This window comes from Marmoricola sp. URHB0036, assembly GCF_000426045.1.
Lineage (GTDB): Bacteria > Actinomycetota > Actinomycetes > Propionibacteriales > Nocardioidaceae > Marmoricola.
Map to the genome: position 1 here is coordinate 1 of NZ_AUEP01000019.1, position 56,612 is coordinate 56,612.

The window sequence follows — 56,612 nt, forward strand, 5'->3', positions numbered from 1 at the left end:
CGCACGTGTACACCTGAGCGCCGTGGGTGGTACGTCGGATGGGACGCTCTACCGTCCCCGGCAACGAGTTCGTGGTCGGCTACGGCCTCGACTACAACGAGAAGTACCGCAATCTGCGGGACGTGGGGACCTTGGCACCGCACGTCTACACCTAGGCCCGCCTGCAGGTCCATTAGGGGCAAGTTGGCCCACCTGAGAGGATTGCGCGCGTGAAGCGAATCCTGCGTAGTCCGTGGCTGTGGATCCCCGTAGCCGTGGTCCTTGTCCTCCTCGCGCTCCAGTACCTCGTGCCCAACGGCGGGTACAAGGAGATCGAGACCTCGAAGATGGTCGCCGACATCCAGTCCGGGGACGTCAAGACGATCACGTTCAAGGACGCCGGGAACCAGCAGATGCTGGCCACGCTCGACAACGGCGACAAGGTCATGGCGATCTGGGTCTCCGGCCAGCAGAAGTCGCTCGTCAACAAGGTCCAGGAGCAGGTCACCAAGGGCACCATCGAGAACTACAAGGTGGAGAACCCCAAGCCGAACCTCCTCGGCTCGATCATCGCGACCGTGCTCCCCTTCATCTTGATCTTCGGGTTGTTCCTGTTCCTGATGAACCAGGTGCAGGGCGGCGGCGGCCGGGTGATGCAGTTCGCCAAGTCCAAGGCCAAGCTGATCAGCAAGGACATGCCGAAGACCACGTTCTCTGACGTCGCGGGCTGCGAGGAGGCCATCGAGGAGCTCGGCGAGATCAAGGAGTTCCTCCAGGAGCCGGCCAAGTTCCAGGCGGTCGGCGCCAAGATCCCCAAGGGCGTGCTGCTCTACGGCCAGCCCGGCACCGGCAAGACCTTGCTCGCCCGCGCGGTCGCCGGCGAGGCGGGCGTCCCCTTCTACTCGATCTCGGGTTCCGACTTCGTCGAGATGTTCGTCGGCGTCGGTGCCTCCCGTGTGCGTGACCTGTTCGAGCAGGCCAAGGAGAACGCTCCCGCCATCGTGTTCATCGACGAGATCGACGCCGTCGGCCGCCACCGCGGCGCCGGCATGGGCGGCGGTCACGACGAGCGCGAGCAGACGCTCAACCAGCTGCTCGTCGAGATGGACGGCTTCGACGTACGCGGCGGGGTCATCCTGATCGCGGCCACCAACCGCCCCGACATCCTCGACCCGGCGCTGCTGCGCCCCGGTCGCTTCGACCGCCAGATCAGCGTCGACGCGCCTGACCTCAACGGGCGCCGGCAGATCCTCAACGTGCACGCCCGCGGCAAGCCGATGGCTCCTGACGTCGACCTCGTCTCGGTGGCCCGCCGTACGCCGGGCTTCACCGGTGCCGACCTCGCCAACGTGCTCAACGAGGCAGCGCTGCTGACCGCTCGCCAGAACGGCAAGCTGATCGACAACCTCGCCCTCGACGAGGCGATCGACCGCGTCATCGCCGGTCCGCAGAAGCGCACCCGCCTGATGAGCGAGAAGGAGAAGCTGATCACGGCCTACCACGAGGGCGGCCACGCCCTCGTCGCCGCAGCGCTCCCCGGCACCGACCCGGTGCACAAGGTGACGATCCTGCCCCGCGGCCGCGCGCTCGGCTACACGATGGTGCTGCCCGACGAGGACAAGTACTCCCAGACGCGCTCGGAGATGCTCGACAAGCTGGCCTACATGATGGGCGGCCGCGCGGCCGAGGAGATGGTCTTCCACGACCCGACCACCGGCGCCGGCAACGACATCGAGAAGGCCACGTCGCTGGCCCGGGCGATGGTGACGCAGTACGGCATGACCGAGCGGCTGGGTGCGATCAAGCTCGGTGACGAGAACGCCGAGCCGTTCCTCGGCCGCGACATGGGCCACACGCGCAACTACTCCGAGGACGTCGCCGCGATCATCGACGAGGAGACCAAGAAGTTCCTTGCCACCGCCCACCAGGAGGCGTTCGACATCCTCGAGGAGAACCGCGACGTCCTCGACTCGCTGGTGCTCGCCCTGATGGAGCGGGAGACCCTCGACAAGGCCGAGGTGGCCGAGGTCTTCGAGCCGCTGCGACGGCGACCGGTGCGCCCGGCGTGGACCGGGTCGCCCGACCGCAACCCGTCGAACATCCCGCCGGTGCGGATCCCGGAGAAGATCCGTCAGGCTGCCGCCGAGGGTGCCATCAAGGACGGCTCCGAGGGCGCCGTCGTGCTGACGCCTCCCGGTGCCGGTGGGGACGTGCACGGCGATCCCGGTGTCGGCACCGGCTCTCCGCGCCCCCCGACGCCCGGCGGCGGGGGCTACGAGTCGTGAGGCGCCCGCGGTGGCAGTGAACCGCGTCAGCGCCGAGGGGCCGACGGCGATCGCGGAGTTCGACCACGACCGGGCCGCCGCGGCTGTGCGCGAGCTGCTGATCGCCATCGGCGAGGACCCCGAACGTGAAGGGCTGCGCGACACCCCGACCCGGGTGGCGCGGGCGTACGCCGAGCTGACGATGGGCATGCACCAGCGTCCCGAGGATGTGCTCACCACCACCTTCGACATCGGGCACGACGAGATGGTCCTCGTGCGCGACATCGAGCTGTGGTCGATGTGCGAGCACCACCTGGTGCCGTTCACCGGGGTGGCCCACGTCGGCTACATCCCCGACGAGAACGGCAAGATCACCGGCCTGTCCAAGCTGGCCCGGCTGGTCGACGTGTTCGCCAAGCGCCCACAGGTGCAGGAGCGCCTCACCACCCAGGTCGCCGACGCGCTGGTCGAGCTGCTCGAGCCGCGCGGCGTGATCGTGGTGATCGAGGCCGAGCACCTGTGCATGACGATGCGCGGCGTCCGCAAGGCCGGCGCCCGCACGATCACCTCCGCGGTGCGCGGCATCATGCACAAGCCGGCCACCCGGGCCGAGGCGATGTCCCTGATCAACGCGGCCCGCTAGCTCCCATGTCCAGCGAGGCGTGGCGCGCCGGCCTCCCGGAGCTGCCCCGGCCCGTGGTGATGGGCGTCGTCAACGTGACGCCCGACTCGTTCTCCGACGGTGGCCGCTGGGCCACTACCGACGCCGCGATCGCCCACGGGGCCGAGCTGCACGCCGAGGGCGCCGACATCCTCGACATCGGCGGTGAGTCCACCCGCCCCGGTGCCACCCGACCCCTCGTCGCGGAGGAGCTCGACCGCGTCGTGCCGGTGATCCGGGCACTCGCCGGCGACGGCATCGCTGTCTCCGTCGACACCATGCGTCACGAGGTGGCGGTGGCCGCGCTCGAGGCCGGTGCCGTCGTGGTCAACGACGTCTCCGGTGGCCTGGCCGACTCGCGCGTGATGCAGGTCGTGGCGGAGCACGGGGCGGCGTACGTCGTGATGCACTGGCGGGCCCACTCCACCGAGATGCAGCAGCACGCGTCGTACGACGACGTGCTGGTCGAGGTCCGCGACGAGCTCGCCCAGCGCCTCGAGGCGGCGGTCGCCGCCGGTGTGGCCGACGACCGGCTGGTCGTGGACCCCGGGCTCGGCTTCGCCAAGACCGCCGACCACAACTGGGAGCTGCTCCAGCGCCTGCCCGAGCTCGAGACGCTCGGCGTGCCGATCCTGGTGGGCTCGAGCCGCAAGTCCTTCCTCGGCACCCTGCTCGCCGGCCCGGACGGCAGCCCGCGCCCGGTCCTGGACCGTGAGGACGCCAACGTGGCGCTCACCACCATCGCGGCCATCCAGGGTGTCTGGGGCGTGCGGGTGCACGAGGTGCGGGCCAGCCTCGACGCCATCCGGGTGGTCAGCAGATGGCTCGACTGAACCGGTGTATCCGCAGGTCAGCGGCCTGGGTCGGTGACGGGACGGGACGCCCGTTTCGGTCCTTCCGGGCCGCCGGTAGTGTCGGGTCACCATGACCGAGCAGCTCCCCACCCTCGCTGGAGACCGCCCAGGCGACTCCTTGGCCGTGCGCGGCATCGCCGTCCACGGGCATCACGGCGTCTTCGATTTCGAGCGGCGTGAGGGCCAGGAGTTCGTGATCGACGTGGTGCTCGGTGTGGACACCCGGAGTGCCGCCCGCAGCGACGACTTGCACGACACCCTGGACTACGGAACGCTCGTGGACCAGGTCCGGTCAGCCGTGGCGAACGATCCGGTCGACCTGATCGAGACCTTGGCACAGCGCATCGCCGACGTGTGCCTGCGCAACGACCAGGTGGCCAACGTGGAGGTCACCGTGCACAAGCCCCACGCCCCGATCCAGGCGACGTTCGAGGATGTCGCCCTGACCATCAACCGGAGCAGACTGTGACCGAGAGTCCCAACCCGAACATCGTGGATACCGACACCATCACCGGTGAGATGCACCCCATCCGCCGCGCGGTGATCTCGATCGGCTCCAACGTCGGCGAGCGGCGCGTCAACCTCCAGGGGGCCGTCGACTCGCTCGCGGACACTCCCGAGGTCTGGGTGACCGCTGTGTCGTCGGTCTACGAGACCGCGCCGGTCGAGTCGCCGGAGGGGACCAAGGACTTCCTCAACGCGATCCTGCTGCTCGACACCACCCTCTCGGCGCGCACGCTGCTCGAGCGGGCGATGGCTGTCGAGGCGGCGTACGGCCGCGTCCGCACCGGCGAGCGCAACGAGCCGCGCACCCTCGACGTCGACCTCATCGTCGTGGGCGACCGTCGGGCCGACGAAGACGACCTGAGCCTGCCGCACCCGCGGGCCGCCGAGCGGGCGTTCGTGCTGGTGCCGTGGCTCGAGCTCGAGCCCGAGGCCGAGATCCCCGGCGCCGGCCCGGTCGTCGAGCTGCTCGAGAAGACCGGACGCGAGGGCGTGACCCTGCGCGAGGACATCGAGCTCGAGTTCCACTGACCCCGAGGGCGAGCAGGTGACCCATCCGGACACCGACGAGGAACGGGAGCCGGACCCGCCTCAGGGCCGGATCCTCCCGACCGGTCCGGGTCCGCTCGTGGTCGCCGGCGTGATCGGGCTGGTGCTCGGCTGGTCGATCCGGCCGCTCGCGCTCCGCTTCGACTGGGCCGAGCCGAACGTCTCGTTCACCGCGATCGGGGCGCTGTTCTTCGTGGCGGCGATCATCGGCGCCACGGCGTACGGCACGCGACGGACGGTACGCCGCAACCGCCAGGACCTCGCCCCCCACCAGGCGGTGAACCGCCTCGTCCTCGGCAAGGCCTGCGCCCTGGTCGGCGCGCTGGCGCTCGGCGGCTACCTCGGCTACGCCCTGGCCCAGCTCGGCGTGGCCAACCCCGCCTCCGACACCCGGCTGTGGCACGCGCTGCTCGCGGCCCTCGGCGCGCTCGCCGCCACGGTGGCCGCGCTGCTGCTCGAGCACGCGTGTCGTGTCCCGCGCGACGACCCCTAGCGACTTACCCTGCAAGTCATGGCCCTCATGGCATCGTCTCGTACCCCCGTGCGTCGTCGGCAGCGCAGCACACGCGTCACCGTCGCGGTCAGCCTCCTGGCGGTGGCAGTTGTCGCCGTTGTCTCCTCACTTCCCTCCCAGTCGGCCCTCTGGATCGGCATCGCGTCCGTGGTGGCGCTCGGCCTCGCCTCCGGCGCACTGCGCCTGATGTGGACCGAGGTGCTCCAGTCGCGGCGCGAGAACGCCGCCGACCGCGCGGCCGCCGCCGCGGCCTACCGCAACCTGTTCTCCAAGCGCGCTGCCGAGCACGCCGAGTTCACCGCCGCGATGACCGACCGGCTCGCCCAGGCCCACCTCGCCGCGCGTGAGCTCGAGGGCCTGATCGTGCAGCACGAGACCCGGGCCCAGCGCGCCGAGTCCAAGCTGGTCACCGAGACCGAGGCGCACGTCGAGACCAAGGAGCGGGTGCGGCAGCTCGAGCAGGCGCTGATCGCCCTCCAGGCCGACGACTCCGTGGTCGACCTGGTCGCGTGGGACGAGCAGGTGCAGAAGTCGGGCCAGAAGAAGGCGGCCCGGGCGCTCAAGCAGGCGTAGGGGCGGCGGGCTGGGCTTCCCCGGACGTCCGGGGATTCCGCGGGATGGCAGGCAATGCTTTGCCCGCCAGCCCCGAGTACTGCCCGCCAGCCCCGGCCCGTTCTGTCCCTCAGGGCGCTCGTTGCACCGGCCCGACGTGGGCCGGGAGCGCGTCCACGAGCTCCTCGGCCAGGAGCAGGTCCGAGGTCAGGTCGCGGTCGTGCATGTCCGGTACGCCGCCGTCGCGCTCGTCGAGGTAGGCCATCGCGGCGCTCAGCGAGGGCGGGTGCGCGCCCTGCATCCGCAGGCAGCGCAGCGAGGCGACCAGCTCGGCGGCGAGTACGGCGCGGAACCGCGACACCGCCTCGAGGGCCTGCTGGGCCGCAAGCGTGGCGAACGAGGCGTCCTCCTCGACCCCGCGGGAGAGCGTGACGGCCTGGATCCCGGCCGGGGTCGCGAGCGCGCGCAGCTCGGCGAGCGCCGACGCCGCGCTGTACTCCACGATCATCACGCCGGACGCCGCCGGGGTGCCGTCGCCCAGGAACGGGTGCAGTCCGGTGTACGCCGGCTCGGCCAGCATGGTCAGCCGGGCCAGGCTGAGCTGTGCCGACTGGGCGACCGCCAGCACGAGGGAGTCCAGCGACTGCACGAGGTACGCCGCGTGGAAGGCGCCGTGATGGGCCACCCCGAGCCGCGGGGAGACGATCGGGTTCTCCGAGGGGCTGTTGGCCATGGTGACGACCACCTGCTCGGCGAAGGCGAGCCGGTCCATCAGCGCGCCGTGCACCTGCGGGAAGGTGCGCAGGCTGAACGGGTCCTGGATCCGTGCCGGCACCGGGTCCGGCCCGATCAGCTCGCGCATCGTCCGGGACACCCACTGTGCTCCCGGGAACGGAGTGGCCACCTCGACGGCCGGGCTGAACGCCTCGGCGTTGCCGCGGACGGCGGCGAAGTCCATGGCCGCGATGACCGCGGCGCTCCGGGCCAGCCGGTCCAGGTCGGCCACCGCCAGCGCCGCGTCGGCCAGCACGGCCGCGTTGCTCGACATGAAGGTCAGCGCGTCGCCCGGGCCGAACTCGGTGGTGGCGAGGAACTCCGGCGTGCTGGACCGTTCGCCGCACAGCACCAGTGCGGTGGTCGCGAGCGCCGCGAGGTCGGCGGTGCCCACGCTGCCGCCCTCGCGGACCGGGGGCAGCGCGTCGACGGACAGCATCGCTTCCAGGGCGTCGAGGACCGCGGGGCTGATCCCGTTGCCGTCGGAGGCCAGCTGGTTGAGCCGGATCAGCAGCATCGCCCGCACCCGCTGGGCCGAGCGCAGCTCGCCGGAGCTGGTCGCGTGCGACCGCAGCAGCTGCAGGGCCTGGGAGTCGGGGTCGGGCTGGACGAGCGCCTTGTTGGCGCCGACCCCCGTCGAGCGGCCGTAGATGGGCCGCTCTTCGGCGACCCCGTCGGCGAAGGTGTGCGACGCCTCGACGCGCTCGCGGGCCGACGGCTCGACGCGGACGGTGTCACCGCGACGTGCGACAGTCACGATCTCGTCCAGCGAGAGGTGGCTGCCGTCCAGGGGCAGGGTCAAATCGGACTCCTCGGGCGATCGCCCAGATTGGCTCCCGTGAAGCCTTCCGGATCGGCGGGGGATGGTGCAATAGTCTCAGCCAGCGGAAATGCGCTTCTGCACAGTGAAACACCACGAAACCGATCGCCTATCCCAGTAGCCCGACGGCCCGTGAGGGGGCACCGATGACGTCGCAGGTCGCTTCCGGCAGCCGCGAGCCCCTCGGTGCCCACGAGGTCGGCGACGCGATCGCGCGGGGGCGAGGCAGCTCGACGCGCACCGTCGAGCGCGCGCTGGCGCTGCTCTCCGAGGTCTGCACCCGTGAGGCCGTCACGCTCACCGAGTGCGCGCGCCACACCGGGCTGCCGGCCAGTACGGCGCTGCGCCTGCTGCGGACCCTGGAGAGCCGTGGGTTCATCAGCCGCGACGACGACGGTGGCAGCTTCCGTGCCGGTCCCCGGATGATCCAGCTCGGCGCGACCTCCCTCGGCCGCAACGAGCTGGCCCGGCTCGCCCGTCCAGCCCTCGACCGCATCGGGACGGCGACCCACGAGTCGGCGTACCTCTCCATCAAGGGCGTCGACGAGACGGCCATCTACATCGCCCAGGTCGAGGGCACCCACGCGGTCCGGCACAGCAGCTGGATCGGGCGCGCGGTGCCGATGAACGGACTGGCCGTCGGGCGGGTGCTCCGGGGTGACATCCCTCCCGAGGGGTACGTCGCCGGACATGACCTGCTCGAGCCGGACGTGACGGCGATCGTCGCGCCGGTGCGCTACCCGGGCGGCATCGCCGGGGCGCTCAGCGTGCTGGGCCCGACGTACCGGATCGACCAGGACACCATGCACGCCTACGGCCGCATCGTGGCCACCGAGGCAGCCGAGCTCAGCGCCCGACTGGGCTCGGTACCCGACGAGCAGGAGACCCGAGCATGATCCGCTTCGACCAGGCCACCAAGCGCTACCCCGACGGCACCGTCGCCGTGGACACGCTCGAGCTGGAGGCGCCGTCCGGCAAGATCACCGTGCTGGTCGGTCCGTCCGGCTGTGGCAAGACGACCTCGCTCCGGATGATCAACCGGATGATCGAGCCGACCTCCGGCACCATCTGGCTCGACGACACCGACACCGCGAGCATGCCGGCCCACGAGCTGCGTCGTCAGATCGGCTACGTCATCCAGCACGCCGGGCTGTTCCCCCACCGCACCATCGTGGACAACATCGCCACCGTGCCCTTCCTGCTCGGCACCGACAAGAAGAAGGCCCGAGCCCGGGCGATGGAGCTCCTCGAGCGCGTGGGGCTGGACCCTGCCTTCGCCAAGCGCTACCCGGCCCAGCTCTCCGGCGGACAGCAGCAGCGCGTCGGCGTCGCACGCGCCCTCGCCGCCGACCCGCCGGTGATGCTCATGGACGAGCCGTTCTCGGCAGTCGACCCGGTCGTTCGCGACCAGCTCCAGGACGAGTTCCTGCGGCTGCAGGGCGAGCTCGGCAAGACCATCGTCTTCGTCACCCACGACATCGACGAGGCGATCAAGCTCGGCGACCAGGTGGCCGTGCTCCGTGTCGGAGGACACCTGGCCCAGCTGGCCGCTCCGGCCGAGCTGCTCTCGCGGCCCGTCGACGCGTTCGTCGCGGGCTTCGTGGGACGTGACCGCGGCTACCGCGCCCTCGGGTTCAGCAGTGCCGGCACCATCCCGACCCGTGACGAACCCACCGTCGCGATGGGCGAGTCACTCCCGACCGGCGGCGACGAGTGGCTGCTCGCGGTCGACGGGTCCGGCGCACCGCAGGGCTGGCTGCACCTCACCGACGAGCCGCACGGCGCGGTGGTGGAGGACCCCATGCTCTACCGCGGCGGCACCCTCGCCACCCAGGGCGGCACCCTGCGCAGCGCGCTGGACGCCTGCCTGTCCTCGCCGTCCGGCCGCGGCGTGGTCATCGACGAGTCAGGCCGGCTGGTCGGGTCGACCACGGCCCGCGAGGTGCTGGCGCTGATCGAGGCCCAGGTGGAAGGTGCGGTCACATGACGGCGCTGATCCCGCTCGCCTCGGCCAGCTCGTCGCCGTGGCACTTCTTCGCCTACTTCATGGACAACACCAGCAAGGTCCTCGGCCTGCTCTGGGCGCACACCTGGCTCTCGGTGGTGCCCGTCGTCATTGCGCTCATCCTGGCGCTGCCGCTCGGCTGGCTGGCCCGCCGCTACCAGTGGGCCTACCCGCCGATGATGTCGCTGACCGGACTGCTCTACACGATCCCCTCGATCGCACTCTTCGTGCTGGTCCCGCCCATCCTGGGCCTGGACCCGCTGAGCCCGTTGCAGGTGCCGATCGCGCTGACGCTGTACTCGCTGGCACTGCTGGTGCGGGTGGTGGCCGACGGCCTGGCCGCCGTACCCCAGGAGACGGCGCAGGCGGCCACCGCTCTCGGCTACAAGCCCTTGGGCCTCTTCTTCCGCGTCGAGCTGCCGATCGCCGTACCCGTGATCGCGGCCGGTCTGCGGGTCGCGGTCGTCGCCAACGTCAGCATCGTGACCGTGGCCGGGACCATCGGCTTCAAGAACCTCGGCCAGCTCTTCGACGAGGGGTTCAAGCTGTCCACGGACACGCCGTACTACCCGCCGATCGTGCTCGGCATCATCCTGTGCGTGCTGCTCGCCCTCGCCCTCGACGGGCTGGTCCTCCTGGGCAGCCGAATGCTGACCCCCTGGCGTAGGGCGGTGCGAGCATGATCGGCGACGTCTTCAACTGGCTCACCGACCCGTCCCACTGGACGAGCACCGCCTTCGACACCGGCATCTGGGACCAGCTCCTCGCGCACATCGGGTTCACCCTGATCGCGCTGGCCATCTCGCTGGTGATCGCGCTGCCGCTCGGGCTGTGGATCGGCCACACCGGCAAGGCGACCTGGATCATCAGCGTCGCCAACGCCGCCCGGGCCCTGCCGACGGTCGGTGTCCTCGTGCTGCTGGTCGTGATCATCGCGCCGCACTTCTACGGCCGCACCAACAACGGCTACCTGATCCCGACCGAGATCGTGCTCGTGCTGCTGGCCGTGCCGCCGATCCTGTCCAACACCTACGCCGGGGTGCAGAACGTCGAGCCGTCGGTACGCGACGCTGCCTTCGGCATGGGGATGACCGGGCCACAGGTGCTCTTCCGCGTCGAGCTGCCCAACTCGCTGCCACTGATCTTCTCCGGCTTCCGGTCCGCGACGCTGCAGGTGATCGCGACGGCCACCATCGCGGCGTACGTCACCCTGGGCGGCCTCGGGCGGTTCATCTACGACGGCCTCGCCCAGCAGGACTACCCGCAGATGATCAGCGGCGGACTCCTCGTGGCGGCCCTGGCCCTCATCGCCGACCTGTTGCTCGCCCTCGTCCAGCGCTACACGGTCTCCCGCGGGATCACCGGACGCACCCGCCGCCAGGACCGCGGCTCGCGCGGACCCGACTCCCGCACCGCCGTACTCACCGAAGAACTCGTCTCGGAGGCCACCTGACCCACACCGCTCGTGCTCCAGACCCCGGCACACATGTGAAAACACACCAGGAGAAGAACATGAAAACCAAGCTTGTCGCACTCGCCGCCGTCGCGACGGCCCTCACGATGGGAGTCAGCGGATGCGGGTCGAGCTCGTCGTCCTCGGGTTCCAAGGGTGATGGCACCATCGCGTCGCAGATGATCTTCGGCGGCCCGCCCGAGTTCAAGACCCGTCCCGACGGCATCCCGGGCCTGAAGAAGAACTACGACGTCTCCTTCGGCAAGTACACCGTCACCGACGTCGGTGGACCGGTCACCGTGAACGCCCTGAAGCGGGGCCAGGTGGACGCCGCCGACCTGTTCACGACCGACCCGTCGATCGCGGCCAACGACTTCGTCATCCTGGAGGACCCGAAGAGCAACTTCGCGGCCCAGAACGTGGTGCCGATCATCACCAAGTCCAAGGCGACCGACGGCGTCAAGCAGGTGATCAACGGAATCCAGGGCAAGCTCACCACCGAGGTCCTCGGCGGACTGCTCGGCAAGGTCGTCAACGACAAGGCCGACCCGGCCGACGTCGCCAAGGGCTTCCTCTCCGACAACGGGCTCGACACCACGGGCACCGCAGCCAAGGGTCAGAGCCTCACGGTGGGTTCGGCCAACTTCCCGGAGAACGTGATCCTGGGCGAGATCTACGCCCAGGCCCTCGAGGCCCAGGGCGCGACCATCAGCAAGAAGATGAACATCGGTGCCCGGCCGAAGTACTGGGAGTCACTCAAGCAGGGGTCGATCGACCTGTTCCCCGAGTACACCGGCTCGATCCTGGTGTACATCGACAAGAACAGCACGGCGACCAGCCCCGACGACGTCTACGCCGCGCTCGGCAAGGCGCTGCCCAGCAACCTGGTGGCCCTCGACCAGGCGGACGCACAGGACAGCGACGCGATCGTGGTCACCAAGGAGACCGCGGACAAGTTCAAGCTGAAGACGATCGCGGACCTCGCCAAGAAGGGCTGATCTGCGCCGCCGACGCGCACGGGACCTCATGGCCCGTGCGCGTCGACGCGTCCGTCGGCGCCGGACCCCTGGTCGCTAGAGTCGTCCCGGACACGGACCAGAGGCCCTCCAGGGCCTGACTCGGGACAGCGAAGGCGGGATCGGATGACCTCGGTACGACGGTTTCTCGTCGCCGTGGCAATCCTCCCGCTCCTGCTCACCGCGTCTGCGTGCGGCGGCGACCCGCCCGCGGCGGAGAAGGACCAGATGGTCACCATCGTCGGCCAGAACTTCACCGAGGCCGACATCGTCACCCAGCTCTACAAGCTGCTCCTCGACAAGCAGGGCTTCGACACCGACGTCGAGAAGCTCGGTGCCCGCGACAGCTACCTCGGCGCCCTGGAGAAGGGTCGGGTGCAGGTGGCGGGCGACCAGCTCTCCTCCCTGACCGAGACGCTCAACCGCACCGCCAACGGCAACGACGCGACTCCGGTGGCGAGCTCCGACGTGCAGGCGACCCTGGGCCACCTGAAGACCCTGGGTGCGACGTACGGCCTGACGCCGCTGCGGCCTGCGCAGGCCGAGGACGCCATCGCCTACGCGGTCACCAAGGAGTACGCCGCACAGCACGACCTGACCACGCTCAGTGACCTCGGCAAGCTCGACCAGCCGATCGCTCTCGCCGCCAACTCCGACTGCGCCGAACGACCCGACTGCGGCAAGGGGCTGCAGAACGTCTACGGCATCACCCTCGGCAAGATCGAGCCCCTCGGCTTCGGCACGCAGGACACCAAGAACGCGCTCGTCAACGGCGAGGTGCAGCTCGGCCAGGTCAGCACGACCGACGGCAGCCTCGACCGGGCCGGGCTCGTCGTGCTCCAGGACGACAAGGACTGGCAGAACGCCGAGAACCTCGTGCCGGTCGTCAACAGCGCCTGGTTGAAGAAGAACCCCAAGGCCGCGGACGCTCTCGACCAGCTCTCCGGCGTCCTCACCACGGCCGACCTCACCTCCCTCAACGCGCAGGTGGACGGGCAGCGTCTCGAGGCCAGCCAGGTCGCCGAGGACTACCTGAAGGAGAAGGGGCTGATCTGACCTGAGCGATCTCCGAGGCGCACCCCTGGCGCGACGAGTCGCGGGTCGGGCGCGCCGCATCCTCCGCGGGCCCCGCGCGCCGGAGGTTGCCTTCGTCGTCACGGTCTCGGAGACGCAGGCGCGCCATCTCGAGGAGTGCCTCTCCTCGGTACGTGCCCAGACGGGCGTCCGGCCGGAGGTCGTGCTGGTGCCGTGGGGTTCGTGGCGGAGTACGCCGCCGGACGACTCCGCGCCCCCCGAGGAGTCGCTGGCCGCCGCTCGCCGGGCCGGACTGGCGCTCAGCCGTGCGGAGTACGTCCGGTTCATCGAGGCGACCGACACCACGCCGGCCGGGGCCACCGCCGCCCTGCTCACCAGGCTTCGGCGCTCCGGCGCCCCCACCGCAGCCGGCGTCTCCGAGCGCATCGACGCGACCTGGCGAGACCGTGCCCACCGACCGGCGCCCGAGGTGGCGCTCGACCTCGGTGCTCGGCTGTTCCGGGTCGTCGACGAGGTCCTCGAGGCCCTCGACTTCGAGCCGGTCCACGGGCGCTTCGCCGACGCGATGCTGGCCGGCCTCGACGTCGCCACGATCCCGGACGTCGTGCACCACGACCACCACCGCGAGCACGGTCTGCCGTTCGGTCACCTGCCGCGCCGGGCAGCCGAGGTCCGCGCGCTGGCTGCGGTCGTCGAGGACACGACTCGCAAGCTGGCCGAGGAGCTGGTCCCGGCCTGGGCCGCGGGACTGCTGGATCGCCGGCTGCCGTCGCTGGTCGAGGACGTGGAGTCCTTCGACGGCGAGACCTGGGACGCCCTGCGTCGTACAACGCAACGGCTGGTCGATCTCGCCGACCTCACCGCCGTACGCGTCGAGGCCCGGCTGCAGGCCTGGCTGGTGGCCGAGGGACGTCGCGACGACCTCACGGCCCTGGTGCTGCGCCGCTGGCGCGAGCCCGACGACTTCCCCACCCACGTGGACGCCGAGGGTCGGATCACCGCCGACTTCGGGGTCGAGGCGCCGGTCGAGGTGTTGACCCTCGACGAGCGCGAGACGCCGCTCTGGGCGACCGTGCGGCATGCCGACGCCGGAGCCATCGACCTGGTCGTCATCGTCCGTGGTGTGCCGTCCGGCCCGGACGATCGCGTCACCCTGCACGCCGGCGGGCACGTGATCGAGGCGGAGCCGTCCGGCGACGAGCACGCCGACCGGATCGCCGCCGAGTCGTGGACCGACCACCGCGCCGGCGGCTGGCGGCTGCGGGTCACCGAGGCCGATCTCGCGGGCGAGCTCGAGTACCGCTCTGGCGCCGTCGTACGCCGGGGACCGCTGCCCGCCGTGCCGTCGTCGCCGAAGGCCGGCCCTCGCCTGACCGCCCTCGGCTGGGACGGCGAGTCGGCCACGCTGACCATCTCCACGCCGGGCCAGGTGACCGTGACCGGCCCGGGCGGCGAGGTCTCCGGCACGACCGACGGCGACGGAACCGTCGTGCTCCGGCTGGTCGTCGACGTGTGGGGGCTGGGGGAGCGCCCGCTGCCCCTGGGTGGTTACGAGCTCCGCCTCGACGGGCGCCCGGTCGCCGCAGATCCGCTCGAGCTCCGCGGCGGCCGACACCGCCTCACCGTGCGCGAGAGCGGCGGCACGGCCCGGCTGGTGCTCGACGACCTGCGCGGCCCTGACGAGGTGGGTCCGCATGCGCAACGTCGCCTCCAGCAGGAGTACGCCGCCGTCACCGAGCCGGTCGACCCGGGGCTCGCGTACTTCCAGTCCTACACCGGCCAGTGGCCTACCGACAGCCCGCTGGCGATCCACGAGAGCCTGCGCCGCCAGCGGCCCGACGTACGCGTCCGCTGGTGCGTCGACGACCCGGGAGTGCCCCTTCCCGACGGCGCCGAGCCGGTGCTGATCCGCAGTCGCGAGTGGTACGACACCCTCGCCCGCGCCCGCTGGATCGTCACCAACATCGAGATGGAGCGCTGGTTCCGACGTCGCCCCGAGCAGCGGCTGCTGCAGACCTGGCACGGCAACCCCGGCAAGGTGATGGGACTCGGTCTGTGGCGCGCCAACGGGCTGACCCCGGGCCGCATCGAGCAGAACCTCGACCACGGACCGCGCAACTGGACGCTGCTGATGAGCCCGAGCCCGGAGATGACCGAGCACTACCGACGTGAGTTCGCCTACGACGGGCCGGTGGTCGACCAGGGGTACGCCCGCGACGACGCGCTCCTCGCCCCGTCGGCCCCGCACGTGCGTGCGGAATCGCGTCGCCGGCTGGGCATCGGCGACGACCAGGCGGCCGTGCTCTACGCCCCCACCTGGCGCGACACGATGGCCACCAACTACCGGGCAGCCCGGTTGCAGGACGACCTCGACCTCGCCCGGCTGGCCGACCTGCTCGGTCCGGCGTACGTCGTGCTGCTGCGTGGCCACCGGTTCCATGCCCGTCATCCCGAGCGGCCTCGTGGCGCACGGATCCTCGACGTCACGGACTACCCCGAGATCAACCACCTGATCCTGGCCGCCGACGTCGCGGTCCTCGACTACTCCTCGCTGCGCTTCGACATCGGTGTCGTCGGCACCCCGATGGTGTTCATGGTTCCCGACCTCGCGGCCTACGAGGAGGGTCGCGGGTTCCTCTACGACTTCCGGTCCTCGGCCCCGGGCCCGTTGCTGGCCACGACCGAGGACGTCGCGACCGCACTGCGCGACCTGGAGGCCCTGCGCCGCGTCCACGCGGCCGACTACGCCGCGTTCCAGGCCCGCTTCCACGCCGGCCAGGACGGCCATGCCGCTGATCGAGCCGTCTCCGCGTTCTTCGACTGAGGCCTCCGGACTCAGAGCTCCCGGGACTGCCACGGCGGCGAGTCGGAACCGGAGGTCGACGGGGGGTAGTGGCCAAGAGGGCCGGTCGGGGCGACGGGCTGCTTCGGTGAGAGGCCGTACCTGTTTGCTCCCGGCTCGGAGTCGAGGCACAGGAACACGAGCAGGGTGACGCACGCGACGAGCGCGCACAACGCGCAGGCGATGAAGAGTGCGACCGTCGCGAGCACCGGTGCGCTGCTGATGTCGTTCGCACTGGAGACGGCACTGAACACGATGGTGAAGAGAGCTGCGAAGCCGACCACGACGGTGGCCAGCACTGGAACCACCGGTAGCACCATCCACCATCCGGTACGCCCCGTGTCGTGCAGCCGTCGCGCCGTGACGGCCAGGCTCGGCAGGAGCAACGCCAGGCTGGCGATCGTGTTGACGACGCCGACCTCGTTGTCGAAGGCATAGCGCAAGACGGAGTCGACGCCCGAGGTCGCCAGGCTCACCAGGATCGTGAACAGGTAGAACCACCAGTACTCCGAGCGCCTCGCCCGTCCGGAGAAGGTGGCGTAGTTGCCGAGCGCCGAGCGGACGGCCTGCGTGAACGTCATCAGACGAAGCTCCCGGATGGGTCCTGGAGGGACTGCGCGTGGTCAGAGTGGCGAGTCGACGGTCTTTCCGCGTGCCATCGCACATTCTCGGGCCGAGGTCTCTCGCCGCGGAGCAAAACAGGCAAATCTCCAACCACCCGCGATCCCGACGGAGACCACCGGTCCGTTCCGGCCGCCCGGGGTCGGTGTGCGCGCCATCGCGTTGACGCAACGTTCCACCAAGACCCGATCTTGATGGAACGTTCCGTCAACGAAAACGGGCGATACGCGCTCTCGCCGCGGACGGCACCCGGACCCTAGGCGCCGGGGAGGACCACGATCTTGCCCGACAGCTTCCCGGCGGCCGCGCGGGCGTGGACCGACGCGAGGTCCGGCAGTGCCACCCGCTCGGCGACGTCGACGACGAGCTCGCCGCGGTCGATGCGCGCCACGAGCTCGGAGAGCTGGTCCGCGTCGCTGCGGACGTAGAGGTCGATGCCGCGCACGCCGCGCTCCTCGTCGCTCGGGGCGGGCATCCACACGGTGGTGTTGACGATGACGCCGCCGTCGCCGACCAGGGTGCTCAGAGCGGAGAACTGCTCAGGAGTGATGGGGGCGAGGTTGAGCAGGACGTCGACCGGCTCGATCGCGGCCGTGCTCAGGTCGGTGGTGGTGTGGTCGACGACCTCGTCCGCGCCGCGGGCGACCAGGTGTCCGCGCGCTCCGACCCCGCCCGTCGCGATGACGTGAGCGCCGGCGGCCTTGGCCAGCTGCACGGCGTACCCACCCACCGCCCCGCTCGCGCCGTTGACGAGGATGCGCTGCCCGGGCTTGAGCTCGGCGTGCTCGAACAGCGCCTGCCAGGCGGTCAGCCCGACGACGGGCAGCGCGGCCGAGTCGGCGAGCGGGATCGAGGTCGGGGCCGACGTCAGGGTCTCGGCGTCAGCGACGACGTACTCCGCCGCGGCGCCGTCGACGACGAAGGGCAGGAAGCCGATCACCTCGTCGCCGATGCGGAGGGTGCTGACCTCGTCGCCGAGCGCGTCGACGGTGCCTGAGACGTCGAGCCCGGGGGTGTGCGGCAGCGTCAGGGGCATCGGGCCCTGCATCAGTCCGGCGCGGATGTTGCCGTCGACGCCGTTGAACGTGGTCCCGGCGACGCGGATGCGCACCTGGCCGGTGCCGGGAACGGGGAGAGGGGCGTCCTCGTAGCGCAGCACCTCGGCGTCGCCGTACTGGTGGAAACGGATGGCCTTCATGGCGGGACCTCATCTTCTGGAGTGGAGATGCTTCGAACTCGAAGCACACGACGGACGATAGCAATGCTTCGAACTCAAAGCAAATGTTTCGAAGGTGAAGCAGTTGTAGGGTGGCAGCATGGCCGACTCGCCCGCCTCGCTCGACGCCGACCAGCTCGGTGCCTACTTCGCACTGATGGAGGTGGCCGGGCTGCTGCGTCATGCTGTCGAGCAGCAGCTGCGCGAGGAAGGCGACCTGAGCTACGTGCAGTTCCAGCTCCTGGCGCGCCTGGGCCTGGACTCGCCGACCGGCAGCGAGCGGATGACCGACCTCGCCGACGGGGTCGTCTACAGCCGCAGCGGGCTGACCTACCAGGCCGGTCTGCTCGAGAAGGCCGGCCTCGTCGTGCGGGCCCCGTCGGTCGACGACGAACGCAGCGTGACCGTGACGATCACCGACGCCGGGCGCTCACGGGTCGCCCAGGTGATCCCCGGCCACGTCGAGGTGCTCCGCCAGCAGCTGTTCGCTGCGCTGTCGCGTCCCCAGACCCAGGCGTTGACCGACCTCCTGACACCGGTGCGCGACCACATGCGGGCCGCCCCTCCGCGCTCGGCAGGCGCCCGTCGACGTCGCTGACAGCGCCTAGGTGCGCGACCGACGCAGAGGGCGTACGACGCGGCGACCGAGCTCGCGGACCAGCTCCCGGGTCCCGACCGGTGCGGGGCCTTCCTTCGACAGCCGCTCCCGCTGGGCGGTGAGGGAGCGCCTGCGCGTCGTGGCTGCTCGCTCGGCCAGTGACCCGACCGCTGCCTCGAGCAGGTCGAGCGGCACCTCGGCGAGCTCCATCGGTCCGTCGTACGGCGTCACCCGGTCGCGGGTGCGCAGCCTGTCGGGGGAGCCGATCAGGCGGCAGCCCGAGGCGAGCAGGGCGTCGGCCTGCCGGTCGGCGAGGTCGTTGACCCGGTCGAGCGCCCACGCGGGCAGACCCGGGATGCGCGGCGCCCCTTCGGGTCGAGGCGAGTTCGTCCAGCGCTTCGCCACCCCGCGGCGCACGAGGTCGAGGTAGCGGCGGTCCGGCCACCTCTCCTGGGCCGCCAGCCGGTTGATCCGACGCAGCGCCTCGGCCTCGGGGAAGGTGTAGGAGCGGTTGGCCACCACGTCGGGCGGGACCAGCAGGCCGGTCGGCAGGTCGAGCAGCTGCTCGAAGGCTCGGGGCAGGGCGTCGTGGTCACCTCCCTCGAGAACGATCACCGTGGTGCGCTCGGGCGGGACGAAGCGGCCCCAGCTGGCCAGCACCTGGTCGGGGAACTGGCACTCCCACATCAGCCGCCACTCCCACGTGGTCGGCTCGCCCTCGAGCACGGTGCGCAGGAAGTCCTCGAAGGACAGCGTCATCCTGGCCTTGAGCCGCTCCTGCCAGTGCGACGGCAGCAGCTGGTCGTAGCGGCGGGCGACGTACAGCAGCTGGATGTCGTCGGCGCCCACGTCGCGGACGATGCGCTCGACGACGGCGTCGCTGCCGCGGGAGAGGTCCTCGTTGCTCAGGATGCGCCGGGGCAGCGGGCTGGCGTGCAGACCCGCGATGAGGGTGTCCCAGGTCTCGATGCGCGGCTCCGGCCGGCCCAGCGGGGCGCCGTGACCGAGCACGGCCCAGCCGGCCTCGATCGGGCGGCGGTAGGGCCCGGGGTAGTACACGCCGAGCTCGGCGAGCCGCTCGCGCGCGTTGTGCAGCGACTCCTGGATCGCGGTCGACCCCGTCTTCTGCGGACCGATGTGCAGGAGCACGCTGCCCTCGGGGAGCGGGGTCGCGGCGGGACGGTCGCTCACTCGGTCTCCCGGTCGGTGAAGAACGCCGCGATCACCCGGTCGGAGGCGTTTCCGTCGTGGAGCGCGTTGAACCGCTTGTTGAACTGCTCGATCTCGTCGCTGTAGCGCAGCCGCAGGTCGCCGGTGTCGCTCAACGCGGCGGCCACCTCCTCGGTGGTGGTGGTCCACGGACCGGGCGCGGTGCCCTCGTAGGGGAACAGTGGCCGACGCAGGGCGAAGAACTCCTCACGGTCGGGCACGAAGAACACCATCGGCTTTCCGGTGATGGCCCAGTCGAAGCGCAGCGAGGAGTAGTCGAGCACGGCGACGTCGGCAGCCAGGGTGAGCTCGTTGATGTCGGGATAGTCGGTGACGTCGACCACCTGCGCCATCCCAGTCACCCGGTCGAGCTCGCGCTGGTTGTTGTTGTGGCCGCGCACCAGCAGCGTGTGTCGCGGCCCGAGGAGGCGAGCGAGCAGCCCGAGCTCCAGAGCGTCGAAGCGTCGGGCGGCGAAGGTGCGGGTGTTCAGCTTGTCGCGGTACGTCGGGGCGTAGAGCACGACGGTCTGGCCCTCGTCGACGCGCAGGCGCGCCAGCACGGTCCGGCGTACGGCGACAGCGTCGTCGTTGACCAGCGCATCGCACCGGGGGTAGCCGGTGACCAGCACGTCGCCGGTGAACTCGTACTGGTCGCGGTAGTAGGCGACACACTCCTCGCTCGGCATCAGCAGCGTGTCCCACTCACGGTTGCGACGATCGACCTCGCGCCGTACCTCCTCCTCGGACAAGCCCTTGCTGCGCCAGAAGTCGATGCCCATCGACTTGAACGGGTAGCCGTGGAAGGTCTGGAGGTAGCGCTGCTGCGGGCGCAGCTTGAACCAGGGACCGAAGTCGATGTTGTTGCAGACGAAGCGGGACGATGCCAGTGCGTCGTACCACTCCGAGCTGCCGATCAGCAGCGGCACCGAACCCTCGGGCACCATCGTCGAGGTGTCGGCCACTCCCCAGTAGCGGGTGAGCTCGGGTCGTTGCCTTGCCAGTGCGAGGTCGAGCGCCAGCTGGCTGTCGGTGGCGAACTCGCCGCGGTAGCAGCCGAACAGCACGCTGTCGCTAGGGGTCACCGCCTTGCTGCGGTAGGCGTCGCGCAGGCGTCGCTTGTTCGCCGGCCCGAGCGCGTCGGGCGGGAGAGCCGGCTCCAGGTAGACGCCGAACCGGCCGTTGCGCCACTGGGTGACCCGCAGGTTGGTGAGCCGTCCGAACAGGCGCTCCGGCATCCGGCCGGCGTACGACGGAGCGACCATGGCGTGGCTGGGTCCACCCGGGACGTCGAGGGTCAGCTCGTAGCGGGCACTCGGTGCGGGGTGTGGCTCCCGGTCGAAGTCGCTGACGTAGAGCCCGAACGTCAGCTGCCAGTCGCCGTCGTGGTTGGTGACGCCCAGCAGCGGCAGCGTGGTGCGGGGGTTGGCAAGCGTGGTCGCCGAGATCTGCTCCTCGGCAGCCTCGGGAGCATGCACGGTCACGGTGATGCTCTCGTCGTCGAGCCGGACGCCGGTGACCTCCAGGGTCGGCACCGCCGGGACCACCGACGGCCCACCGTCGGGAGACCGCTTCCAGCGGGCTCTTGCGCGTGAGGGAAGCTCCAGGTCGTCGGGCCACAGCGGGGTCTTCCGACGGGACCCGGTCTGCACGGTCAGGTGCCAGAGGTCGGGGTCACCGGGGAGCGGCCAGGGGACGCCGAAGTCCACCCCACTCGCGGTCGGGGTGGTGGCGACGTCGATCGGCGCAGCATCGGGAGCCTCGAGCCGAACGCTCGTGATGGCTCCGCCCGTAGGGGCGCGCAGGCTGCCGGTCAGCCCGTCGGGCCGGGCGTCGAGCGCGGTGACGACGACCGGGTCCGTGTCGACGTCCAGGCACAGTCCGGCGTCCCCGTGCCAACGCGCGCGCACCGTGGCGCTCGTGCCGTCCCAGGTGTGCGCCACCCCGGACTCGCGGGCCCCGGCCGACTCGCGGACCTGGTTGTGGATGGCGCCCCGCGTGCTGATGCCGTCGTACGTCGTCTCCACCTCGAGGTGCCACGACGCGGTGCGCGCCGGCAATGAGTCGAGGTCGACGATGGCGCGGAACCCACCCCCGTCGTACGGCGCGTACTGCTGGCTGCCCCACACGTTCGCCTGGGGGAAGACGTGGCCGTTGACCGGGATCTCGCGCTCCTCGCCGGCCTCGTCGACCAACCAGGCTCGGACCTCGGCCGTGCGACCGGTGATGCCCAGTGCCCGCAGCACCGCCCAGCCGCTGATCTCCACCCGACCCTCGGCGGCGGACCACACGATGTGCTCGATCACGCCCTCGAAGTGGCACTCCAGCGGCGACAGCCGCAGCACCCGCTCGGGGTGGCCGCGGAGGAAGGAGAGCTCGGGGTCGTCGGGTACGACGGCGACCACCCGCCCGTCGCGCACCTCGGCCTTCGGCACGTAGCCGATGTCCTCGAAGTAGGCGTCGGCCGCGGACATCTCGTCCCAGCGTCCCTGCGCGACCAGCTGGGCGCGCACCTTCTGCCGCACCGTGACCAGGTCGAGCGCTCGGTCGGTGGCGCGACCCAGGTAGGTCTGGAAGGTGGCGGTCAGCAGGTTGCGGTAGCTGCCCGGTGCCCGGACGGCGTGCACGATGAACGGCGGGAAGTCGACCTCGAGGGTGCGTCCGACCCAGGTGTCGTAGACGAAGTCGGACGCCTCGGCCCTGAGCAGCTCGTGCGCCTCCTCCTTGACGGCGATCCGGTCGAGGAGGTTCTGCAGGCGAGCCTTCTGCTGCCCGGTCGAGGTGAGGTTCTCGCGGATCCGCCAGTTGTAGGTGACCTTGCGGAGGATGTCGAACTTCTCGGCGCGGACGTACGCCGTGAGCATCGGCACGTGGTCCTCGTAGGCGATGTGTCCCCGGAAGTCGCCCACCTCGTCGCGCCAGAACGCGGTCCGGAACATGCGGTTGCAGGCGATGATGTCCTGCATCGCGTAGGGGAACTCCTCGATCGTGGTCCCCAGCCGGTCCGAGGTGTGCACCGTCCGGGCCCACACGGTGCGCGTGTACTCGTTGTTCTTGAACCGCCGCACGCTGCCGACGCAGAAGTCCGAGCCCGACCGGCGCAGCACGGCGACCATGTGCGCGAACGACTGCGGCGGGACCGTGTCGTCGGAGTCGACGAAGGTGAGGAACTCGCCGCGGGCGTGGCTGACCCCGAGGTTGCGCGCGATGCCCTGGCCCGAGTTGGCCTGGCTGAAGACGCGCACGCGGGGGTCGCGCCGCTCGTAGTCGCGCAGGATGTCCATCGAGCCGTCGGTCGAGCCGTCGTCGACGGCGATCAGCTCGAGGTTGTGCAGGCTCTGGGTGAGCACGCTGTCCATGGCCTCGGCGAGGTACTCGCGGATGTTGTAGACCGGCATCACCACGCTCAGCTCGGGCGTCAGCCCGCGCCGCTCGAAGGCCACCAGCGGTCGGCCGCCGGCGCGGCGTACGGCCGCCTTGACCCGGGGTGAGGCCAGTTTGCGCGCGACCCCCAGCACCGACTGGCGCACGGGCGTGGCGGGCATGTCGGACTCAGCTCGTCTCGGGATCGGGGCCGGGAACCCTCGCAGTCTAGGAGGGCGCCGAGCAATCTAGGTGTCGGCCGGGCCGTCGTCGAGCTCGTCGACCTCCAGCGCTGCCTTGGGTGACAAGGGGTCGTCCCGGCGGATGTCGATGATCAGGCCGGTCTCCCCGCTGACCAGGACGTCGAGGGACCGGCGCGCCACCTCGGTCGACTCCAGCAGTGATCCGGCCGGCTCGAGGCCGAACGCCTTGGTGCGCATCGGGGTGCCGGTGCGCTCGGGGTTGATGCAGTTCACCGAGATGCCGTCGCCCGACCACTCGTCGGCGAGGGCCTGGGTCAGGTTCACCACCGCCGCCTTGGCCGAGGAGTAGAGGCTGTAGCCGCTGCGGCCGCGGGTGTAGGAGCTGGAGGTGAAGTAGAGCAGGCCGCCGCCCGTGGCCAGCAGGTGCGGGTAGAACTCCTGGGCGATGATCACCGGAGCGACGTAGTTGATCTCGGTGGCCGCCCAGACCGTCTCCTCGCTGGTCTCGGTGAGCAGCCCGCGCGGCAGGACGGCCGCGGTGTTGACGACGTAGTCGACGCGCCCGGTGGCCGCCAGCACGTCGGCCACTGCTGCGCGGATGTCCTCGCGGCGCTCCACCTGCGTGTTGGTGGAGGAGCGGCTGAAGGTGAAGACGTCGGCGCCGTGAGCACGAGCGACGTCGGCGATGTCGGCCCCGATGCCGTAGCTGCCGCCGAAGACGACCATCGTCTTGCCGGTGAGCGCCTCCTGGTAGGCCTCCTCGCCGAGCGTGGCCGGCAGGCCGTCGGAGGTGAGCTGGAAGAGCTTGTCGGCGAGGTAGACGTCGATCGGGTCGGTCACCTTCATGTTGCGTTCCTCGCCGGACACCACCCAGATCGGCACCTCGGGGGTGTAGCGCAGCACCACCGAGCAGTCGTCGGTGGCCGCGAAGTCGGGGTCCTGCGCGGCCGCGGCGTACGCCCGTCGGAGGGTGCGCACCCGGAACGCCTGCGGGGTCTGGCCGCGGCGCAGGTTGGCGCGGGGCGGGATCGCGGCGATGACGTTGCGCTCGTCGACCTCGATGATCGTGTCGGCCGAGGGGATCGCGACGTCCACGGCGTCGTAGGTCTCCAGCGCCTCGAAGCACTCGGAGACGATGCGGGCGCTGACGAGCGGCCGCACCGCGTCGTGGAGCAGCACGATGTCGTCGTCCTCCACGACCTCGAGTGCCTTGCGGGTGGTCCCGTTGCGGGTCTCGGCCCCCTCGAGCACGTGCCGGACCTTGGTGTAGCCGCCGTTGCGGATGATGGCGTGCACGGCGTCGAGGTGACCCTGGGCCATCATCACCACGACGTCGTCGACGGCCGGGTGGGAGTCGAGCCGCGCCAGGGTGTGCTCGAGGATCGTGTGGCCGGCGATCTTGATCAGTTGCTTGGGGATCTCCAGGCCGACCCGAGCCCCGACGCCACCGGCCAGGATCACTGCGACGTTTCGGCTCATGCCAACGTATCTTCCTCGTTGGTCGCCCTGCGGGCGCGCAACCGCTGCCCGATGGCGAACTTGACCGCTCGGCCCGGGCCCAGCGACTCCAGGTACTCGATCCGCGCCCGCTGCTCGGCCACGATCTCCCCGCGACTGTCGGCCAGCGCCTGGGCGTGCCGCCAGCGCCGGTCGCCGGACTCGCGGACCGCGTCCTCGATCTCCTGCATCCGGTCCTGCACGTCGGCGTCGAGCGAGGAGTGGCGCAGGTGGACCTTGTGCAGCTCGGCCAGGAAGCGGTGGTAGTACTCCGGCTCGTAGTGCACCCAGAAGATGCCCCACGGGTGCTCGGGGTACGACGTGAACTGCTCGTCACGCAGGTCGATCGACTCCCAGCCGAACCGGTCGATGCAGTAGTCGTCGAGGACGGCCCACAGCTCGTTGCCGCGCTTGACGTCGAAGGGTCGCATGGGCTTGTAACGCCGCATCCGCATCGGTTCGGGCCGGTCCTTGACCCGGACCAGGTTGGTGTTCCAGCCGCGGTGCACGACCACGGTCGTGTCGGGACAGTGCTCGGCGACGTACGCCGCGAACCGCTCGATCGCCTCGCGCCAGAGGGAGAGGTACTCCTCGGTGTCGCGCTGGAGGGACAGCGGCGTCAGTGTGCCGAGCGCGTGCTGCTCCTCGAACCAGTCGGTCTTCTGGATCTTCCACCGGTTGTTGGTGACGAACGTCCCGTCCGGCAGGCGTACGACGCCGAAGTGCACGTCGGCGAAGAAGTCGACGACGAGGTACGCCGGCCTCAGCTCGGCCAGCAACGGTAGGAACTCGCGGCTGAGGTCGCTGTTGATGTTCCAGACGTCGTAGTCGTTCATCGGCTTCAACGGGTTCCAGGTGATCTCCACCGGAGGAGACATCTGCGCGACCATCGAGGTCTGGTTGGTGGCCAGGTCGCAGGAGAACCAGCGCTTGTAGTCCGGGTTGAAGCGGGAGTTGAAGTTGTCGCGGGTCGGGCAGCTGCCGGCGATCGCCACCACCGACGCCGGGGAGGTCATGTCTCGGTGTCCAGTGCCGGGACGACCGAGCGCAGGACGGGAGTCGGCACCGGAGCGTCCTTGGTGCGGTTGCGCATCGTTCGGCGCACGGCCTGGTAGACACGTTCGCTGCACTGGCCGTCGCGCGGTGGGAAGGTGCCGCGGATGCGTGCGGCGTACGGCTCCATCGGCGTGGGCCCGTGCTCCAGTGCCGCCAGGGTGGCGTCGACCGCCTCGGGTGCCGTCATGGTCACCGGACCGAAGCCGTCGCGCCGGTAGTCGAAGTAGCCGGCTCGGCCGACGTGACCACCGCCGAGGACCTTGTCCTCGTCGAACTGGTAGTAGACGACCGGTCGCTCGAGGTAGGCCTCGTTGAACGCCACCGAGGAGAAGTCGGTGACGAAGGCGCGGGCCCGGGCGAAGTACTCCTGCACGTCGGCTCCGTCGTAGGACAGCAGCTCGACGTGTGCCGGGAGGCCCAGCTCGGTGAGCACCGGTTGCAGGTTGGGGTGCGGCAGGAAAGCGACGCGGACACCGTGGCGGTCGGCTGCCGCGCGCAGCCGCTCGTCGCCGAGGTACTCCCGCCAGCACTGCATGAACTCCGAGCCGGCGATGGCCGCGGCGTCGAGGGTCCGGCGCTGCGAGCCGGGTTCGGGCTGGGGGACCAGCTCGTTGCGCCACGTGGGCGCGACGAGCACGAGGTCGCGCTGGTCGGGCCCGAAGCGCTGGCCGACCTCGTGCAGCCGGTCGAAGCGCGGCATGCCGGTCAGCTTCACCTCGCGGGTGGAGAAGACGTACGTCGAGTCGCCCGCGATCGAGGCGAGCTCCTGCTCGGTGCTGGTCACGAACGTCTCGATCGGCTTGCGGTTCAGCCAGGCCGAGAGGTCGTCCTTGATCACGCCGTGGTTGAGGAAGTGGTACTTCCACGCGGGGTGGGTGAACTCCGTGATGGCCGGCGGGTTGGTGATCGCCTCGTCGGCGTGGGAGGAGATCAGGTGCAGCGCGTTGGCCATCAGCAAGCGCCAGGCCATCGAGCCGTGGGCGACCAGCCGGTCGGCGTACCCCTCGGAGCGCAGCCGCTTCCAGTCCGAGGTGTCCTCCTCGACCACGAACCAGGCGTTGACGTCGCTGTGGTGCTCGCGCAGGTGCCTGAAGAGGATCTCGGCGGAGTCGGCGGCGTCGTGGATGCGATCCATCAGCACCCAGGCGTGGTGGTACTTGCGCTGGATGCGCGGACGCGACCAGAGGCGCTGCGCCCGGCGGCCCTCCTTGGTCTCGGGCTCGGGGTCGATCAGGGCGGCCGACTCGCGGCGCACGCGGCCGGAGTGCTCCCCGATCTGCCAGCGCATGGCACCCGGCGTGGCCACCTTCACCTCGAACGGCGGGAGCTGGAAGACGACGTTCATCTCCTCGCCGTCGAGACGGACCGTGGTCTTCCGATTGGCGGCCACCCAGAGCACCCGGCGCCGGAGCAGCACCCGGCCGGCGTACGCGAACTCGACGGTCTTGGCGTGGTGGGGCTGCACGACCTCTCCGTCGGCGACGATCTCCTCGACCGGTTGGTCGCCGGTGAAGAAGTACGTCGCCTGGACGAGCACCTCACGACGGTCGAGCTCGGTGAACAGCACGAACGGCTCGTGCCAGCGGCGACCGGCGTAGCCGTGCTGGATGACGTAGCGAGGGGCGCGCTGGATGGGGACCAACGTCTGCGGCACGTAGATGTCCACGTCGAGGTGCCGGATGACCTCGGCGATGAGCTCGTGCATGCGCTCCGCTGCCGGTCCGCTGGTCGGTGCACCGGCGGGTGCCTGTGCGTCGGTCAGGGTGAAGTACCAGGACAGGTCGTAGACGAGGTGCGACTGCAGCCAGCTGGGCACCCCGCCGTGTCGCTCGAGCGCCACCCGCACGACGTCGAGCAGACCCAGCTCGAGCATCTGGGCGTAACGGCCCGGGTGGGCCCTGGAGGTCTGCAGCGTCGAGCTGCCGTCGCTCCGCTTGCGGTAGTGGTACTGCGCCGACTGCAGGAAGCCCGCCATCGGCCGGTCGAAGGAGAGCAGGTAGCGGATGGTGAAGTGGGCGTCCTCGAACGCCGGCTTGATCCGGTCATCGAACCGGATGCCCTCGGCCTCCAACCGATCGCGCCGGAAGAACGCGGCGGGAGCGCTGCCCTGGAAGTGGTGGCGGTCGGCGACCAGGTCGACCAGCCGGTCGCGGCGGAACATGTGCCGCAGGGGGTGGGTGTTGGTGGGGTCGCCGGCCTCGTCGTCCCAGATCCAGCGGTTGGTCGCGACCAGGTCGACCTCGGCGTGCTCGGTGATGAACCGGTCGACGTTCTCGAGGTAGCCCTCGGAGACCACGTCGTCCGGGTCCGGGAAGGTCACCCACTCGCCGGTGGCGTGCTGCATGCCGACGTTGCGGGCGGCACCCTGGCCGGCGTTCTCCTGCGTGACCAGGGTGACCAGCTCGGGGCGGCGCTCGGCCCAGCGCTGGAGGATGGCCAGCGAGCCGTCGACCGAGCCGTCGTCGACCATCACGACCTGGACGCGGTCGAGTGGGAAGGTCTGCCTGTCGATCGAGCTGATGAAGTCCTCGAGATACCCGGCGACGCCGTACACCGCGCTGACGATGCTGAAGCGGGGCGAGGGGAGGCTGCTCATCGGTCCTTCCTGGGGCAGTCCGGCACGGGTGGGGTCATCGTGCCACGGGCTCGGTGGCCCGACGGTCGCGCCGATCCGGAGCCTGTGAGATAGCACACCTCGCGTTCCCCTGCCGTGACTCGACGGCTCGCCGTACCGTTGTAGTGCACGAGTCATTGAGTAGTCCGGTACCCGCTCGGGACTGGAACGAAAGGCGATGAGTTCTGATGGCCCACATCGGGGTTGTCGGCGCCGGCCGTGTCGGCGCCGTACTTGCTGCGGCACTCCGCAGCGCTGGTCACGACGTCGTGGCCGCTGCGGGTGACTCCGCGGCATCGCTGCACCGCATCGAGACCCTGCTACCCCGTGTGCGGCACGCCAAGCCCACCGACGTGGCGCGGGCCTGCGACCTGCTGCTACTCACCGTGCCCGACGACATGCTCGAGAACGTCGTCACCCAGCTCGTCGGCGCCGGCGCCATCCGCGAGGGGCAGGTGGTCTGCCACACCTCGGGTCGCCACGGCCTCGCCGTGCTCGCCTCCGCCATCGAGATCGGTGCCCGTCCGATCGCGATGCACCCGGCCATGACCTTCACCGGCACCGAGCGTGACCTCGACCGGCTCAGCGGCTGTGTCTTCGGCATGACCGCCGGCGACGCGGAGCGGGAGTACGCCGAAGGCCTGGTCGCCGACCTGCACGGCATCCCGCTCTGGGTGCCGGAGAGCAAGCGCACGCTCTACCACGCCGGTCTCGCCCACGGGGCCAACCACCTCGTCACCCTGGTCAGCCAGGCCATGGAGCTGCTCGCTGCCTCCGGAGCCGAGGACCCCGCCGCCACCCTGCGGCCGCTACTCTCCGCTGCGCTCGACAACGCGCTCGAGCAGGGCGACGCCGCCCTGACCGGTCCGATCGTGCGCGGCGACGTGAAGACGGTCCAGGCCCACCTGCACGACATCGCCGAGAACGCCCCGGCCACCATCCCGTCGTACGTCGCGATGGCGAAGGCGACCGCCGACCGGGCCGTGCTCGACGGTCGTCTGCTGCCGATCCGTGCCGCGCGCATCGTGCAGCTCCTCGACGAGGCGCTCGTCCGGGTCGGTGAGACCGGGCCTGTATCCGGCGCCCGTCGTACCTCCCGGAGCGACCTGCGATGACCACCTCGCCCCTCCTCGCGAACACTCGCGAGGAGCTGGCGGACGCCTTGCGTGGTCTTGAGGGGCCAGTCGGCTTCGTGCCCACCATGGGCGCCCTGCACGCCGGCCACGCGTCCCTGATGGAGCGGGCTCGCAAGGAGATCGGTGCGGACGCTCCGGTCGTGGTGTCGATCTTCGTCAACCCGATGCAGTTCGCCGCGGGGGAGGACCTCGACCGCTACCCGCGCACCTTCGAGACGGATCTCGAGGTGTGTGCAGCGGAAGGTGTGGACGTCGTCTTCGCGCCGTCGGTCGACGAGGTCTACCCGGGCGGCGACCCCCAGGTGACCGTCGACCCCGGTCCGATCGCGAGGGTGCTCGAGGGCTCGACCCGACCCACCCACTTCCGCGGCGTCCTGACCGTCGTCGCGAAGCTGCTCGGCCTGGTGCGGCCCGACGTGGCGGTGTTCGGCGAGAAGGACTACCAGCAGCTGGTGCTGATCCGTCGGATGGTCTCCGACCTTTGCATGGGCGTGGACGTCATCGGTGGCGCGATCGTCCGGGAGGACGACGGACTGGCCCTGTCCAGCCGCAACCGCTACCTCGACGAGGGACAGCGCAGGAGGGCGGTCGTGCTCTCCCGGGCGCTGTTCGCCGCCCGCGAGGCTGGCCCGCGCGGCGCGGCAGCGGTCCTCGAGGCCGCGCACCAGGAGCTCGGACGGGTCGACGGCGTCGACCTGGACTACCTCGAGCTGACCGACCCGGACCTCGGGCCGGTGCCCGACTCCGGTCCGGCTCGCCTCCTGGTCGCGGCCCGTCTGGGCAGCACCCGACTGATCGACAACGTGGCTCTCACGCTGAACGGAGACAACTGATGGTGCGCACCATGATGAAGAGCAAGATCCATCGTGCGACGGTCACCCAGGCCGACCTGCACTACGTCGGCTCGGTCACGGTCGACGAGGACCTCCTCGAGGCGGCCGACCTGCTGCCCGGCGAGCTGGTGCACATCGTCGACGTCACCAACGGCGCCCGCCTCGAGACCTACACGATCGCGGGGGAGCGCGGCTCCGGCGTACTCGGCATCAACGGCGCCGCCGCCCACCTCGTCCACCCGGGCGACGTGGTCATCCTGATCGCCTACGGGCAGATGGAGACCGCCGAGGCGAAGGAGTTCCAGCCGAGCGTGGTCTTCGTCGACCAGGACAACAAGGTCGTCGCCACAGGAACCGACCCGGCCGAGGCGTTGCCGGGCAGCGAGCTCGTGCGCGGCGACCTGCACAGCTTCGCGCCCAGCGATCTCGTGGCGGGTCGGTGAGGTGGTGACGGTTTGGCCGGGCGCCCGGCCAGGTCGTCACTGGAGGGCCGAAATTTCACCCCTCCACTCGCAGTTCGGCCGGGCACCCGGCCAAACCGCAGGCCGGATGACGGCTCGGGACCACCCCGATAGCCTGCCCCGATGACCTCCCCGGTGCCCGGCCGACTGTCTGCCGGTGAACCCGGCTGGACCACCGACGCGGACGTCGTCGTGGTCGGCTCCGGGATCGCCGGTCTCACCGTCGCGCTGCGGCTCCGGCACCAGGTCGGCAAGATCCTGGTCGTCACCAAGGACGTGCTGTCGGCGGGCTCCACCCAGTGGGCCCAGGGCGGGATCGCCGCCGCGCTCGGGCCGGGGGACAGCCCCGACCAGCACGAGCGCGACACCTTGGTGGCCGGTGCTGGTGCCTGCAACCCGGCCGCTGTGCGGGTGCTGGTCAACGAGGGTCCCGAGGCGGTGCGGGAGCTGATCGCGCTCGGTGCCAACTTCGACCACTCACCCGACGGCGTGCTGTCGCTGACCCGTGAGGGTGGCCACCATCGCGACCGGATCGCGCACGCCGGAGGCGACGCCACCGGCGCCGAGATCCAGCGTGCGCTGGTCGCGGCCATCCAAGCCGCCCCCGACATCGAGGTGGTGGAGCACGCCCTGGCCCTCGACCTCCTCCCGGCAGCGGACGGTGGCGTTGCCGGGATCACCCTGCACGTGATGGGCGAGGGCCAGCGTGACGGCGTCGGGGCGGTGCGCTGCCGGGCCGTCGTACTCGCCTCGGGCGGGCTCGGCCAGGTGTTCTCGCAGACCACCAACCCCGGTGTGTCGACCGGCGACGGCATGGCGCTGGCGCTGCGTGCCGGGGCGCTGCTGCGCGACCTCGAGTTCGTGCAGTTCCACCCGACGGTGATGTACCTCGGCCCTGACTCTCGCGGCCAGCAGCCACTGATCAGCGAGGCGGTCCGCGGCGAGGGCGCGTTCCTCGTCGACTTCGAGGGCGTGCGTTTCATGCAGGGGCAGCACGAGCTCGCCGACCTCGCGCCACGCGACGTCGTCGCCAAGGCGATCACCCGGCGGATGCACGAGACCGGTCACCCGCACATGTGGCTCGACGCCACTCGCATATTCGTTGATCGAGCAGCGAGCGAAGCGAGCGATCAGTCGAGATTCTGGGAGAAGCGTTTCCCGACGATCCTGGCCACCTGCCGCGAGCACGGCGTCGACCCCGTGACCGAGCTGATCCCGGTCGCGCCGGCGTGCCACTACGCCTCGGGCGGGGTGGCCACGGACCTGTGGGGCCGGTCCGGCGTACCCGGCCTGTACGCCACCGGCGAGGTCGCCTGCTCCGGCGTACACGGCGCCAACCGGCTCGCCTCCAACTCGCTGCTGGAAGGCCTTGTCTTCTCTCGCCGGATCGCGCAGGTGCTGCCCGACGAGCTGCGGCCGTACGCCGATCCGGTCACCGACGAGCGCCGACCCGGACTGGTCGCGGCCGACGTCCGCGCCGCCCTCCAGGCGGTGATGACCGAGCAGGTCGGCGTGCTGCGCTCGGCGACCGGCCTCACCCATGCCCTCGACGAGCTGGCTGCGCTCGCGGGAAAGGTCGGCGAGGTGGGGACGCGCGCCTGGGAGGCGACCAACCTGGTGACGATCAGCACGGCTATGGCCGACTCCGCCCGCCTGCGCGAGGAGACCCGCGGCTCGCACTGGCGCGAGGACTTCCCGGAGCGGGACGACGAGCACTGGTCGGGCCACTTCGACGTGCGCCTCGCAGACTCCGGGCTCTCCGTCGAGTTCACGGCCGCGCCACCGTCGGACGGAGCGGTCGCGTGAAGCCGACGCCGTACGACGCCCTGCCGCGCGATCTGCTCGACGAGCTGACCGAGGCGGGACTCGACCCACGAGGGGTGTACGACGACATCGTCGGTGCCCTCGAGGAGGACCTGCCCGGTGGCACGGACGACGTCACCAGCACGGCGACGATCTCGTCCGAGGCGCGCGGGACCGCTGACTTCGCCGCCCGTGAAGCCGGCGTGGTCGCCGGGCTCGGCATCGCCGCCCTGGTCTTCGCCGTCGTGGTCGGCGACGAGGTCGCTGTCACCGACCGGGTGGCCGACGGCTCCCGCGTGGCTGCCGGCGACCCGGTGATGCGGGTCTCCGGACCCACGCGCGGACTCCTCACCGCCGAGCGGACCGCCCTCAACTTCGCCTCCCACCTCTCCGGCGTCGCCACCGCGACCGCGCGCTGGGTGGAGGCGCTCGAGGGCACCGAGGCGCGCGTGCTCGACACCCGCAAGACGCTGCCCAACTGGCGCGCCCTGCAGAAGTACGCCGTGCGCTGCGGTGGCGGCGTCAACCACCGCTTCGGCCTCAGTGACATGGCGATGGTCAAGGACAACCACGTGCTGGCGGCCGGCGGGGTGGTTCCCGCCTTCGAGGCCGTGCGCACGGCGTACCCGGACATCCCTGTCGAGGTCGAGGTGACCGATCTCGACCAGCTGCGCGAGCTGCTCGACGTCGGCTGTGAGGGGATCCTGCTCGACAACATGAGCGACGAGATGATGGCGGAAGCCGTTGCCGTCACAGCTGGTCACGCGACGTTGGAGGCGTCCGGCGGTCTCACGCTGGACCGCGCCCGTGCCGTCGCCGAGACGGGCGTCGACTTCATCTCGGTCGGCGCGCTGACCCACTCGGTGATCGTCTTCGACATCGGGATGGACCTGACATGACCCTGCTCTGCGCCGACATCGGCAACTCCCACACGGTCATCGGTCTCGTCCATGACGGTGGAGTGCTCGACCACTGGCGGGTGGCGACCGACGAGCGTCGTACGGCGGACGAGTGGGCGGTGCTGCTCAAGGGACTGCTCCGCGAGAGCAACGTCTCCGACAGCGTCCAGGGGATCTCGGTGTGCGCGACGGTGCCGGCCGTGCTGCACGAGTGGCGCGACATGTTGGTCCGCCACTACGGCACCCTGCCCAACGTGGTCGTCGAGCCGGGTGTGCGGACCGGCGTACCCGTGCTGATGGACAACCCGCGCGAGGTCGGTGCCGACCGGGTGATCAACGCCCTCGCCGCGGCCACCCTGTACGACGGACCGGCGATCGTCGTCGACTTCGGCACCGCCACGACCTTCGACGTGGTCAGCCCGCGAGGGGAGTACATCGGCGGCGCCATCGCTCCCGGCATCGACATCTCGCTCGAGGCCCTCGGTCGTCGCGGCGCCCAGCTGCGCAAGGTCGAGCTGCTTCGCCCGCGCACCGTGATCGCCAAGAACACCGTCGAAGCGCTCCAGTCGGGCATGGTCTTCGGCTTCGCCAGCCAGGTCGACGGCATCGTCGACCGGATGATCACCGAGCTCGGCGTACCCCCCGAGACCGTGAACGTGATCGCCACCGGCGGCCTCGCCCCGATCGTGGTCGAGGAGTGCCGCTCCTTCACCGCCCACCAACCCTGGCTCACCCTCCTCGGCCTCGAGCTGGTCTTCGGGCGTAATACCGGATAGTCCAGAACGAAGAGCCGCTCGGGAAGGCGGATGCAGCGGCAAGGCGTTCTGGACTATCCGGTCCTACAGAGTCGTCACGTCGCTCACGGGATCGATCAGGATCTTGGCGTGCTTCTCGGGATCACCGAGTACGTCGAAGGCGGTGGCCACGCCGTCGAGGCCGACCGTGCCGGTGATGAGCGGGGTCGGGTCGACCTTGCCGTCGGCGATGAGGTGGAGGGTCTCGCGGAACTCGTGCGGCTGGTAGGCGAACACGAACCTCAGGTCGACCTCCTTGTTGATCGCCATCGCCGGCTGGAAGCTGTCCTGCTCCATGCACACGCCGACCACGACGACGCGCGAGGCCAGCGGCGACTCGTTGATGATCTGGTCGATGATGCCGGGCACGCCGACGCACTCGAAGACCACCGGCCCGTGCGGAGTCGCTCCGGCCGCCTCGGCGGCGCGCAGCACCTGCCACCACGGCAGCTTCGGGACCCTACGGAGCTTGCCCATCGTGTCGAGGGCGAGGTCGAACAGCTCGTTGGCGTCGGTGATGTAGCTGCTCTCCTCGAAGCCGGTCCACGGACCCTCGACGGCCGGATCGACCACGACGTCGGCGCCGCACCGAGCCGCGAGCGCGCGACGCCCGGGCGAGAAGTCGCTCGCCACCACCTTCTTCACCCCCCGCGCCTTGAGCATCAGGATCACGGCCAGGCCGATCGGCCCGCAGCCGATGACGACCGCCGTCTCCTTCTTGCGTACGCCGCTGCGGCGTACGGCGTGCCAGGCGACCGCCATCGGTTCGGTGAGCGCAGCCGTCTCGGGCGGGAGGCCGTTGGGCACGTCCATGGTGAGCGACTCCTGGACGAGCACCCGCTCGGCGTACGCACCCGGCGCCTTGGCCGACAGACCGGTCATCTGCACCTTCTCGCCCATCCGGATCATCGGCAGCGAGACCACCGGCGTACCGGTCGCCCAGGCCTGGCGCGTGCCCGGTCCGTACTCCAGTACCCGGCCGCTGAACTCGTGGCCCATCACCACCTGCTCGTCGGGGCGCATCACGTCGGGATAGCCGATCGCCGCGGCCAGGTCGGCGAGCTGGTCGGCATGCCGACGGGCGTGCAGGTCCGATCCGCAGATGCCACCGCGGACCACCTCGAGCAGCACCTGACCCGGCCCCGGGACCGGGTCCGGGACGTCGGCGACCTCGAGCTTCGTCTCGTGACAGACCACTGCCTTCATCGCCGTACTCCTCCAGTCGGACGCCGGGTGGCAGCAAAGTAGCCTGTGCGCCATGAACGACCAGCCCGAGGCCCGTCCGGAGACCCCGGGTGACGACGTACCCGAGCAGATGCAGGTACGCCGCGACAAGCGGCAACGGCTCCTCGACTCCGGCCGCGAGGCCTACCCGGTCACCGTCGAGCGGACCCACACCATCCGCCAGATCAGGGAGACCTACGACGGGCAGGAGCTCGAGCCCGACACCCGCACCGGCGAGCAGGTCGCGATCACCGGCCGGGTGATCTTCCAGCGCAACACCGGCAAGCTCTGCTTCGCCCGCCTGCGCGAGGGCGACGGGTCGGAGATCCAGGTGATGCTCAGCCTCGCGGAGGTGGGCGAGGAGTCCCTGGCCGACTACAAGGCCCTCGTCGACATCGGCGACCTGCTCGCCGTCCGCGGTGAGGTGATCACCAGCCGTCGGGGCGAGCTGTCCATCGCTGCGACCGAGTGGGAGATCGCCGCCAAGACGTTGCGGCCGCTGCCCAACGAGCACAAGCCCCTCTCCGACGAGGCCCGCATCCGGCTGCGCTACGTCGACATGATGATCCGCCCCGAGGCCCGCGAGATGGTGCGCACCAAGGCGACGGTGCTGAAGAGTCTGCGGCGCACCCTCGACGAGCGTGGCTACGTCGAGGTCGAGACGCCGATCCTCCAGCTGACCAACGGAGGTGCGGCAGCTCGCCCCTTCCAGACGCACCTCAACGCGCTCGACCAGGACATGCTGCTCCGCATCGCGCTCGAGCTCGACCTCAAGCGGGCGATGATCGGCGGCGTCGACAAGGTCTACGAGATCGGCCGCACTTTCCGCAACGAAGGCCTCGACTCCACCCATGCCGCGGAGTTCTCGATGCTCGAGGCCTACGAGGCCTACGGCGACCAGTTCACGATGATGGAGCTGGTCAAGTCGCTCGTGGTCGATGCCGCCAAGGCGGTCGGCCGCACCGTCGTACCCGCGCGCAACGGTGGTGAGATCGACCTCGAGGGCGAGTGGCGGCAGGCCTCGATCCTCGACCTCGTCTCCGAGGCCGTGGGCGAGGAAGTCAGCGTCGAAACGTCGGAGGAAACGCTGCGAAAGTACGCCGCCACCCACGACGTCGAGCTGCAGCCGAAATGGGGAGCACCGGAAATAGTTGTCGAGCTCTACGAGCAGCTCGTCGAGGACGATCTGATCAATCCCACTTTCGTGATGGATTACCCGTCCGCGGTCAAGCCGCTGGCGAAGGCGCATCGCTCCCAGGCCGGCGTCAACGAGGCCTGGGACCTGATCATCAACGGGGTCGAGCTGGCTCCGGCCTATTCGGAGCTGAACGACCCGATCGTGCAACGCCAGCGGCTCGAACAGCAGTCTTTGCTGGCCGCGCAGGGAAACCCCGAGGCGATGGAGCTCGACGAGGTGTTCCTCAAGGCGATGGAGTACGGCATGCCGCCCGCGGGAGGCATGGGAATGGGTGTCGACCGGCTCGTCATGCTGCTCACTGGAGCGGGTATTCGGGAGACCATTCTTTTTCCGCTGCTGCGGCCCGAGTGACCTTTGGGTCTCAGATAGTGGTCTGTTAGTGTCGCGGTGGGAAATACCCGAAATCCGCATTTTCGAAGGACGGCAGACCTGATGGCTCAGAAGGTGCACATCGTGCTCATCGACGACATCGACCAGAGCGATGCCGAGGAGACGGTGACATTCGGGCTCGATGGCAAGGAGTTCGCCATCGACCTGAACAAGAAGAATGCGCGGTCGTTGCGCGACGCGCTGGCGCCGTATGTCGCCCACGCCCGGCCGGTCAGCCGCGGCCGTCGCAGCACGAGCAAGGCCGCCGGCGGCGCAGCCCCCTCCGAGATCCGTGCCTGGGCGCGCGAGAACGGCTTCGACGTACCCGAGCGCGGCCGGGTGGCCGCCGAGGTGCGCGAGGCGTACGCCGCCGCTCACTGACGCGTCCGCGGTTTCACAACTCGTGTGGTGAAACTGGCACGGTGCGACTGAAACTTCGGTCGCATCGTGCCAGTTTCTGTGTGTCGGAGACCCTCTAGCCTGACCCCATGCCAGCCCACCGCACCGTCTTCGACCCGGACGACCCCGACGTCAACCCCTACCGGCTGCTGACCGGTCTGGTGGTGCCGCGGCCGATCGCGTGGGTCTCCACGCTGGACGGGGAGGGCCACGGCAACCTCGCGCCGCACTCGTTCTTCACCGTGGCGAGCGGCCGGCCACCGGTCGTCCTGTTCAGCTCGCTGGGCCGCAAGGACACCGTGCGCAACATCGAGGAGACCGGCGAGTTCGTGGTCAGCTTCTCCTCGGAGAAGCTTCTCGAGCACATCAACAACAGCAGTGCCCCCTTCGAGCACGGCGACGACGAGGCCGTCGAGCTCGGGATCGCGACCGAGCCCTCCCAGACCGTCGCTCCGCCACGTGTGGCCGAGTCGCCGGCCTCGATCGAGTGCCGGCTGCACCAGATCCTCGAGGTCGGGCACGCGTTCGTCGTCTTCGGGCGGGTCACCGCGATCACCGTGGTGGACGACGTGCTCGTGGACGGCCTGCCCTCCTTCGACCTGCTGCGACCCGTCTCGCGTCTCGGTGGACCGGAGTGGGGTCGGCCGCCGGAGATGTTCCGCCTCGACCGCCCGATGAGCGTCGACGACGTCCGCTGACGCGACGACTCACCCGACGCGACGACTCACCCGTCGGGTCACCCACGCGGGGGACCGATGATTCCCCCGCCCGGGGGTGGTGGCGGCGCCTCGCTGGAGCAGAGGATTCGAGCATGGACAACAGCGGGAAAGCGACCTGGGTGCCGGAGGACGAGCCGGTGCCCAGTGCCTACCGGACGGCGGCCCTCGTCGGTGGCTTCGTGGTGCTGGTCTGCTTCGCGACCACGCACTGGGTGCCGAGTCTCGTCGGTGAGTGGGCGGCGTCGATCGTGCCGTACCCGTCCCTCGTCGGGCCTGGTCTGTTCCTGGTCGCCGGCAGCCTGCTCGGCCTCGTCGTGGCCTCCGCTGCCTGGGTGGCACTGACCGAGCCCTGGATCGGGATCGGGCTCGCCCTGCTGCCACTGCTCGGCTCGCTGGCGGGCATCGATGCTCCGCTGCACTTCGGAGTGATCGCCGGGCTCTGCGCAGTGGCCGTCTCGGCGGGGTGGAGACGGCCACTGGCGTCGGTGGTCGCGATCGCACTGGCCGAGGCGGTCGTCGTGGGGTGGCTGCTCCGCCCCCATCTCGAGATGGCGGCGCCGTTCGGTGCCGTGATCGACCACGACCTGTGGTCGTCCGCTCACGCGGTGGAGACCGCTCTCGCCTACACCCTCGGGCTGGGGATCGTCCTCGGTGCCGCGTTCGGACTGCGCGCCGTGACCCGGAGCGAGCGCGAGCGCCGGCTGCTGGCGGGCCGCGCGGGTCAGGTCGAGCAGCACGCCGGTGTCGTGGCCGAGCGGGCCCGGCTCGCCCGCGACCTGCACGACGTCGTCGCGCACCATGTCTCGCTCATCGCGGTACGCGCGGAGACCGCGCCGTACACGCATCCCGGCCTGGCCGACGACGCCCGTGCCCTGCTCACGGACATCGCGGCCGACGCCCGGCTCGCGCTCGACGAGCTGCGCGGCGTGCTGGGGATCCTCGGACGTGCCGGCGACGACACCGGACGCGCACCCCAGCCGGAGTGGCGCGACATCAGCGCCCTGGTGGAGCGCTCACGTGCGGCTGGGCTCGACGTGGGTCTCCAGGGGTCCGTCGATGCCCCGGTGAGCCCGTCGTCGGGGTACGTCGCCTACCGCGTCGTGCAGGAGGCGCTCACCAACGCCCGCAAGCACGCGCCTCGGTCCCCGGCCACGGTCTGGCTCGAGGTGGTCCCCGGGCTGGTGGTCGTGCGCGTCACCTCGCGGTTGGCACAGCCGGGGACCACCGCCGGCCCGGGTCACGGCTTGGCCGGCATGCGCGAGCGGGTCGAGGCGCTCGGGGGACGGTTGGTGGCCGGCGTGGCAGGAGAAGAGTTCATCGTCGAGGCGACGCTGCCCAGAGGTCTCGCGTGATCAGGGTCGTCGTGGCCGACGACCAACCGGTGATCTGCGCAGGGTTCGCGGCCCTGGTCGACGCCCAGCCCGACATGACCGTGGTCGGCACCGCCCACGACGGGCGCGAGCTCGTCGCCCTGGTCTCCGCTGAGCAGCCCGACGTCGCCCTGGTGGACGTGCGGATGCCGGAGCTCGACGGGATCGAGGCGACTCGGCTCATTTGTCGCGACACCGACCGGACCCGCGTGCTGGTGCTGACCACGTTCGACCTCGACGCCTATGTGTACGACGCCATCCGGGCCGGAGCGAGCGGCTTCCTGCTCAAGGACGTCACCGCGGACCGTCTGGTTGACGGGATCCGGCTGATCGCCGACGGGTCGATGCTCCTCGGTCCGGCCGTCAGCAGACGGCTGGTGGCCGACTTCGCCGCCGGCCACGGTCCGCGGTCGCTCGAGCCGCCGGCGCTGGCCACACTCAGTCCGCGCGAGCGAGAGGTGCTGCTCGAGCTCTCGAAGGGGCACTCGAACGCCGAGATCGCCGCGAGCCTGACCATCTCGGCCGAGACGGTGAAGTCCCACGTCGCAGAGGTGCTGCGCAAGCTCGGCCTGCGCGACCGCATCCAGGCCGTCGTGTGGGCCTACGAGCACGGCCTTGCGGCGCCGGGGTCCTGACGTGGGAGGTGTGCTGGGACGCCTGGGCGTGGCGGCCCTGGTCGCGTCGGCGGTCGGTGGGGCGACGTCGTACCTCCAGACCGTGCTGCCGTACGGCGTGGCGCCGCTGGCCAACTCTGCCGGTCCGTGGTGCCTGGTCGCGTTCGCACTGGCCTGGCGGAGCAAGCGGGTCGCCGAGGGGGCGGTGACCGGCGCGATGGCGCTCGGGCTGCTGGTCGCGGGCTACTACCTCGTCGCGGCCCTGCGCGGGTTCGGCGTGAGCTCCTCGTCGGTCACCTTCTGGTGCCTCGCCGCCGTGACGGTGGGGCCGGTCCTCGGCGCGGCCGCGGTCGTCGTACGACGAGGGCGCGGCTGGACCTCCGTGCTGGCGGCCCTCGTGCTGCCGCTGCTGCTGGTCGCCGAGGGACTCCGGTCGCTGGAGCAGATCGCGGCCACCACCTCCACGGCGTACTGGGTCGCCGAGATCGCGCTGGGCTCCGCCCTGGTGCTCCCGGCAGTGCTGATCGTGCGGCGGAGCCGGTCTGTTCGCTGAGAGCGAAGCGGCGCTCACCCCGGAACACGTAGGCTGTCAGCAGGGTTAATCAGGCCGTGTGGGACGCGCGTGCCGACCCCGCAGATTTTGAGGAGAGACGCCCATGTTCGAGCGGTTCACCGACCGAGCCCGACGAGTCGTCGTGCTGGCCCAGGAAGAGGCCCGCATGCTCTCGCACAACTACATCGGGACCGAGCACATCCTGCTCGGCCTCATCCACGAGGGCGACGGCATCGCCGCCAAGGCCCTGGAGAGCCTCGGGGTGTCCCTGGAGGCCGTCCGCGCCCAGGTCGAGGAGATCATCGGCCAGGGGCAGCAGGCGCCCAGCGGCCACATCCCCTTCACCCCCCGCGCCAAGAAGGTGCTCGAGCTGTCCCTGCGCGAGGCGCTGCAGCTCGGCCACAACTACATCGGCACCGAGCACATCCTGCTCGGCCTGATCCGCGAGGGCGAGGGCGTGGCCGCCCAGGTGCTGCACAAGCTCGGCGCCGACCTCAACCGGGTCCGCCAGCAGGTCATCCAGCTGCTCTCCGGCTACCAGGGCAAGGAGCAGCAGACGGCCGGTACGGCGCCCGAGGCCGCCCCGTCGAGCTCGCTCGTGCTCGACCAGTTCGGCCGCAACCTGACCCAGGCCGCCAAGGAGGGCAAGCTCGACCCGGTCATCGGCCGGGAGCAGGAGATCGAGCGGGTCATGCAGATCCTGTCGCGGCGTACGAAGAACAACCCGGTGCTCATCGGCGAGCCCGGCGTCGGCAAGACCACGATCGTGGAGGGCCTCGCCCAGGACATCGTCCGCGGCGACGTGCCCGAGACGCTCAAGGACAAGCAGATCTACACCCTCGACCTCGGTGCTCTCGTTGCCGGGTCGCGCTATCGCGGTGACTTCGAGGAGCGCCTGAAGAAGGTGCTCAAGGAGATCCGCACCCGCGGCGACATCGTGCTGTTCATCGACGAGATCCACACCCTCGTCGGGGCCGGTGCCGCCGAGGGCGCCATCGACGCCGCCAGCATCCTCAAGCCGATGCTGGCCCGTGGTGAGCTGCAGACCATCGGCGCGACCACGCTCGACGAGTACCGCAAGCACCTCGAGAAGGACGCCGCGCTGGAGCGCCGCTTCCAGCCGATCCAGGTCAACGAGCCCTCGATCGCGCACACCATCGAGATGCTCAAGGGCCTGCGCGACCGCTACGAGGCCCACCACCGCGTGACGATCACCGACGAGGCGCTCGTCTCGGCGGCGACGCTGGCCGACCGCTACATCTCCGACCGGTTCCTGCCCGACAAGGCCATCGACCTGATCGACGAGGCCGGTTCACGGTTGCGCATCCGCCGGATGACCGCACCGCCGGACCTGCGCGAGTTCGACGACAAGATCGGTGACGTACGCCGCCGCAAGGAGGGCGCCATCGACGGCCAGGACTTCGAGGCGGCTGCTCGTCTGCGCGACGAGGAGAAGCAGCTCATCCTGGCCAAGGGCGAGCGCGAGAAGCAGTGGCGCGCCGGCGACATGGACGTCGTCGCCGAGGTCGACGAGGAGCTGATCGCCGAGGTGCTCGCCGTGGCGACCGGCATCCCGATCGTGAAGCTGTCCGAGGAGGAGTCCACCCGCCTGCTCAAGATGGAGGACGAGCTGCACAAGCGCGTCATCGGCCAGGAAGAGGCCGTCAAGGCGCTCAGCCGGGCGATCCGCCGCACGCGTGCGGGCCTGAAGGACCCGAAGCGTCCGGGTGGTTCGTTCATCTTCGCCGGCCCCTCGGGTGTCGGTAAGACCTGGCTGTCCAAGACGCTCGCGGAGTTCCTCTTCGGCGACGAGGACGCACTCATCCAGCTCGACATGTCGGAGTTCAGCGAGAAGCACACCGTCTCGCGGCTCTTCGGCTCGCCTCCCGGCTACGTCGGCTACGAGGAGGGCGGCCAGCTCACCGAGAAGGTGCGCCGCAAGCCGTTCTCCGTGGTGCTCTTCGACGAGGTCGAGAAGGCCCACCCCGACATCTTCAACAGCCTGTTGCAGATCCTGGAGGAAGGTCGCCTGACCGACAGCCAGGGCCGGGTCGTGGACTTCAAGAACACCGTGATCATCATGACCACCAACCTCGGCACCCGCGACATCTCCAAGGGTGTGAGCCTGGGCTTCAACCAGGCCGGCGAGGCCGGCGACTACGACCGGATGAAGAACAAGGTCACCGAGGAGCTCAAGCAGCACTTCCGGCCCGAGTTCCTCAACCGTGTCGACGAGATCATCGTGTTCCCGCCGCTGACCAAGGACCAGATCATCTCCATGGTCGACAACATGATCGCCTCGGTCGAGCTGCGCATGAAGGACCGCGACATGTCGCTCGAGCTGACCCAGGACGCCAAGGACCTGCTGGCCACGCGGGGGTTCGATCCCGTGCTCGGCGCCAGGCCGTTGCGTCGTACGGTCCAGCGCGAGATCGAGGACGTGCTGGCCGAGAAGATGCTCTACGGCGAGGTCGGCCCCGGCCAGATCGTGCTCGTGGGGGTCGAGGGCGAGGGCGCCGAGGCGAAGTTCACCTTCGAGGGCAGCCACAAGGGCAGCCTCCCGGACTCCCCGCCGCTGGAGCCCGTCGGTGGTCCCGACGACAGCGACGGACCGGTCGACATCCAGAAGAACGACTGAGTCAACCCGGTAGGGCGTACCGATCGCCGGCGGTCTCCACGAGGAGACCGTCGGCGATCAGGCTTTTCAGGGCACGTTCGCGCTGCACCGGCTCGCTCCAGGCCGCCTCCAGCCGGTCGCGGGAGACCGAGCCTTCTGCGTCCCGGAGCACGGCCATCAGCCGTCCCCGGACCATCCGGTCGGTGCCGGCCCAGGCCTGGCCGCGCCGGGGCGGTCCGTCGTACGCCGGTCGACCGGACGTGTTCCAGGCGCACTGGTCCTGGATCGGGCACTGCGGACAGGACGGGTTGGCGGCAGTGCACACGAGGGCGCCGAGCTCCATCACCGCGACCGCCCAGGTGGCCGGTTGCTCCTCGGGCACGAGCGACTCGGCGAGGACCCGCTCGGCCTTCGTGACCGCTGGGGCGGGGAACTCCCCGCCGGCGACGGCACGAGCGAAGACGCGGCGGACGTTGGTGTCCAGCACCGCGTGACGGCCCCCGAACGCGAACGAGGCGATGGCGCTCGCCGTGTAGTCGCCGACCCCGGGCAGTGCGATCAGGTCGTCGTACGACGCCGGCACCTCGCCGGCGTGCCGCTCGACGATCGCCAGTGCGGCAGCGTGCAGTCGGAGTGCCCGCCGCGGGTACCCGAGCCTTCCCCACGCGCGCACCGCCTCGCCGCTCGGCGACCCGGCCAGCGCGGCCGGCGTCGGCCAGGTCGACATCCAGCTCTCGAAGACGGGCAGCACCCGTGCGACCGGGGTCTGCTGGAGCATGAACTCCGAGACCATCACCGCCCACGGCGTGGCCCCGGGACCCCGCCAGGGAAGGTCGCGGGCGTGCTCGTCGTACCACCGCAGGATCGGCTCGTGCAGGTCGCTCATGTCGTCGCCCATCAAACATGACCGGGTGAGGCAGGGTGCGCCCGGCGTTGCACCACCGATCGGCACCGATGCCTCACTACCGTGGCGCGCATGGGCTCTGTACGGCATCCGCGTGGTCGGCTGCCCCAGCGCGTCTACTGGGTCCGCCGAGGTCTCGTGCTCGGCGTCGCGCTCCTGCTGGTCTTCGGGATCGGCAAGCTGTTGGGCGGAAACGGTCAGGATCCCGCCGGCTCCGGCGTCGAGGCCAGCACCGCTGCCCAGCAGGGCCAGCCCTCGTCGTCTGCGCCCACGGTCGGCCCGGTGGCGCCCTCGACCAGTCCGGGCACCACCAAGGCCTCCAAGGGACCGCTGCTGCCGCCGAGCGGTGAGTGCCAGGACGACGAGGTGAGCGTGCTGCCGTCCGTCCCGCGGGCATGGGGAGCGGGCGACATCACCATCCGGCTGGGCCTGCAGGGGATCCAGCCGGCCTGCACCTTCAAGGTCTCGCCGGAGAGCGTGGTCGTGAAGATCACCAGTGGCAGCGACCGGATCTGGTCGAGCCAGGACTGCCCCGACTCCATCAAGCCGGCCGACGTGGTGGTGCGCAACGGCGTCCCGACGTACGTCAACGTCGTGTGGAACGGACGACGCTCCGACGACACCTGCAGCCGGACCGCCCCCTGGGCCAACGCCGGCTACTACCACGCCTTCGCGGCGGTGCTCGGCTCGACGCCGACCGACACCCAGTTCGAGGTGACCCGGGCGCCGACGCACGTCATCACCAAGACGGCCAAGCCGAAGCCGAGCCGGTCGCCCTCGGCCAACACCTCGTCGGCGCCGAAGTCGAAGGCCACGTCCACGCCGAGCTCAACCGTCGCCGGCAAGGGCTCGAAGTGTGGCGGCGACAATGCCGCCGGGAGCTGCTAGACGTAGCGCTCGAGGATGCTGGACTCGGCGAGGCGGGAGAGTCCTTCGCGGACGCTGCGGGCGCGCAGCTCCCCGACGCCGTCGACCATCTGGAGGTCCTCGACGCTCGCCGACAGCAGCTTCTGGAGGGTCTCGAAGTGGTCCACCAGGCGGTCGACGACGGCCGTCGGCAGCCGGGGGACCTTCGCCAGCAGGCGGTAGCCGCGGGGCGTGACCGCGCCGTCGAGGTGTTCGCCCTGGCCCAGGCCGAGGGCGCGGGCGACGCAGGCGATGTCGACGAGGTCGGCGGGCGAGAGTGCCTCGAGCTCGGCGAGGACCTCCTCGGCCGGTTTCGTACGACGGCCACCGGACTGGTAGTCGCGCACCACCAGGCTCCGCTCGGCCTCGACCCCGGTGACCAGCTCCTCGAGCTGGAGGGAGAGCAGGCGACCGTCGGAGCCGAGCTCGTTGACGTAGTCGTCGATCTCGCGGGCGATCCGGCTGACCATCTCCAGGCGCTGGGCCACCACAGCGACGTCGCGGACGGTGACGAGGTCCTCGATCTCGAGGGCCGACAGGGTGCTGGAGACCTCGTCGAGGCGCACCTTGTAGCGCTCGAGCGTCGCCAGGGCCTGGTTGGCTCGGGCCAGGATGGATCCGGAGTCCTCGAGGACGTAGCGGATCCCGCCGACGTAGATCGCGATGATCTGCATCGACTGCGACACCGAGATGACCGGCGCACCGGTCTGCTTGGCCACCCGATCGGCCGTGCGGTGACGGGTGCCTGTCTCCTCCGAGGGGATGGTGTGGTCGGGCATCAGGTGCACGTTGGCCCGGTGGATGCGGGAGATGTCGCGGTCGAGGACGAGGGCGCCGTCCATCTTGGCCAGCTCGCGCAGCGCGGTGGGCGTGAAGGGGACGTCGAGGGTGAAGCCGCCGGTGAGGATTCCTTCGACGGCGGCGTCGTGGCCCAGCACGATCAGGGCGCCGGTGCGGCCGCGGAGGATGCGTTCGAGCCCGTCACGCAGCGAGGTGCCGGGGGCGATGACGGCCAGTGTCGCCCGGAGGCGGGTTGCGTCGTCGTCGGGGGAAGCCACGTGCAGAGTCTAGGGGAGTGCCTCGGTCGCACTGTCACCCTTTTCCAACCCCAGCAGGCTCAGTGCTCGCGCGATGTTGTCCACGTCGACCACCCGCATGCCGTCGAGCACCCTGCTGTTGCCGGCGCTCTCGGGGGTGACCGCGGGCACCAGGGCCGACCGGAAGCCCATCCGTCCGGCCTCGGCCAGCCGCACGCCCATGTCGCGGGCGCGGCGGAGCTCACCGGACAGCCCGAGCTCGCCGACCGCGACCACGTTGCGGGCCAACGGCCGCCCCAGCCACGCCGAGGCGATGGCCAGCGCGATGGCGACGTCGTTGCTCGGCTCGGTCAGCCGGGCGCCGCCGACGCTGGAGACGAACACGTCGAAGCTGTGCAGCCGGATGCCGGCGTGCTGCTGGAGCACGGCCAGGATCATCGCCACGCGCGCCGAGTCGACACCCGACGTCGTACGCCGCGGTCGCTCGCCGGCGCTGTGGGTGACCAGCGCCTGCACCTCGCTGAGCAGGGGCCGACGACCCTCGAGGGCGACGGCCACGCAGGTGCCGGGGACCGGCCCGTGGCGGGTGTCGAGGAACAGGCCCGTCGGGTCGGTGATCGCCTCGATGCCCTCGGCCGAGAGGTCGAAGCAGCCGACCTCGTCGACCGGGCCGTAGCGGTTCTTCATGGCGCGCACCATGCGCAGCCGGGAGGTGCGTTCGCCCTCGAAGTGGAGGACGACGTCGACGAGGTGCTCGAGCACGCGCGGGCCCGCGATGGTGCCGTCCTTGGTGACGTGGCCGATGATCACGAGCGTGATGTTGCGCAGCTTGGCCATCCGGATCAGGGCTGCGGAGACCTCCTTGACCTGGGTGACCCCGCCGGGGACCCCGTCGACGTCGCCGGCGCTGATCGTCTGCACCGAGTCGATGACGAGCAAGGTGGGCTTGACCTCCTCGACGTGACCGAGGACGGCCCCGAGGTCGGTCTCGGCGGCGAGGTAGAGCTCGTCCTGGATGCCGCCGGTGCGGTCGGCGCGCATCCGCACCTGGGCGGCGGACTCCTCGCCCGTCACGTAGAGCACCCGGTGGCGCAGCCGGGCGGTCTGCGCGGCCACCTCGAGCAGCAGCGTGGACTTGCCGACCCCGGGCTCGCCGGCGATGAGGATGGCAGCGCCCGGGACGAGGCCTCCGCCGAGCACCCGGTCGAGCTCGGGCACACCGCTGGTGCGGGCCAGGGAGTCCTCGATCGGCACCTCGCCGATCGGGCGTGCCGGCGCGGTGACCGGGCCGGCCTGCACCCGGCTCTTCGCGGCCGCACGCTCGACGACCGTGCCCCAGGACTGGCACTCGCCGCAGCGCCCGACCCACTTGCCGGTCTCCCAGCCGCACTCGCTGCAGTGATAGCTGGGTCGGGGAGCCTTCGCGGTCGCTTTCGCCATGGCCGCACGCTAGGCGAGTGGACCGACACTTCCGGGGTACGACGTGCCTGCGGGAACCGCTCCCGTCTAGGATTGGAACGATCAAGAGCCCTGGGGGAGACGCATGACCCAGCCGACGAGCCGCCCGGAGAGTCGGACGGAGGCACCGCGCGGACGCCACCTGTCCGCGCCGCCGACGCCGCCGACCCTCGCGACGGTGGCCGACGAGGCCGGTGTCTCCCGACAGACCGTCTCCAACGCCCTGAACAACCCCGAGCTGCTGCGGCCGGAGACGTTGGTCCGCGTGCAGTCGGTCATCGAACGCCTCGGCTACTCGCCCAACCGGGCTGCCCGGCAGCTGCGCACCCGCTCGTCCCACCTGATCGGGCTGCGCTTCGAGCCGGCGCAGGAGGGCACCAGCAACGCGCTGATGGACCGGTTCCTGCACAGCCTCACCGAGGCGGCCTCACGCACCGGACACCACGTGCTGCTGTTCTCGGGGGACTCCAAGGACCCGCTCGACGGGTACGACGACCTGCTGCGCTCCACCGCCGTGGACGCCTTCGTTGTCACCGACACCTACGCCGGCACACCGCAGGCCGGCTTCCTGCGCGAGCGGGGTGCTCCCTTCGTGGCCTTCGGACGGCCCTGGGACGAGCCCGGCGCCGACCACGCCTGGACCGACGTCGACGGCGCCCACGGTGCCCGGCTCGCCACCGAGCACCTCCTCGAGCAGGGTCACCGACGGATCGCCTGGCTGGGCTGGGAGAAGACCTCGCGCATCGGTGAAGACCGGCGCAGCGGCTGGCAGGGCGGGATGCAGGCCGCCGGTCAGGACACGCGCGGTCTCGGCGTACGCATCACCGACAACGTCGACGCCGCGCGGCTCGCCGCTCACGAGCTGCTGGAGGACCCGTCGGTCACCGGTTTTGCCTGCGCGAGCGACACGCTCGCGATCGGCGTGCTCCACGCCTGTGCGGAGCGCGGGCTGCGTCCCGGTCGTGACATCGGCGTCGTCGGCTTCGACGACTCGCTGGCCGCTCAGGTCACCTGGCCGGGGCTCTCCTCGGTGCGTCAGCCGCTCGAGGAGGTCGCGGTCGAGCTGGTGCGCATCCTGCACCTCGTGCTCGCCCACAAGCCGATAGGCGACAAGGGCCGGATGCTGCGACCGTCGCTCGTCGTACGCCCCTCGAGCCTCAGGTCGTAGTCACCACACCCGGGTCCACACGTTGACCGCGTAGTCGACCGAGGTGCCCTCGTGGCCAGCGAGGATCTCCTCGGCCACGGCCTCCGCGAACTCGATGCGTACGACGGACTCGAGATCCTCGCGCGAGTCGAAGGTCCACGCCATGTCGACGCCGTGCCGCTCCCATCCCTGGTCGGCCCAGAACGCCGCCGTCTCGACGTAGTCGACCTGGGGATAGCCCAGCCGGAACCACTGGCCGAACGTCGACCGGCTCGGGTCGTTGTCGATCACGAAGCCGCGCGAGCCCGGACGCATCACCCGGTCGAGCTCGGCCAGGCCAGGCTCGCACCCCGGTCCGAAGAAGTAGGCCCAGCGCGCGTGCATCACGTCCACCGACTCGTCGGGGAGCGGCAGGGCCTCGGCCGAGCCGTGCACGACGGTGGCGTTGGGCACCCGGCGGATCCGACGCCTGGCGATCGCGGCCAGGTCGCCGTGCGGTTCGATCCCGATGACAGTGCCGGCCCTAGCCGCGAAGGCGGGGAGGTGGAAGCCGGTGCCGCAGCCGATGTCGAGCAGGTCGCGACCCTCCCACGGTGCGAGGCGCTGCATCAGCGAGGTGATCGCACCTGCGCGGTCGACGGCGCGGTTCTCGACCTCGTAGACCTGCGGGTGGTTCCAGATGTTCGGGCTCGGGATGGCTCCCGGAGCCAGGTCGGGGTCGGCCACCCCGGATCAGATGCGGACGAGCCCGTTGGGGGTCTGGAACTGGGCGGCCACGATCCCGGGGGTGCCGTTGGGGGCGACCCACTCGACCTTCACGGCCTCGAGGGGCGCGTCGACCGACTGGCCGAGCCACTCCGAGACGCGGGCGGGGTCGCCGGCGATCTCGAGGCACTCCAACGACACGCTGCCGGTGGCGCCGGTGCTCGGGTGCAACGACGCATCGACGTCCCACTCGATGAAGAACGGCAGCTGCGGGTCGGCCTGGAGTCCCCGCACTCCCAGCTGCTTCCAGAGCAGCTCGGTGCCGTCGGGCCGGTGCCGGTTGCCGTTCACGGCCTCGCGGCCGAGCCGGGCCTCGTGGGGCCGGATGTCGTCGACAGCCACGGCCCAGCCCAGCCAACCGCCGCCGAGCTCGGAGCGAGCGCGGACGGCCTGGCCGAAGGGCGCCTTGTCGGACGCGGGGTGGTCGAGGACCTCGACGACCTCGAAGTAGGTGTTGTCAGTCAGCGGGAGAATGGCGTTGCGGGTGCCGAACCGTGGGTGGATGCCTCCGGTCACGAACTGCTCGCCGAGCAGTGGCGCGAGTCGGGAGGTCGTACCCACCAGCCCTCCGGGCCCGGCCGCAAACACGATGTGGTCGAGACGCATGGTTGATTCTCACCCGGCGCGGATATGCGTCGGACACCGGGGGTCAGGACGTCGTCGACGCGGGGTGCAGCGCGAGGGCCGAACGCGAGCGCAGATGGGCCTCGCACCGGGCGGCCAGTACGTCGTACCCGGCCTGTCCCATCAGCGCGATCAGCTCGGTGGCGCTGGACTGGTAGACGGGCTCGGCGCCGACGTGCGCCTCGGTGTTGCCCGAGCAGTACCAGTCGAGGTCGTGCCCGCCGGGACCCCAGCCACGACGGTCGTACTCGCCGATCGAGACCTCGGTGTAGGTGGTCCCGTCCGGGCGCTCGACGTCGCGGAAGGTACGACGCAGCGGGAGCTGCCAGCACACGTCCGGCTTGGTCTCGACGAAGTGCACGCCCTCGCGCAGGGCCAGCCCGTGCAGGGCGCACCCGTACCCGCCAGGGAACTCACGCGAGTTGTGGAAGATGCAGGCTCCCTTGACGACCCGGGTCTTGCGCTCGCCCTCGTCGTCGGTCTCGGTCCAGCCCTTGCGGGTCACCTTGCCGCGCTTGCCGATGGCCGCGGGGCGGTTCTCCCAGCCCTCGTCGTCGAGGCGGTCGACCCACTCGGCGACCCGCTCCTCGTCGTCCTTGTCGGAGAAGTGCGCGCCGAGGGTGCAGCAGCCGGCCTCCGGTGCGTCGGCGTAGATGCCGGGGCAGCCGTTGCCGAAGATGCACGTCCAGTTGGAGGTCAGCCAGGTCAGGTCGCAGCGGAACACCTGATCGGAGTCAGCTGGGTCCTGGAACTCGATCCAGGCACGGGGAAAGACGAGATCGACCTCTGGCACGACGGGAACCCTATCCCCGGCAGGGAAACGATCGGCCCGATACCGTGGGGGCATGCGCCTCGGTGTGCTCGACATCGGCTCCAACACGGGGCATCTGCTCGTGGTGGACGCCTACCGAGGCGCGGCCCCCCTGCCGGCCTCCTCCTACAAGGAGGAGCTGCGCCTGGCCGAGCACCTCGAGAAGGACGGCGACGTCAGTCAGCGCGGCATCGACGCGCTCACCGAGTTCGTGGGCAACGCCCTCGACCTGGCCGAGGACAAGGGCTGCGAGGAGATCTACTCCTTCGCCACCTCTGCGGTCCGCGACGCCGGCAACTGCGACGAGGTGCTCGCCCACGTGGAGGAGCGCACCGGTGTCCAGATCAAGGTGCTGCCCGGCGAGGACGAGGCGCGCCTGACCTTCCTCGCCGTACGCCGCTGGTTCGGCTGGTCCTCGGGACGGCTGGCCGTCTTCGACATCGGCGGTGGCTCCCTCGAGGTCGCCGGCGGCAGCGCCGAGTCGCCGGACGTCGCCTGGTCTCTGCCCCTGGGCGCCGGGAGGCTGACGCGCGAGCACTTCGCCGACGGGCCGCTCGGTGAGAAGCAGATGCGCAAGCTGCGCAAGCAGATCCGCACCGAGATCGCCCACGACGCCGGCACCCTGCTGCGTGGCGGCGCTCCCGACCACGCAGTGGCGACCTCGAAGACCTTCCGTTCGCTGGCCCGGATCTGCGGAGCCGCGCCTTCCAGCGAGGGACTGTTCGTACGCCGCATCCTGACTGCCGCCGACCTCGGGGAGTGGATCCCCAAGCTCGTCGAGATGAGCCGCGAGGAGATCGGTGAGCTGCCCGGGGTCTCGGCCGGTCGGGCCCACCAGGTCGTCGCCGGGGCGCTCGTCGCGGCCGCCGTGATGGATGTCTTCGACCTGCCGGAACTCGAGATCTGCCCGTGGGCGCTGCGCGAAGGCGTGATCCTCGACCGCCTCGACCAGCTCAGCGCGCACGGCTGAGGGGGCGGTCCTCGGTGGCTCCCCAGTTCGCGTTGTCGACCGCCTCGGTCTACCCCGAGACCACCACGCACGCCTTCGACTACGCCGAGCGGCTCGGCTACGACGCGGTCGAGGTGATGGTCAGCATCGACGTGGTCAGCCAGAGCGTCGAGAAGGTGCGCGCGCTGCGCGACTACCACCAGGTGCCGGTCTGCGCCGTGCACGCGCCCTGCCTGCTGATCACCCAGCGGGTGTGGGGCACCGACCCGTGGGTGAAGCTCGAGCGGAGCGCCGAGATGGCCAAGGAGCTCGACGCCGATGTCGTGGTGGTGCACCCGCCGTTCCGGTGGCAGCGCGACTACGCGACCGGATTCGTCGAGGGGATCGCCGACCTCGAGCGTCGTACGGGCATCGCCTTCGCGGTCGAGAACATGTATCCCTGGCGAGCGACCTCGCGCCGCGAGATGAAGGTCTACCAACCCGGGTGGGACCCGTCCCAGGAGCAGTACGCCAACACCACCATCGACCTGTCCCACGCCGCCACCGCGAAGTCCGACCCGATCGCCATGGCCGAGCGGCTCGGTGACCGGCTGCGACACGTGCACATGACCGACGGCAGTGGCTCGCCGAAGGATGAGCACCTCGTGCCCGGCCATGGCAACCAGCCGTGTGGCCGGTTCCTCGAGCTGCTCGCCGGCCGTGGCTTCGAGGGCCACATCGTCGTGGAGATCAACACGCGCAAGGCCGGTGACCGCGAGACGCGCGAGGCCGACCTGCTGGAGTCGCTCGCCTTCAGCCGGCTGCACTTCGCCGCGGCTGGTGCATGAGCCGGGGGCGCAGGCCGGGTGCTCCGGACACCCGGGCCGAGATCCTGGCGGCGGCGAGGGCGCTCTTCGCCGCGCGGGGCTTCGGCAACACCTCGATCCGCGCCATCGCCGCCGACGCCGGCGTCGACTCGTCCCTCGTCCATCACTACTTCGGTACCAAGGACGACCTGTTCATGGCGGCACTGCAGCTGCCCGTCGACCCGCGCGAGCTGTTGGCCCCGGTGCTGGCGAATGGCCCCGAGGGCGCTGCCGAGGCCATGCTGCGCATCTTCCTCAGCGTCTGGGACGACCCCGAGAACCAGCTGGCGTTCCTGGGTCTGTTCCGCAGCGTGCTGGACCCACCCGGGGAGCGGCTGCTCAGCGAGGGCTTCGTCCCGGTCGTGCTCGGCCCGGTGGGAGTAGCACTCGGCATCGACCACCCCGAGGTGCGCCTGCCCCTGGTGGCGAGCCAGATGATCGGCCTGATCATGTGCCGCTACGTGCTCCGGATCGAGCCGCTGGCGTCGATGGAGCAGGGGACGCTGGTGGCGGCGTACGGCCCGACGATCCAGCGCTACCTGACCGGAGAGCTGCCGCTCGACCCTTGACGGGCACCGTTCCGGGTCGTTTAATTCATCACATGATGAATAACGCCGTGTCCGTGCGCAGCCTCCGCGTCGCCCGCGGGGGCAACGAGGTCCTCCGCGACCTCGACGTCTTCGTCAAGTCGGGACAGGTCACCGGCCTGCTCGGGCCGTCCGGGTGCGGGAAGACCACGCTGATGCGCGCGATCGTCGGCGTGCAGCGGATCACGGGGGGTGACGTCGAGGTGTTCGGCTCCCCGGCCGGGAGCGCGTCGCTGCGCGACAGGATCGGCTACGTCACCCAGCAGCCGAGCGTGTACGACGACCTCACCGTCACCGAGAACCTCCGCTTCTTCGCGCGGATCCTCGGAGTGGCCCCGGGCCGGGTGGACGAGTGCGTCGACCTCGTCAAGCTCGGCGACAACCGCGCCAGCATCGTCAGTCGTCTCTCCGGGGGGCAGCGGTCGCGGGTCTCCCTGGCGGTCGCCCTGCTCGGCGAGCCGGCGCTGCTGGTGCTCGACGAGCCGACTGTCGGGCTCGACCCGGTGCTCCGCGTCGAGCTGTGGGAGACCTTTCACCGGCTGGCCGACGCGGGTGCCGGCGTACTCGTCTCCAGCCACGTCATGGACGAGGCCTCCCGCTGCGACCGGTTGTTGCTGATGCGCGAGGGCCGGCTGATCGCCGACGACACCCCGGAGGGACTGCTCGCCTCCACCTCCACCGAGGACATCGAGCAGGCATTCCTCTCCATCGTCCGGCACGAGGAGGCAGCGGCATGAAATCACCCCACGACATGAGCACCACCAGCGCCCTGAGCGTCCGGTCGACCGGCGCCGTCACCACCCGCGTCCTGACGCAGCTGCGGCGCGACCACCGCACCCTGGCGATGCTGCTCGTGCTGCCGTGCGCGCTGATGACGCTGCTGTGGTGGATGTTCGACGGCCTTCCGGGCAACGGCTTCTCCAGCCTCGGGCCAGCCCTGCTGGCACTCATCCCGTTCATCATCATGTTCCTGGTCACCTCGGTGACGACGCTGCGCGAGCGCACGTCCGGCACCCTCGAACGGCTGCTGGCGATGCCGATGGGCAAGCTCGACTTCCTGCTCGGCTACGCGATCGCCTTCGGTGTCGTGGCTGCGGTGCAGTCCGCGCTGGCGGTGGGACTGTGCGTGTGGGTGCTCGACCTGACGATCATCGGGTCGACCTGGATGCTGATGGTGGTCGCGGTCGTCGACGCGGTGCTGGGTACGGCGATGGGCCTGTTCGTCTCGGCCTTCGCGCGCACCGAGTTCCAGGCCGTGCAGTTCATGCCAGCGGTGGTGATCCCGCAGCTGCTGCTCTGCGGGCTGTTCGTCCCGCGCGACCAGCTGCCCCGGACGCTCGAGGTGATCTCCGACGTGCTGCCCCTGTCCTACGCCGTCGACGCGATGCAGAAGGTCGCCTCCTCGACCGAGACCGGTGAGGTGTGGGGCGACATCGCGATCATCTCGGCGTACGTCGTGGCCGCGCTCGCCCTGGGTGCGTTGACGTTGCGGCGGCAGTCGGCGTGAGGCTCAGGAGTTGACAAGTTTCCCCGGGCGCCCGGGGAAACCGACCTCGTGTCACGTGAGGGCGCTCCCGTACGACGATCGACAGCCCTGGTGTGACACGAGCGAAGGTCAGCCGCGCTTGCGGGCGATCCACACCTCTTCACTCGGCCAGCGCTGGGCCCACTGGGGGCTGACGAACATGGCGTTCGAGGTCGCATCACCCGGTGCCTGCAGCTCGATCAGGTCCTCGACCTCGAACCCGTTCGCGCGCAGCACCCGGACCCAGTCGCCGTGGGCGAGGTGGAACTCGACCGACGGGTCGTCCGGCCACTCGAACCGGTGCATCCCGAACGACGAGCGCAGCAGCCGGTCGGTGGCCGGCTCGTCCTCGTCGTCGGGTGCGCACAGCATCAGCAGGTAGCCGTTGGTGAGGAAGACGAGACGTCCGCCGGGCCGCAGCAGTCGAGCGGCCTCCGCCACCCAGACGTACGGGTCGGCCCACAGGCAAGCGCCGTACTCGGAGATGGCGAAGTCGAAGGACGCGTCCGGGTAGGGCACGTGCTCGGCATTGCCCAGCAGCAGTGGGAACTCCAGCCCGTGCGCGTGCTGGAGTCGCCTGGCCGTGTCGAGCTGGTTGGGGGAGTTGTCGATGCCGACCGGACGGGCGCCGCGTCGTGCGAGCCAGGCCGAGACGTACGCCGTCCCGCACCCCAGCTCGATCGCATCCAGCCCCTCCACCCCGTCGAGCAGGTGCAGCTCGGACTCGGGGATGTTCCAGATGCCCCACGACGCCTCGGTCGCTCCCCACTGCCGCTCGCCCGCCGACACGTACCCGGCCGCCATCTCGTCCCAGTGCTCCCGGTTGCGCGCCGCGTGCTCGGGGAGCTCGTGCTCGTCGCTCATGAGTTCGGAGAGTAGTCACGCAGGTCGAGGCCCATCGGCGAGTCCAGCGGGAGGTCTCCGGCGCGTACGACGGCCGCAGCCACGGGGCGCAGCAGCTCGAGCAGCTCGGCGCGTTCGTCGGCGCTCAACACGTCGTACGCCGGTGCGGCCAGTCGGTCGGTCGTGTCCTCGATCTGCGCGTGGAGATCCCGCCCCTGCTCGGTGAGGGCGTCGCCGTCGACCAGTCCCCGCTCGCGCAGAGCCGTGAGCCGGCGGTCCCACTCCTGTTCGGTGAAGTCGCGGGCCAGCGTGTACACCTCGCTCGGCGTACCGACCGCCACGGCGTGGAACACGTGGGCCTCCCGGCCCGTGATGCCGGCTGCCAGCAACGCCGCCACGTGTCCGTCTCCCCGGTGCTCGCGCAACAGGGTGGCGGCGTGCCACAACCGCTCGAGCGGCTCCTCGGGCACCGGCAGCGCGTGGTTGGCGGCGAAGAGCGTGCGACCTTCCAGTGGCGCGGCGACTGCGGCTCGGGTGGCGAGCTCGGCGGCCCTGGCCACCGCCGGCTCGTCGGCGAGGTCGGCGAGGGCTCGACGCAGCGCCGCCACCGACCCGTCGGCGCGGGCGCTCAGGGCAGCGGGTGGGGGAGCGAACTCCCACGCCGCCGGCAGCGCCCGGGCCACCCGCTCCCAGCCGAAGTTGTAGAACAGCGCGTGCACCACCTGCGGCCCCACCGGCCCCAGCGGCGCCGCCCGGTTGGCGAAGTACCCCATCCAGAACCCCCGGTACCCCGCCTCCCGCAACGCGGCCAGCGGCTCGGGCGCGAAGTACACCACCGCATGGATCGGCTCCAGCACCCGCCAGAACTCTCGTACGTCGTCCCCTGCCTCGGTCATGGGCCCAGTCAACCCTCCCCGATAGTCCCGAGCGATCGGCCCTCCAAACGGGCCTCAAGAGGGGCCATTCGTTCGGGACTACCGGGAACTAGGACTGGGCCACGACGGACTCGCTCAACGGGCTGAACAC

The 56,612-nt window shown here is 70.5% G+C and carries 53 protein-coding genes and 1 pseudogene (1 of these 54 running past the window's edge); 36 read left to right on the forward strand and 18 right to left on the reverse strand.

Annotated elements, in window-relative coordinates; all coding sequences use genetic code 11:
* Window positions 1–62: 62 nt before the first annotated feature.
* The 8 genes and pseudogenes from H976_RS31185 to H976_RS27380 form a co-directional block, all read left to right on the forward strand.
* Window positions 63–155: pseudogene (locus H976_RS31185) on the forward strand (hypoxanthine phosphoribosyltransferase); the annotation flags it as partial.
* 54 nt (window positions 156–209) lie between these two features.
* A complete protein-coding gene (ftsH, locus tag H976_RS27375) occupies window positions 210–2,264 on the forward strand; it encodes an ATP-dependent zinc metalloprotease FtsH (protein WP_036227497.1) in 2,055 nt (684 codons plus the stop codon).
* Window positions 2,265–2,280: 16 nt separating this feature from the next.
* Window positions 2,281–2,886 (forward strand): GTP cyclohydrolase I FolE, encoded by a 606-nt coding sequence (gene folE / locus H976_RS0119345; protein ID WP_027862882.1) that lies wholly within the window; start codon window positions 2,281–2,283, stop codon window positions 2,884–2,886.
* Window positions 2,887–2,891: 5 nt separating this feature from the next.
* Window positions 2,892–3,737 (forward strand): dihydropteroate synthase, encoded by an 846-nt coding sequence (gene folP, locus H976_RS0119350; RefSeq protein ID WP_027862883.1) that lies wholly within the window; start codon window positions 2,892–2,894, stop codon window positions 3,735–3,737.
* 91 nt (window positions 3,738–3,828) lie between these two features.
* The gene (folB, locus tag H976_RS0119355) at window positions 3,829–4,227 is read left to right on the forward strand and encodes a dihydroneopterin aldolase (RefSeq protein ID WP_051277094.1); all 399 of its coding nucleotides are present in this window, start codon (window positions 3,829–3,831) and stop codon (window positions 4,225–4,227) included.
* Entirely contained in the window at window positions 4,224–4,793 is a 570-nt protein-coding gene (gene folK, locus H976_RS0119360; RefSeq protein WP_027862885.1) for a 2-amino-4-hydroxy-6-hydroxymethyldihydropteridine diphosphokinase, read from the forward strand. Before folB ends, folK begins: the two co-directional genes overlap by 4 nt.
* 16 nt (window positions 4,794–4,809) lie before the next feature.
* Window positions 4,810–5,304 carry a DUF3180 domain-containing protein gene (locus H976_RS0119365; protein ID WP_027862886.1) on the forward strand — a complete coding sequence of 165 codons (495 nt, stop codon included), beginning with the start codon at window positions 4,810–4,812 and terminating at the stop codon, window positions 5,302–5,304.
* A gap of 18 nt (window positions 5,305–5,322) precedes the next feature.
* Window positions 5,323–5,898 carry a hypothetical protein gene (locus tag H976_RS27380; RefSeq protein WP_155918543.1) on the forward strand — a complete coding sequence of 192 codons (576 nt, stop codon included), beginning with the start codon at window positions 5,323–5,325 and terminating at the stop codon, window positions 5,896–5,898.
* 109 nt (window positions 5,899–6,007) lie between these two features.
* Here the strand turns inward: H976_RS27380 and H976_RS0119375 are convergent, their stop codons facing one another.
* Window positions 6,008–7,453 (reverse strand): aromatic amino acid ammonia-lyase, encoded by a 1,446-nt coding sequence (locus tag H976_RS0119375; RefSeq protein WP_051277098.1) that lies wholly within the window; start codon window positions 7,451–7,453, stop codon window positions 6,008–6,010.
* Window positions 7,454–7,617: 164 nt separating this feature from the next.
* On the opposite strand from H976_RS0119375, the gene H976_RS0119380 reads away from it, so the two are divergent.
* From H976_RS0119380 to H976_RS29105, 7 genes are all read left to right on the forward strand, one after another.
* Window positions 7,618–8,367 carry an IclR family transcriptional regulator gene (locus H976_RS0119380; protein WP_081683051.1) on the forward strand — a complete coding sequence of 250 codons (750 nt, stop codon included), beginning with the start codon at window positions 7,618–7,620 and terminating at the stop codon, window positions 8,365–8,367.
* The gene (locus H976_RS0119385) at window positions 8,364–9,458 is read left to right on the forward strand and encodes an ABC transporter ATP-binding protein (RefSeq protein ID WP_027862889.1); all 1,095 of its coding nucleotides are present in this window, start codon (window positions 8,364–8,366) and stop codon (window positions 9,456–9,458) included. Before H976_RS0119380 ends, H976_RS0119385 begins: the two co-directional genes overlap by 4 nt.
* Window positions 9,455–10,159, forward strand: coding sequence for an ABC transporter permease (locus H976_RS0119390; RefSeq protein ID WP_231388996.1), 705 nt, complete (start codon window positions 9,455–9,457; stop codon window positions 10,157–10,159). Before H976_RS0119385 ends, H976_RS0119390 begins: the two co-directional genes overlap by 4 nt.
* Complete coding sequence (locus H976_RS27385; protein WP_036227499.1) at window positions 10,156–10,929, forward strand: ABC transporter permease; 774 nt, start codon at window positions 10,156–10,158, stop codon at window positions 10,927–10,929. The genes H976_RS0119390 and H976_RS27385 overlap by 4 nt, the downstream gene beginning before the upstream one ends.
* A 59-nt stretch (window positions 10,930–10,988) precedes the next feature.
* Window positions 10,989–11,927 carry a glycine betaine ABC transporter substrate-binding protein gene (locus H976_RS29100; protein WP_051277100.1) on the forward strand — a complete coding sequence of 313 codons (939 nt, stop codon included), beginning with the start codon at window positions 10,989–10,991 and terminating at the stop codon, window positions 11,925–11,927.
* 144 nt (window positions 11,928–12,071) lie between these two features.
* Entirely contained in the window at window positions 12,072–13,001 is a 930-nt protein-coding gene (locus H976_RS0119410; protein ID WP_027862891.1) for an ABC transporter substrate-binding protein, read from the forward strand.
* A 187-nt stretch (window positions 13,002–13,188) separates the two neighbouring features.
* Window positions 13,189–15,804 (forward strand): CDP-glycerol glycerophosphotransferase family protein, encoded by a 2,616-nt coding sequence (locus H976_RS29105; RefSeq protein WP_155918546.1) that lies wholly within the window; start codon window positions 13,189–13,191, stop codon window positions 15,802–15,804.
* An 11-nt stretch (window positions 15,805–15,815) separates the two neighbouring features.
* On the opposite strand, the gene H976_RS29110 is transcribed toward H976_RS29105, so the two are convergent.
* Together H976_RS29110 and H976_RS0119425 are read right to left on the reverse strand one after the other, a co-directional pair.
* Complete coding sequence (locus tag H976_RS29110; RefSeq protein ID WP_051277102.1) at window positions 15,816–16,403, reverse strand: DUF805 domain-containing protein; 588 nt, start codon at window positions 16,401–16,403, stop codon at window positions 15,816–15,818.
* A gap of 296 nt (window positions 16,404–16,699) precedes the next feature.
* The gene (locus tag H976_RS0119425) at window positions 16,700–17,641 is read right to left on the reverse strand and encodes an NADP-dependent oxidoreductase (protein WP_027862893.1); all 942 of its coding nucleotides are present in this window, start codon (window positions 17,639–17,641) and stop codon (window positions 16,700–16,702) included.
* A gap of 118 nt (window positions 17,642–17,759) precedes the next feature.
* On the opposite strand from H976_RS0119425, the gene H976_RS0119430 reads away from it, so the two are divergent.
* A complete protein-coding gene (locus tag H976_RS0119430; RefSeq protein WP_027862894.1) occupies window positions 17,760–18,257 on the forward strand; it encodes a MarR family winged helix-turn-helix transcriptional regulator in 498 nt (165 codons plus the stop codon).
* Window positions 18,258–18,263: 6 nt separating this feature from the next.
* Here H976_RS0119430 and H976_RS0119435 read toward each other — a convergent pair whose 3' ends face one another.
* The 5 genes from H976_RS0119435 to H976_RS0119455 form a co-directional block, all read right to left on the reverse strand.
* On the reverse strand, window positions 18,264–19,448 hold the full coding sequence (locus H976_RS0119435; RefSeq protein WP_027862895.1) for a hypothetical protein: 1,185 nt from the start codon (window positions 19,446–19,448) through the stop codon (window positions 18,264–18,266).
* Window positions 19,445–23,008: a CDP-glycerol glycerophosphotransferase family protein gene (locus H976_RS0119440; RefSeq protein WP_027862896.1), complete on the reverse strand. Its 3,564-nt coding sequence runs from the start codon at window positions 23,006–23,008 to the stop codon at window positions 19,445–19,447. The genes H976_RS0119435 and H976_RS0119440 overlap by 4 nt, the downstream gene beginning before the upstream one ends.
* A gap of 66 nt (window positions 23,009–23,074) precedes the next feature.
* The gene (ispD, locus tag H976_RS0119445) at window positions 23,075–24,508 is read right to left on the reverse strand and encodes a 2-C-methyl-D-erythritol 4-phosphate cytidylyltransferase (RefSeq protein ID WP_027862897.1); all 1,434 of its coding nucleotides are present in this window, start codon (window positions 24,506–24,508) and stop codon (window positions 23,075–23,077) included.
* A complete protein-coding gene (locus tag H976_RS0119450; protein WP_027862898.1) occupies window positions 24,505–25,542 on the reverse strand; it encodes a DUF6270 domain-containing protein in 1,038 nt (345 codons plus the stop codon). Before H976_RS0119450 ends, ispD begins: the two co-directional genes overlap by 4 nt.
* Window positions 25,539–28,178, reverse strand: a complete 2,640-nt coding sequence (locus H976_RS0119455) for a CDP-glycerol glycerophosphotransferase family protein (protein ID WP_027862899.1) — start codon at window positions 28,176–28,178, stop codon at window positions 25,539–25,541. The genes H976_RS0119450 and H976_RS0119455 overlap by 4 nt, the downstream gene beginning before the upstream one ends.
* A 206-nt stretch (window positions 28,179–28,384) precedes the next feature.
* On the opposite strand from H976_RS0119455, the gene H976_RS27410 reads away from it, so the two are divergent.
* From H976_RS27410 to H976_RS0119485, 6 genes are all read left to right on the forward strand, one after another.
* Window positions 28,385–29,311 carry a Rossmann-like and DUF2520 domain-containing protein gene (locus tag H976_RS27410; protein ID WP_081683061.1) on the forward strand — a complete coding sequence of 309 codons (927 nt, stop codon included), beginning with the start codon at window positions 28,385–28,387 and terminating at the stop codon, window positions 29,309–29,311.
* Entirely contained in the window at window positions 29,308–30,165 is an 858-nt protein-coding gene (gene panC / locus H976_RS0119465) for a pantoate--beta-alanine ligase (protein ID WP_027862900.1), read from the forward strand. Before H976_RS27410 ends, panC begins: the two co-directional genes overlap by 4 nt.
* On the forward strand, window positions 30,165–30,608 hold the full coding sequence (gene panD, locus H976_RS0119470) for an aspartate 1-decarboxylase (RefSeq protein WP_027862901.1): 444 nt from the start codon (window positions 30,165–30,167) through the stop codon (window positions 30,606–30,608). Before panC ends, panD begins: the two co-directional genes overlap by 1 nt.
* Before the next feature lie 141 nt (window positions 30,609–30,749).
* On the forward strand, window positions 30,750–32,432 hold the full coding sequence (locus tag H976_RS0119475) for an L-aspartate oxidase (RefSeq protein ID WP_027862902.1): 1,683 nt from the start codon (window positions 30,750–30,752) through the stop codon (window positions 32,430–32,432).
* Entirely contained in the window at window positions 32,429–33,328 is a 900-nt protein-coding gene (nadC, locus tag H976_RS0119480) for a carboxylating nicotinate-nucleotide diphosphorylase (protein ID WP_051277104.1), read from the forward strand. Before H976_RS0119475 ends, nadC begins: the two co-directional genes overlap by 4 nt.
* Window positions 33,325–34,104, forward strand: a complete 780-nt coding sequence (locus tag H976_RS0119485) for a type III pantothenate kinase (protein WP_027862904.1) — start codon at window positions 33,325–33,327, stop codon at window positions 34,102–34,104. The genes nadC and H976_RS0119485 overlap by 4 nt, the downstream gene beginning before the upstream one ends.
* Window positions 34,105–34,167: 63 nt before the next feature.
* On the opposite strand, the gene H976_RS0119490 is transcribed toward H976_RS0119485, so the two are convergent.
* Window positions 34,168–35,328 carry a zinc-binding dehydrogenase gene (locus H976_RS0119490; protein WP_027862905.1) on the reverse strand — a complete coding sequence of 387 codons (1,161 nt, stop codon included), beginning with the start codon at window positions 35,326–35,328 and terminating at the stop codon, window positions 34,168–34,170.
* A 52-nt stretch (window positions 35,329–35,380) separates the two neighbouring features.
* Here H976_RS0119490 and lysS point away from each other — a divergent pair, with 52 nt between their 5' ends.
* The 7 genes from lysS (at window position 35,381) to H976_RS0119525 (ending at window position 43,206) form a co-directional block, all read left to right on the forward strand.
* A complete protein-coding gene (lysS, locus tag H976_RS0119495) occupies window positions 35,381–36,895 on the forward strand; it encodes a lysine--tRNA ligase (RefSeq protein ID WP_027862906.1) in 1,515 nt (504 codons plus the stop codon).
* A gap of 81 nt (window positions 36,896–36,976) precedes the next feature.
* The gene (locus H976_RS0119500) at window positions 36,977–37,294 is read left to right on the forward strand and encodes an Lsr2 family protein (RefSeq protein WP_027862907.1); all 318 of its coding nucleotides are present in this window, start codon (window positions 36,977–36,979) and stop codon (window positions 37,292–37,294) included.
* A gap of 107 nt (window positions 37,295–37,401) precedes the next feature.
* Window positions 37,402–38,010: a flavin reductase family protein gene (locus H976_RS0119505; RefSeq protein WP_027862908.1), complete on the forward strand. Its 609-nt coding sequence runs from the start codon at window positions 37,402–37,404 to the stop codon at window positions 38,008–38,010.
* Window positions 38,011–38,123: 113 nt separating this feature from the next.
* Window positions 38,124–39,383, forward strand: a complete 1,260-nt coding sequence (locus tag H976_RS29115) for a sensor histidine kinase (RefSeq protein ID WP_051277106.1) — start codon at window positions 38,124–38,126, stop codon at window positions 39,381–39,383.
* Window positions 39,380–40,036, forward strand: a complete 657-nt coding sequence (locus H976_RS0119515; RefSeq protein ID WP_027862909.1) for a response regulator transcription factor — start codon at window positions 39,380–39,382, stop codon at window positions 40,034–40,036. Before H976_RS29115 ends, H976_RS0119515 begins: the two co-directional genes overlap by 4 nt.
* 10 nt (window positions 40,037–40,046) lie before the next feature.
* Window positions 40,047–40,568: a DUF6518 family protein gene (locus H976_RS27420; RefSeq protein WP_051277108.1), complete on the forward strand. Its 522-nt coding sequence runs from the start codon at window positions 40,047–40,049 to the stop codon at window positions 40,566–40,568.
* A gap of 103 nt (window positions 40,569–40,671) precedes the next feature.
* Window positions 40,672–43,206, forward strand: coding sequence for an ATP-dependent Clp protease ATP-binding subunit (locus H976_RS0119525; protein ID WP_027862910.1), 2,535 nt, complete (start codon window positions 40,672–40,674; stop codon window positions 43,204–43,206).
* A gap of 1 nt (window position 43,207) precedes the next feature.
* Here the strand turns inward: H976_RS0119525 and H976_RS0119530 are convergent, their stop codons facing one another.
* Window positions 43,208–44,071 (reverse strand): A/G-specific adenine glycosylase, encoded by an 864-nt coding sequence (locus H976_RS0119530; protein ID WP_027862911.1) that lies wholly within the window; start codon window positions 44,069–44,071, stop codon window positions 43,208–43,210.
* Window positions 44,072–44,161: 90 nt separating this feature from the next.
* On the opposite strand from H976_RS0119530, the gene H976_RS0119535 reads away from it, so the two are divergent.
* Window positions 44,162–44,977, forward strand: coding sequence for a hypothetical protein (locus H976_RS0119535; protein WP_027862912.1), 816 nt, complete (start codon window positions 44,162–44,164; stop codon window positions 44,975–44,977).
* Here H976_RS0119535 and disA read toward each other — a convergent pair.
* Complete coding sequence (gene disA / locus H976_RS0119540) at window positions 44,974–46,053, reverse strand: DNA integrity scanning diadenylate cyclase DisA (protein ID WP_027862913.1); 1,080 nt, start codon at window positions 46,051–46,053, stop codon at window positions 44,974–44,976. The genes H976_RS0119535 and disA overlap by 4 nt on opposite strands.
* Window positions 46,054–46,062: 9 nt before the next feature.
* The gene (gene radA, locus H976_RS0119545) at window positions 46,063–47,472 is read right to left on the reverse strand and encodes a DNA repair protein RadA (protein WP_027862914.1); all 1,410 of its coding nucleotides are present in this window, start codon (window positions 47,470–47,472) and stop codon (window positions 46,063–46,065) included.
* Window positions 47,473–47,575: 103 nt separating this feature from the next.
* On the opposite strand from radA, the gene H976_RS0119550 reads away from it, so the two are divergent.
* Window positions 47,576–48,658 carry a LacI family DNA-binding transcriptional regulator gene (locus H976_RS0119550; RefSeq protein WP_081683054.1) on the forward strand — a complete coding sequence of 361 codons (1,083 nt, stop codon included), beginning with the start codon at window positions 47,576–47,578 and terminating at the stop codon, window positions 48,656–48,658.
* Here the strand turns inward: H976_RS0119550 and H976_RS0119555 are convergent, their stop codons facing one another.
* The 3 genes from H976_RS0119555 to H976_RS0119565 are packed head-to-tail and all read right to left on the reverse strand — an operon-like array spanning window position 48,659 to window position 50,819.
* Entirely contained in the window at window positions 48,659–49,363 is a 705-nt protein-coding gene (locus H976_RS0119555; RefSeq protein ID WP_027862916.1) for a class I SAM-dependent methyltransferase, read from the reverse strand. It abuts the gene before it with no gap.
* Window positions 49,364–49,369: 6 nt separating this feature from the next.
* Window positions 49,370–50,008, reverse strand: a complete 639-nt coding sequence (locus tag H976_RS0119560; RefSeq protein ID WP_027862917.1) for a VOC family protein — start codon at window positions 50,006–50,008, stop codon at window positions 49,370–49,372.
* A 43-nt stretch (window positions 50,009–50,051) separates the two neighbouring features.
* Complete coding sequence (locus tag H976_RS0119565; RefSeq protein ID WP_027862918.1) at window positions 50,052–50,819, reverse strand: hypothetical protein; 768 nt, start codon at window positions 50,817–50,819, stop codon at window positions 50,052–50,054.
* Between the two features lie 52 nt (window positions 50,820–50,871).
* On the opposite strand from H976_RS0119565, the gene H976_RS0119570 reads away from it, so the two are divergent.
* Genes H976_RS0119570 through H976_RS0119590 form a run of 5 tightly spaced genes read left to right on the forward strand, consistent with a single transcriptional unit; the run spans window position 50,872 to window position 54,725 of the window.
* Window positions 50,872–51,807, forward strand: coding sequence for a Ppx/GppA phosphatase family protein (locus H976_RS0119570; RefSeq protein WP_027862919.1), 936 nt, complete (start codon window positions 50,872–50,874; stop codon window positions 51,805–51,807).
* Between the two features lie 14 nt (window positions 51,808–51,821).
* Window positions 51,822–52,613 carry a sugar phosphate isomerase/epimerase gene (locus tag H976_RS0119575; RefSeq protein WP_027862920.1) on the forward strand — a complete coding sequence of 264 codons (792 nt, stop codon included), beginning with the start codon at window positions 51,822–51,824 and terminating at the stop codon, window positions 52,611–52,613.
* Window positions 52,610–53,200, forward strand: coding sequence for a TetR/AcrR family transcriptional regulator (locus tag H976_RS0119580; protein WP_027862921.1), 591 nt, complete (start codon window positions 52,610–52,612; stop codon window positions 53,198–53,200). Before H976_RS0119575 ends, H976_RS0119580 begins: the two co-directional genes overlap by 4 nt.
* A gap of 47 nt (window positions 53,201–53,247) precedes the next feature.
* Window positions 53,248–53,955, forward strand: coding sequence for an ABC transporter ATP-binding protein (locus tag H976_RS0119585; RefSeq protein WP_231388997.1), 708 nt, complete (start codon window positions 53,248–53,250; stop codon window positions 53,953–53,955).
* A complete protein-coding gene (locus tag H976_RS0119590) occupies window positions 53,952–54,725 on the forward strand; it encodes an ABC transporter permease (protein WP_051277110.1) in 774 nt (257 codons plus the stop codon). Before H976_RS0119585 ends, H976_RS0119590 begins: the two co-directional genes overlap by 4 nt.
* A 108-nt stretch (window positions 54,726–54,833) precedes the next feature.
* On the opposite strand, the gene H976_RS0119595 is transcribed toward H976_RS0119590, so the two are convergent.
* The 3 genes from H976_RS0119595 to H976_RS0119605 all read right to left on the reverse strand — a co-directional run.
* Entirely contained in the window at window positions 54,834–55,607 is a 774-nt protein-coding gene (locus H976_RS0119595) for a class I SAM-dependent methyltransferase (RefSeq protein ID WP_027862924.1), read from the reverse strand.
* A complete protein-coding gene (locus tag H976_RS0119600; protein WP_027862925.1) occupies window positions 55,604–56,482 on the reverse strand; it encodes a hypothetical protein in 879 nt (292 codons plus the stop codon). Before H976_RS0119600 ends, H976_RS0119595 begins: the two co-directional genes overlap by 4 nt.
* An 88-nt stretch (window positions 56,483–56,570) precedes the next feature.
* Window positions 56,571–56,612: the 3' end of a hypothetical protein gene (locus H976_RS0119605; protein ID WP_027862926.1), read on the reverse strand. 294 nt of this gene lie beyond the right edge of the window; 42 of the gene's 336 nt are visible here — the last part of the coding sequence; its start codon lies off the right edge, out of view; the stop codon is at window positions 56,571–56,573.

Bases quoted from the DNA above. Each gene is read 5' to 3' on its own strand.
- folP (WP_027862883.1), top strand. From the start codon at position 2,892: ATGTCCAGCGAGGCGTGGCGCGCCGGCCTCCCGGAGCTGCCCCGGCCC.
- folB (WP_051277094.1), top strand. From the start codon at position 3,829: ATGACCGAGCAGCTCCCCACCCTCGCTGGAGACCGCCCAGGCGACTCC.
- H976_RS27380 (WP_155918543.1), top strand. From the start codon at position 5,323: ATGGCCCTCATGGCATCGTCTCGTACCCCCGTGCGTCGTCGGCAGCGC.
- H976_RS0119380 (WP_081683051.1), top strand. From the start codon at position 7,618: ATGACGTCGCAGGTCGCTTCCGGCAGCCGCGAGCCCCTCGGTGCCCAC.
- H976_RS0119385 (WP_027862889.1), top strand. From the start codon at position 8,364: ATGATCCGCTTCGACCAGGCCACCAAGCGCTACCCCGACGGCACCGTC.
- H976_RS0119390 (WP_231388996.1), top strand. From the start codon at position 9,455: ATGACGGCGCTGATCCCGCTCGCCTCGGCCAGCTCGTCGCCGTGGCAC.
- H976_RS27385 (WP_036227499.1), top strand. From the start codon at position 10,156: ATGATCGGCGACGTCTTCAACTGGCTCACCGACCCGTCCCACTGGACG.
- H976_RS29100 (WP_051277100.1), top strand. From the start codon at position 10,989: ATGAAAACCAAGCTTGTCGCACTCGCCGCCGTCGCGACGGCCCTCACG.
- H976_RS0119410 (WP_027862891.1), top strand. From the start codon at position 12,072: ATGACCTCGGTACGACGGTTTCTCGTCGCCGTGGCAATCCTCCCGCTC.
- H976_RS29110 (WP_051277102.1), bottom strand. From the start codon at position 16,403: ATGACGTTCACGCAGGCCGTCCGCTCGGCGCTCGGCAACTACGCCACC.
- H976_RS0119425 (WP_027862893.1), bottom strand. From the start codon at position 17,641: ATGAAGGCCATCCGTTTCCACCAGTACGGCGACGCCGAGGTGCTGCGC.
- H976_RS0119430 (WP_027862894.1), top strand. From the start codon at position 17,760: ATGGCCGACTCGCCCGCCTCGCTCGACGCCGACCAGCTCGGTGCCTAC.
- H976_RS0119440 (WP_027862896.1), bottom strand. From the start codon at position 23,008: ATGCCCGCCACGCCCGTGCGCCAGTCGGTGCTGGGGGTCGCGCGCAAA.
- ispD (WP_027862897.1), bottom strand. From the start codon at position 24,508: ATGAGCCGAAACGTCGCAGTGATCCTGGCCGGTGGCGTCGGGGCTCGG.
- H976_RS0119450 (WP_027862898.1), bottom strand. From the start codon at position 25,542: ATGACCTCCCCGGCGTCGGTGGTGGCGATCGCCGGCAGCTGCCCGACC.
- H976_RS0119455 (WP_027862899.1), bottom strand. From the start codon at position 28,178: ATGAGCAGCCTCCCCTCGCCCCGCTTCAGCATCGTCAGCGCGGTGTAC.
- H976_RS27410 (WP_081683061.1), top strand. From the start codon at position 28,385: ATGGCCCACATCGGGGTTGTCGGCGCCGGCCGTGTCGGCGCCGTACTT.
- panC (WP_027862900.1), top strand. From the start codon at position 29,308: ATGACCACCTCGCCCCTCCTCGCGAACACTCGCGAGGAGCTGGCGGAC.
- panD (WP_027862901.1), top strand. From the start codon at position 30,165: ATGGTGCGCACCATGATGAAGAGCAAGATCCATCGTGCGACGGTCACC.
- H976_RS0119475 (WP_027862902.1), top strand. From the start codon at position 30,750: ATGACCTCCCCGGTGCCCGGCCGACTGTCTGCCGGTGAACCCGGCTGG.
- H976_RS0119485 (WP_027862904.1), top strand. From the start codon at position 33,325: ATGACCCTGCTCTGCGCCGACATCGGCAACTCCCACACGGTCATCGGT.
- H976_RS0119490 (WP_027862905.1), bottom strand. From the start codon at position 35,328: ATGAAGGCAGTGGTCTGTCACGAGACGAAGCTCGAGGTCGCCGACGTC.
- lysS (WP_027862906.1), top strand. From the start codon at position 35,381: ATGAACGACCAGCCCGAGGCCCGTCCGGAGACCCCGGGTGACGACGTA.
- H976_RS0119500 (WP_027862907.1), top strand. From the start codon at position 36,977: ATGGCTCAGAAGGTGCACATCGTGCTCATCGACGACATCGACCAGAGC.
- H976_RS0119505 (WP_027862908.1), top strand. From the start codon at position 37,402: ATGCCAGCCCACCGCACCGTCTTCGACCCGGACGACCCCGACGTCAAC.
- H976_RS29115 (WP_051277106.1), top strand. From the start codon at position 38,124: ATGGACAACAGCGGGAAAGCGACCTGGGTGCCGGAGGACGAGCCGGTG.
- H976_RS0119525 (WP_027862910.1), top strand. From the start codon at position 40,672: ATGTTCGAGCGGTTCACCGACCGAGCCCGACGAGTCGTCGTGCTGGCC.
- H976_RS0119530 (WP_027862911.1), bottom strand. From the start codon at position 44,071: ATGAGCGACCTGCACGAGCCGATCCTGCGGTGGTACGACGAGCACGCC.
- H976_RS0119535 (WP_027862912.1), top strand. From the start codon at position 44,162: ATGGGCTCTGTACGGCATCCGCGTGGTCGGCTGCCCCAGCGCGTCTAC.
- radA (WP_027862914.1), bottom strand. From the start codon at position 47,472: ATGGCGAAAGCGACCGCGAAGGCTCCCCGACCCAGCTATCACTGCAGC.
- H976_RS0119550 (WP_081683054.1), top strand. From the start codon at position 47,576: ATGACCCAGCCGACGAGCCGCCCGGAGAGTCGGACGGAGGCACCGCGC.
- H976_RS0119560 (WP_027862917.1), bottom strand. From the start codon at position 50,008: ATGCGTCTCGACCACATCGTGTTTGCGGCCGGGCCCGGAGGGCTGGTG.
- H976_RS0119570 (WP_027862919.1), top strand. From the start codon at position 50,872: ATGCGCCTCGGTGTGCTCGACATCGGCTCCAACACGGGGCATCTGCTC.
- H976_RS0119580 (WP_027862921.1), top strand. From the start codon at position 52,610: ATGAGCCGGGGGCGCAGGCCGGGTGCTCCGGACACCCGGGCCGAGATC.
- H976_RS0119590 (WP_051277110.1), top strand. From the start codon at position 53,952: ATGAAATCACCCCACGACATGAGCACCACCAGCGCCCTGAGCGTCCGG.
- H976_RS0119595 (WP_027862924.1), bottom strand. From the start codon at position 55,607: ATGAGCGACGAGCACGAGCTCCCCGAGCACGCGGCGCGCAACCGGGAG.
- H976_RS0119600 (WP_027862925.1), bottom strand. From the start codon at position 56,482: ATGACCGAGGCAGGGGACGACGTACGAGAGTTCTGGCGGGTGCTGGAG.